47 protein-coding genes and 1 tRNA gene (1 of these 48 cut by a window edge) are annotated in these 46,308 nt (G+C 68.9%); 26 read left to right on the top strand and 22 right to left on the bottom strand.

From position 1 onward, the window contains the following. Positions 1-93 precede the first annotated feature (93 nt). The 9 genes from rpmE to ACZ3HV_RS37290 all read right to left on the bottom strand — a co-directional run bounded on the left by rpmE (position 94) and on the right by ACZ3HV_RS37290 (position 10,121). Positions 94-300 carry a 50S ribosomal protein L31 gene (gene rpmE, locus ACZ3HV_RS37330; RefSeq protein ID WP_145813862.1) on the bottom strand — a complete coding sequence of 69 codons (207 nt, stop codon included), beginning with the start codon at positions 298-300 and terminating at the stop codon, positions 94-96. A gap of 110 nt (positions 301-410) precedes the next feature. After that, entirely contained in the window at positions 411-2,621 is a 2,211-nt protein-coding gene (gene rho / locus ACZ3HV_RS37325) for a transcription termination factor Rho (protein ID WP_465691566.1), read from the bottom strand. A 334-nt stretch (positions 2,622-2,955) separates the two neighbouring features. Then, the gene (gene thrB / locus ACZ3HV_RS37320) at positions 2,956-3,879 is read right to left on the bottom strand and encodes a homoserine kinase (protein ID WP_465691564.1); all 924 of its coding nucleotides are present in this window, start codon (positions 3,877-3,879) and stop codon (positions 2,956-2,958) included. Continuing rightward, positions 3,879-4,943 carry a threonine synthase gene (thrC, locus tag ACZ3HV_RS37315; protein WP_360377339.1) on the bottom strand — a complete coding sequence of 355 codons (1,065 nt, stop codon included), beginning with the start codon at positions 4,941-4,943 and terminating at the stop codon, positions 3,879-3,881. The genes thrB and thrC overlap by 1 nt, the downstream gene beginning before the upstream one ends. 4 nt (positions 4,944-4,947) lie before the next feature. Then, positions 4,948-6,240, bottom strand: coding sequence for a homoserine dehydrogenase (locus tag ACZ3HV_RS37310; protein ID WP_465691562.1), 1,293 nt, complete (start codon positions 6,238-6,240; stop codon positions 4,948-4,950). Beyond that, the gene (lysA, locus tag ACZ3HV_RS37305) at positions 6,237-7,643 is read right to left on the bottom strand and encodes a diaminopimelate decarboxylase (protein ID WP_465691560.1); all 1,407 of its coding nucleotides are present in this window, start codon (positions 7,641-7,643) and stop codon (positions 6,237-6,239) included. Before lysA ends, ACZ3HV_RS37310 begins: the two co-directional genes overlap by 4 nt. Then, a complete protein-coding gene (argS, locus tag ACZ3HV_RS37300; protein ID WP_465691558.1) occupies positions 7,640-9,298 on the bottom strand; it encodes an arginine--tRNA ligase in 1,659 nt (552 codons plus the stop codon). The genes lysA and argS overlap by 4 nt, the downstream gene beginning before the upstream one ends. Positions 9,299-9,360: 62 nt before the next feature. Further along, a complete protein-coding gene (locus ACZ3HV_RS37295; protein WP_465691556.1) occupies positions 9,361-9,837 on the bottom strand; it encodes a hypothetical protein in 477 nt (158 codons plus the stop codon). Positions 9,838-9,935: 98 nt separating this feature from the next. Then, positions 9,936-10,121 (bottom strand): PspC domain-containing protein, encoded by a 186-nt coding sequence (locus ACZ3HV_RS37290; protein WP_328519087.1) that lies wholly within the window; start codon positions 10,119-10,121, stop codon positions 9,936-9,938. A 179-nt stretch (positions 10,122-10,300) separates the two neighbouring features. Here ACZ3HV_RS37290 and ACZ3HV_RS37285 point away from each other — a divergent pair. Next, positions 10,301-10,372, top strand: a tRNA-Arg gene (locus tag ACZ3HV_RS37285). 167 nt (positions 10,373-10,539) lie between these two features. Here the strand turns inward: ACZ3HV_RS37285 and ACZ3HV_RS37280 are convergent. Next, positions 10,540-11,406 (bottom strand): AraC family transcriptional regulator, encoded by an 867-nt coding sequence (locus ACZ3HV_RS37280; protein ID WP_465691554.1) that lies wholly within the window; start codon positions 11,404-11,406, stop codon positions 10,540-10,542. 121 nt (positions 11,407-11,527) lie between these two features. Here ACZ3HV_RS37280 and ACZ3HV_RS37275 point away from each other — a divergent pair, with 121 nt between their 5' ends. From ACZ3HV_RS37275 to ACZ3HV_RS37265, 3 genes are all read left to right on the top strand, one after another. Beyond that, on the top strand, positions 11,528-12,541 hold the full coding sequence (locus ACZ3HV_RS37275; RefSeq protein WP_465691574.1) for an aldo/keto reductase: 1,014 nt from the start codon (positions 11,528-11,530) through the stop codon (positions 12,539-12,541). Positions 12,542-12,608: 67 nt separating this feature from the next. Then, entirely contained in the window at positions 12,609-13,988 is a 1,380-nt protein-coding gene (locus ACZ3HV_RS37270; RefSeq protein WP_465691552.1) for an esterase/lipase family protein, read from the top strand. Then, positions 13,985-17,884, top strand: coding sequence for a hypothetical protein (locus ACZ3HV_RS37265; protein ID WP_465691550.1), 3,900 nt, complete (start codon positions 13,985-13,987; stop codon positions 17,882-17,884). The genes ACZ3HV_RS37270 and ACZ3HV_RS37265 overlap by 4 nt, the downstream gene beginning before the upstream one ends. Here ACZ3HV_RS37265 and ACZ3HV_RS37260 read toward each other — a convergent pair. From ACZ3HV_RS37260 to ACZ3HV_RS37245, 4 genes are read right to left on the bottom strand one after another with little or no spacing between them, the layout of a single operon-like run. Further along, complete coding sequence (locus tag ACZ3HV_RS37260; RefSeq protein WP_465691549.1) at positions 17,871-18,260, bottom strand: VOC family protein; 390 nt, start codon at positions 18,258-18,260, stop codon at positions 17,871-17,873. The two genes, ACZ3HV_RS37265 and ACZ3HV_RS37260, sit on opposite strands and share 14 nt — an antisense overlap. Continuing rightward, entirely contained in the window at positions 18,257-18,889 is a 633-nt protein-coding gene (locus tag ACZ3HV_RS37255; RefSeq protein ID WP_465691548.1) for a maleylpyruvate isomerase family mycothiol-dependent enzyme, read from the bottom strand. The genes ACZ3HV_RS37260 and ACZ3HV_RS37255 overlap by 4 nt, the downstream gene beginning before the upstream one ends. A gap of 18 nt (positions 18,890-18,907) precedes the next feature. Continuing rightward, entirely contained in the window at positions 18,908-20,095 is a 1,188-nt protein-coding gene (locus ACZ3HV_RS37250; protein ID WP_465691546.1) for an RNA polymerase sigma factor, read from the bottom strand. Beyond that, positions 20,092-20,424 carry a YciI family protein gene (locus ACZ3HV_RS37245; protein ID WP_465691544.1) on the bottom strand — a complete coding sequence of 111 codons (333 nt, stop codon included), beginning with the start codon at positions 20,422-20,424 and terminating at the stop codon, positions 20,092-20,094. Before ACZ3HV_RS37245 ends, ACZ3HV_RS37250 begins: the two co-directional genes overlap by 4 nt. A gap of 313 nt (positions 20,425-20,737) precedes the next feature. Between ACZ3HV_RS37245 and ACZ3HV_RS37240 the strand changes: the two genes are divergently transcribed. The 9 genes from ACZ3HV_RS37240 to ACZ3HV_RS37200 all read left to right on the top strand — a co-directional run bounded on the left by ACZ3HV_RS37240 (position 20,738) and on the right by ACZ3HV_RS37200 (position 28,629). Then, positions 20,738-21,115, top strand: a complete 378-nt coding sequence (locus ACZ3HV_RS37240; RefSeq protein WP_465691542.1) for a VOC family protein — start codon at positions 20,738-20,740, stop codon at positions 21,113-21,115. Between the two features lie 68 nt (positions 21,116-21,183). After that, positions 21,184-22,680 (top strand): glucose-6-phosphate dehydrogenase, encoded by a 1,497-nt coding sequence (zwf, locus tag ACZ3HV_RS37235; protein WP_465691541.1) that lies wholly within the window; start codon positions 21,184-21,186, stop codon positions 22,678-22,680. Between the two features lie 84 nt (positions 22,681-22,764). After that, positions 22,765-22,998 carry a hypothetical protein gene (locus ACZ3HV_RS37230; protein WP_465691539.1) on the top strand — a complete coding sequence of 78 codons (234 nt, stop codon included), beginning with the start codon at positions 22,765-22,767 and terminating at the stop codon, positions 22,996-22,998. A gap of 2 nt (positions 22,999-23,000) precedes the next feature. Continuing rightward, a complete protein-coding gene (gene frdA / locus ACZ3HV_RS37225; RefSeq protein ID WP_465691537.1) occupies positions 23,001-24,743 on the top strand; it encodes a fumarate reductase (quinol) flavoprotein subunit in 1,743 nt (580 codons plus the stop codon). A 3-nt stretch (positions 24,744-24,746) separates the two neighbouring features. After that, a complete protein-coding gene (locus tag ACZ3HV_RS37220) occupies positions 24,747-25,490 on the top strand; it encodes a succinate dehydrogenase/fumarate reductase iron-sulfur subunit (RefSeq protein ID WP_465691535.1) in 744 nt (247 codons plus the stop codon). Continuing rightward, a complete protein-coding gene (locus ACZ3HV_RS37215; RefSeq protein WP_465691533.1) occupies positions 25,487-25,867 on the top strand; it encodes a fumarate reductase subunit C in 381 nt (126 codons plus the stop codon). The genes ACZ3HV_RS37220 and ACZ3HV_RS37215 overlap by 4 nt, the downstream gene beginning before the upstream one ends. Beyond that, on the top strand, positions 25,864-26,217 hold the full coding sequence (gene frdD, locus ACZ3HV_RS37210) for a fumarate reductase subunit FrdD (protein WP_465691532.1): 354 nt from the start codon (positions 25,864-25,866) through the stop codon (positions 26,215-26,217). Before ACZ3HV_RS37215 ends, frdD begins: the two co-directional genes overlap by 4 nt. Positions 26,218-26,231: 14 nt before the next feature. Further along, complete coding sequence (cobF, locus tag ACZ3HV_RS37205; RefSeq protein ID WP_465691530.1) at positions 26,232-26,984, top strand: precorrin-6A synthase (deacetylating); 753 nt, start codon at positions 26,232-26,234, stop codon at positions 26,982-26,984. A 73-nt stretch (positions 26,985-27,057) separates the two neighbouring features. Further along, positions 27,058-28,629 (top strand): carboxylesterase/lipase family protein, encoded by a 1,572-nt coding sequence (locus tag ACZ3HV_RS37200; protein ID WP_465691528.1) that lies wholly within the window; start codon positions 27,058-27,060, stop codon positions 28,627-28,629. Positions 28,630-28,894: 265 nt separating this feature from the next. Here ACZ3HV_RS37200 and ACZ3HV_RS37195 read toward each other — a convergent pair whose 3' ends face one another. From ACZ3HV_RS37195 to ACZ3HV_RS37185, 3 genes are all read right to left on the bottom strand, one after another. Continuing rightward, positions 28,895-30,250, bottom strand: coding sequence for an MFS transporter (locus ACZ3HV_RS37195; protein WP_465691572.1), 1,356 nt, complete (start codon positions 30,248-30,250; stop codon positions 28,895-28,897). A gap of 617 nt (positions 30,251-30,867) precedes the next feature. Next, complete coding sequence (locus ACZ3HV_RS37190; RefSeq protein WP_465691526.1) at positions 30,868-31,350, bottom strand: MarR family winged helix-turn-helix transcriptional regulator; 483 nt, start codon at positions 31,348-31,350, stop codon at positions 30,868-30,870. A 50-nt stretch (positions 31,351-31,400) separates the two neighbouring features. Then, a complete protein-coding gene (locus ACZ3HV_RS37185) occupies positions 31,401-31,904 on the bottom strand; it encodes a mycothiol transferase (RefSeq protein WP_465691524.1) in 504 nt (167 codons plus the stop codon). A gap of 201 nt (positions 31,905-32,105) precedes the next feature. On the opposite strand from ACZ3HV_RS37185, the gene ACZ3HV_RS37180 reads away from it, so the two are divergent. The 8 genes from ACZ3HV_RS37180 (at position 32,106) to ACZ3HV_RS37145 (ending at position 39,405) form a co-directional block, all read left to right on the top strand. Continuing rightward, positions 32,106-33,296 (top strand): MFS transporter, encoded by a 1,191-nt coding sequence (locus tag ACZ3HV_RS37180; protein WP_465691522.1) that lies wholly within the window; start codon positions 32,106-32,108, stop codon positions 33,294-33,296. 10 nt (positions 33,297-33,306) lie between these two features. Next, a complete protein-coding gene (locus ACZ3HV_RS37175; RefSeq protein ID WP_465691520.1) occupies positions 33,307-34,479 on the top strand; it encodes a precorrin-3B synthase in 1,173 nt (390 codons plus the stop codon). Next, on the top strand, positions 34,476-35,102 hold the full coding sequence (locus tag ACZ3HV_RS37170) for a precorrin-8X methylmutase (protein WP_465691519.1): 627 nt from the start codon (positions 34,476-34,478) through the stop codon (positions 35,100-35,102). Before ACZ3HV_RS37175 ends, ACZ3HV_RS37170 begins: the two co-directional genes overlap by 4 nt. Next, the gene (locus ACZ3HV_RS37165; RefSeq protein WP_465691517.1) at positions 35,099-36,625 is read left to right on the top strand and encodes a precorrin-2 C(20)-methyltransferase; all 1,527 of its coding nucleotides are present in this window, start codon (positions 35,099-35,101) and stop codon (positions 36,623-36,625) included. The genes ACZ3HV_RS37170 and ACZ3HV_RS37165 overlap by 4 nt, the downstream gene beginning before the upstream one ends. An 80-nt stretch (positions 36,626-36,705) precedes the next feature. Further along, entirely contained in the window at positions 36,706-37,407 is a 702-nt protein-coding gene (locus tag ACZ3HV_RS37160) for a hypothetical protein (RefSeq protein WP_465691516.1), read from the top strand. A 69-nt stretch (positions 37,408-37,476) separates the two neighbouring features. Then, on the top strand, positions 37,477-38,109 hold the full coding sequence (locus ACZ3HV_RS37155; RefSeq protein ID WP_360377254.1) for an MFS transporter: 633 nt from the start codon (positions 37,477-37,479) through the stop codon (positions 38,107-38,109). Between the two features lie 124 nt (positions 38,110-38,233). After that, positions 38,234-38,911, top strand: a complete 678-nt coding sequence (locus ACZ3HV_RS37150) for an SDR family NAD(P)-dependent oxidoreductase (RefSeq protein WP_465691514.1) — start codon at positions 38,234-38,236, stop codon at positions 38,909-38,911. A gap of 11 nt (positions 38,912-38,922) precedes the next feature. Further along, positions 38,923-39,405, top strand: a complete 483-nt coding sequence (locus tag ACZ3HV_RS37145) for a 2,4'-dihydroxyacetophenone dioxygenase family protein (protein ID WP_465691512.1) — start codon at positions 38,923-38,925, stop codon at positions 39,403-39,405. Here the strand turns inward: ACZ3HV_RS37145 and ACZ3HV_RS37140 are convergent. Together ACZ3HV_RS37140 and ACZ3HV_RS37135 are read right to left on the bottom strand one after the other, a co-directional pair. Then, on the bottom strand, positions 39,395-40,159 hold the full coding sequence (locus ACZ3HV_RS37140) for a LacI family DNA-binding transcriptional regulator (protein WP_465691570.1): 765 nt from the start codon (positions 40,157-40,159) through the stop codon (positions 39,395-39,397). The two genes, ACZ3HV_RS37145 and ACZ3HV_RS37140, sit on opposite strands and share 11 nt — an antisense overlap. 139 nt (positions 40,160-40,298) lie before the next feature. Continuing rightward, the gene (locus ACZ3HV_RS37135; protein ID WP_465691510.1) at positions 40,299-41,192 is read right to left on the bottom strand and encodes a LysR family transcriptional regulator; all 894 of its coding nucleotides are present in this window, start codon (positions 41,190-41,192) and stop codon (positions 40,299-40,301) included. Here ACZ3HV_RS37135 and ACZ3HV_RS37130 point away from each other — a divergent pair. The 3 genes from ACZ3HV_RS37130 to ACZ3HV_RS37120 are packed head-to-tail and all read left to right on the top strand — an operon-like array spanning position 41,191 to position 43,526. Further along, a complete protein-coding gene (locus tag ACZ3HV_RS37130) occupies positions 41,191-42,297 on the top strand; it encodes an FAD-dependent oxidoreductase (protein ID WP_465691508.1) in 1,107 nt (368 codons plus the stop codon). The genes ACZ3HV_RS37135 and ACZ3HV_RS37130 overlap by 2 nt on opposite strands. Before the next feature lie 39 nt (positions 42,298-42,336). Then, positions 42,337-42,726 (top strand): ArsR/SmtB family transcription factor, encoded by a 390-nt coding sequence (locus tag ACZ3HV_RS37125; protein ID WP_465691507.1) that lies wholly within the window; start codon positions 42,337-42,339, stop codon positions 42,724-42,726. Further along, positions 42,723-43,526 (top strand): cation diffusion facilitator family transporter, encoded by an 804-nt coding sequence (locus ACZ3HV_RS37120; RefSeq protein ID WP_465691505.1) that lies wholly within the window; start codon positions 42,723-42,725, stop codon positions 43,524-43,526. The genes ACZ3HV_RS37125 and ACZ3HV_RS37120 overlap by 4 nt, the downstream gene beginning before the upstream one ends. A gap of 26 nt (positions 43,527-43,552) precedes the next feature. Here ACZ3HV_RS37120 and ACZ3HV_RS37115 read toward each other — a convergent pair whose 3' ends face one another. Then, positions 43,553-44,047: a DUF1269 domain-containing protein gene (locus ACZ3HV_RS37115; RefSeq protein WP_465691503.1), complete on the bottom strand. Its 495-nt coding sequence runs from the start codon at positions 44,045-44,047 to the stop codon at positions 43,553-43,555. A 125-nt stretch (positions 44,048-44,172) separates the two neighbouring features. Here ACZ3HV_RS37115 and ACZ3HV_RS37110 point away from each other — a divergent pair, with 125 nt between their 5' ends. Beyond that, positions 44,173-44,370, top strand: a complete 198-nt coding sequence (locus tag ACZ3HV_RS37110) for a hypothetical protein (protein WP_465691501.1) — start codon at positions 44,173-44,175, stop codon at positions 44,368-44,370. Here ACZ3HV_RS37110 and ACZ3HV_RS37105 read toward each other — a convergent pair. Then, complete coding sequence (locus ACZ3HV_RS37105) at positions 44,367-45,599, bottom strand: MFS transporter (RefSeq protein ID WP_465691499.1); 1,233 nt, start codon at positions 45,597-45,599, stop codon at positions 44,367-44,369. The genes ACZ3HV_RS37110 and ACZ3HV_RS37105 overlap by 4 nt on opposite strands. Positions 45,600-45,759: 160 nt before the next feature. Between ACZ3HV_RS37105 and ACZ3HV_RS37100 the strand changes: the two genes are divergently transcribed. Continuing rightward, complete coding sequence (locus ACZ3HV_RS37100) at positions 45,760-46,146, top strand: VOC family protein (protein ID WP_465691497.1); 387 nt, start codon at positions 45,760-45,762, stop codon at positions 46,144-46,146. Between the two features lie 155 nt (positions 46,147-46,301). Here ACZ3HV_RS37100 and ACZ3HV_RS37095 read toward each other — a convergent pair whose 3' ends face one another. Further along, on the bottom strand, positions 46,302-46,308 hold the end of the coding sequence (locus ACZ3HV_RS37095) for an ArsR/SmtB family transcription factor (protein WP_465691495.1). Its footprint extends 1,049 nt past the window's final position; the window shows 7 of its 1,056 coding nt (coding positions 1,050-1,056); the start codon falls outside the window, past its right edge; its stop codon occupies positions 46,302-46,304.

The following is a 46,308-nucleotide window of genomic DNA, read 5'->3' as shown; positions in this document are numbered from 1 at the left end:
TCCCCCCCCCCCCCCCCCCCCCCCCCCCCCCCCCCCCCCCCCCCCCCCCCCCCCCTCCGCCCCCCCCCCCCCCACCCCCCCGCGGTGAGGTCGCTACTTCTTGGCGTACCGCTTCTCGAAGCGGGCCACCCGGCCACCGGTGTCGAGAATCTTCTGCTTACCGGTGTAGAAGGGGTGGCACTGCGAGCAGACGTCGGCGTGGATCACGCCGTTCTCCGCGGTGGAGCGCGTCTGGAACGTGGCGCCACAGGTGCAGGTCACCGTGGTGTCGACGTACGTCGGGTGGATGTCGCTCTTCAAAGGGATCTCCTAGGTTCAGGTGCCCCGGGTCGCCCGCGGGCGCGAGCGTGAACCGGAACCGACCAATCAGTTTGCCACCGGACGGCGGCAAACTGGTAATCGAGTGCTTCTCAGTTGCCGTCGTCGGTGGAGCGGCCGCCGGCCGACGGGGTGGTCTTGTTGACCTGCAGCAGGAACTCGATGTTCGACTTGCTCTCCTTGAGCTTGCCGATCAGCAGCTCCAGCGCCGCCTGGCCGTCGAGGGCGCTCAGCACCCGGCGGAGCTTCCAGACCACGCCGGTCTCGTCCTTCGACATCAGCAGTTCCTCGCGGCGGGTGCCGGAGGCGACGACGTCGATGGCCGGGAAGATGCGCCGGTCGGCGAACTCGCGGCGCAGCCGCAGCTCCATGTTGCCGGTGCCCTTGAACTCCTCGAAGATCACCTCGTCCATCTTCGAGCCGGTCTCGATCAGCGCGGTGGCCAGGATGGTCAGCGAGCCGCCGTCCTCGATGTTGCGGGCCGCACCGAAGAACCGCTTCGGCGGGTACAGCGCCGACGAGTCGACACCACCGGACAGGATCCGGCCGCTGGCGGGCGCCGCGATGTTGTACGCGCGGCCCAGCCGGGTGATGGAGTCGAGCAGGACGACCACGTCGTGGCCGAGCTCGACCAGCCGCTTGGCCCGCTCGATCGCCAGCTCCGCGACCGTGGTGTGGTCGTCGGCCGGGCGGTCGAACGTCGAGGCGATGACCTCGCCCTTGACGGTGCGCTGCATGTCGGTGACCTCTTCAGGCCGCTCGTCCACCAGCACGACCATCAGGTGCACTTCGGGGTTGTTCGTGGTGATCGCGTTCGCCAGCGCCTGCAGCACCATCGTCTTACCGGCCTTCGGCGGCGAGACGATCAGGCCGCGCTGGCCCTTGCCGATCGGGCTGACGATGTCGACGATCCGGGTGGTGAGCACGCCGGGGTCGGTCTCCAGCCGCAGCCGCTCGGTCGCGTACAGCGGGGTCAGCTTGTTGAAGTCCTGCCGCTGCTTGGCGATCTCCGGGTCCGCACCGTTGACGGTGTCGATCCGGACCAGCGGGTTGAACTTCTCCTTACGCTCACCCTCCTGCGGCTGCTTGACCGCACCGGTGATCGCGTCGCCCTTGCGCAGGCCGTACCGCTTCACCATCGAGAGGGCGACGTACACATCGTTCGGCCCGGGCAGGTAGCCGCTGGTCCGGACGAACGCGTAGTTGTCCAGTACGTCGAGGATGCCGGCGGCCGGGACGAGGACATCGTCCTCGCTGATCGTCGGCTCCGGGTCGAACCGCTCGCCGCGGCCCCGGTTCCGGCTGGTGCTGCTGTCGCGGCCGGTCTGGCTGCCGTCGCGGGTGTTGCGGTCGCGGTCGCGACCCCGGCGGCGCCGGCGACGGCCGTCGCCTTCCTCACCGCGGTCGTTCTGGTCCTGCCGGTTCCGCTGGTTGTCACCGCGGTTGTCGCGGTTGCCGTCGCGGTTCTGGTTGTCCCGGGTCTCCCGGGTGTCCCGAGTGTCCCGAGTGTCCCGAGTGTCCCGAGTGTCACGGTTGCCGTCGCGGCCCTGCGAGTCGCGGCCCTGGTTGTCGCGCTGGCCGTCCCGCTGGTTGTCCCGCTGACTGTCACGGTTGCGGTCGCGGTTCTGGCTGCCGTCGCGGGTTTCCCGATTGGCGTCCCGGCCCTGACCTTCGCGGCCCTGGTCCCGCTGGCTGTCGCGGTTGCGGTCGCGGTTCTGGCTGCCCTCGCGAGCGTCCCGCTGGCTGTCGCGGTTGCGATCGTCGCCGCGGTTGTCCGCGCCCTGCTCGAGCTGCGGCTCGGCGGTCGCGGTGCCGTTCTGGGCGGCGGTGGTCCCGTTCTGGGCGGTCGTCCCGTGCTCGGCTGTGGTCCCGTTCTGGGAGGCGGCCGGCACCTCGACGGCAGCGGCGGCCTCGGGTGCCGCGCCGTTCTGCGCGGCGGTGGTCTCGCTCTGGGCCGCGGCACGGGTCCGGCGGCTGCCGCCCTCGCGCTTGGCCGGAGCGGCCTTGGCCGCGGGCGCCTCGGTGGCACCTTCGTCCAGCGTCGGCTGGGTGGCCTTGGCGCGGGCACCACCCGCGGGGCCGCCGGCCTGAGCGGCCTTGATCGCCTCGATCAGCTGGCCCTTGCGCAGTGCGCCGGTGCCCTTGATGCCGAGCGTCCCGGCGAGCTGCTTGAGCTCGGGGAGCAGCATGCCCTCGAGGCCGCCTCCGGCCTTCCGGCGACGCGTCGCGGTGGTGGCCGCAGCGTCGGTTCCCGGGGCCGACGTGGTGCCGGCTCCGCTGGAGGCTTCAACAGTTTCTGTCACGTGAGGTCCTTCCCACACGGATCATCGATGTCCCAGAGGGCACATCGATCAATTTCATCACCCACGACCGACGAAACGGCGACGCGGGACAAGAGGCTCTCGCTCGATCTGAGTCCCCCCGGACATCTCCAACGCAGGCGGCGCAGGGTCAAATCCACAGGAGAGTCGCCACACAACACAGGGTGCCGGGAGCACAGCCCGGATCGTGACGAGAGTTCACCGATCACCTGGAGGGGATCGGGTGAGTCGAGACTAGCACCACTACGGGTCGTTCTGCTGACTCGAGGGGTACAACGCGTGTCAGTTCCGGATCATTCCCCGGCCCGCGCACGACCTACCCCGCTTCCAGGGACCAGACCTGTACGCCGACTGGATCGATAGCCAGCTCGTACCGCGTCCAGCCGTCCGGTGGCGGCGGTGCCAGCCGGGTCGCCGCTGGGCTGCCCAGGACGAGCACGGTCGGACCCGCGCCGCTGACCACCGCCGGCAGCCCACTCCCCCGGAGCTTGTGCACAAGCGCAAGGCTCTCCGGCATCGCGGGCTCGCGATAGTCCTGGTGCAGCCGGTCCTCGGTGGCGGTCATCAGCAGCTCCGGCCGCCCGGTGAGGGCCGCGACGAGCAGCGCGGCACGACCCGCGTTCGCCGCCGCGTCCGCATGCGGTACGGCGTTCGGCAGCAAGCCGCGCGCCTGCTTCGTCAGCACCCGGTTGTCTGGTACGTAAACCACCGCGACCAGCGGCTGCGCCGGTTCGAGCCGGACCGCTTTGCCGCTGCCGCCATCGGTCCACGCGATCGTGAAACCACCGAGCGCACACGCCGCGACGTTGTCGGGATGCCCCTCGATCTCGGTCGCGAGCTCGACGATCCGATCGCGGTCGAGCTGTACGCCGGCCAGCCCGTACGCCGCCGCGAGACCACCGACGATCGCCGCCGACGACGACCCGAGTCCACGCCCATGCGGAACGCGGTTCTCACACAACAGCGAGTAGCCCGGTACGTCAGCACCGAGAGCGGTCAGGCCGGCCTGGATCGACCGCACCACCAGGTGTGACTCGTCCAGCGGCACCTCACCCTCGCCGGGACCGACCACCTCGACCCGGACCCCGGATCCACCCGGGGTCACGATCAATTCGTCGTACAGCGTCAACGCCAGGCCGAACGCGTCGAAACCCGGGCCGAGGTTGGCGCTGGTGGCGGGGACGCGGACCCGCACCTGGTCGCAGGGGCGGCGGTCGCTCGTCTCCACCTGCTGCCCCATCAGGCCAGGCCGGCGACGCGGGCGACCGCGTCGGTGTCGGCCGGGGTGACCGGGGACTCGTTCACCTGGGCGTGATCGAGCGCCGTGTCGATGTCCTTCAGACCATGCCCTGTGACAGTGATCACGACGGTTGAGCCTCCCGGCAGCCAGCCCTGAGCCTTCGCGTGCAGCAGCCCGGCCACTCCGGCGGCCGACGCCGGCTCCACGAATACGCCTTCGCGGGCGGCGAGCTCACCCTGTGCGGTCAGGATCTGTTCGTCCGTGACCATCTCGATCCGGCCGCCGGACTCGTCCCGCGCGGCCTCGGCCAGCGTCCAGGACGCCGGGTTCCCGACCCGGATCGCAGTCGCGGCCGTGTCCGGCTTCTCGACGATCGCGCCACGCACGATCGGCGCCGCGCCTTCGGCCTGGAATCCCCACATCTGCGGCGTTTTCGAGGCGAGCTTGTCCTTCGCGTACTCCTGATAGCCCTTCCAGTAGGCCGCGATGTTGCCCGCGTTGCCAACCGGGAGCAGGTGCAGGTCGGGCGCATCGCCGAGCGCGTCGCAGACCTCGAACGCAGCGGTCTTCTGGCCCTCCAGGCGAACCGGGTTGACCGAGTTCACCAGCGCGACCGGGTAGTGCTTGCCGAGCTCGCGCACGATCCGCAGGCAGTCGTCGAAGCCACCATCGATCGAGACCAGCTTGGCGCCGTGGACGACGGCCTGGGCGAGCTTGCCCTTCGCGATCCGGCCGGCCGGGATCAGCACGAGCGGGAGCAGTCCGGCGCGGACGGCGTACGCCGCGGCCGACGCCGAAGTGTTGCCGGTCGAGGCGCAGACGACCGCCTTGTCACCGGCCTGCGCGGCGAGCGAGATCGCCACCGTCATCCCGCGGTCCTTGAACGAGCCGGTCGGGTTATTGCCCTCGACCTTGAGCCAGACTTCGCACCCGGTCTGCTCGCTGAGCCACTGCGCGGCCACCAGCGGCGTCCCGCCCTCGCCGAGCGTGACCACGGGGGTATCCGCCGAAACAGGCAGTCGGTCCCGGTATTCCTCGATCACGCCTTGCCACTGGTGAGCCATTGATCTACTCGCCTTCCACCCGCATCACACTGCTGACTTCACGAACGATGTCCATGTCACGCAGGGTCTCCACGGTCGCGGACAACGCGGCGTCGGTCGCGGTGTGGGTGACCACCACCAGCTGCGCGTCGCTGCCCCGGCCCTCCTGGCGGACGGTCTGGATCGACACGTCGTGCTCGGAGAACGCGTGGGCCACCGCCGCCAGCACACCGGCCTTGTCGGCCACGTCCAGCGATACGTGGTAGCGGGTCATCGCGTCACCCATCGGCCGCACGGCTCGCTCGGTGTACGACGACTCGCCGACCCCCGGCACTCCCTTGAGCCGGTTGCGCGCGGCGGACACGAGATCCCCGAGGACAGCACTGGCCGTCGGGGCGCCGCCGGCACCACGACCATAGAACATCAGCTGGCCGGCCGCTTTGCTTTCCACGAACACGGCGTTGTACGCGTCCCGAACGCTGGCCAACGGATGCGTGGCCGGGATCATCGCCGGATACACCCGGGCGCTGACCGAATCGGTCGCCTCGTCCAGCTCGCAGATCGCCAGCGACTTCACCACGCAGCCCATCTCGCGGGCCGAGGCGATGTCGGTCGCGCTCACCTCGGTGATGCCCTCGCGGTGCACGTCGGCGATGGAAACCCTGGTGTGGAAGGCCAAACTCGCCAGCAGCGCCGCCTTCGCGGCCGCGTCGAACCCCTCGATGTCCGCGGTCGGGTCGGCCTCGGCGTACCCGAGGGCCTGGGCCTCCTCGAGTGCCTCGTCGAAGCCGGCGCCGGTGCTGTCCATCTTGTCGAGGATGTAGTTCGTGGTGCCGTTGACGATGCCCATCACCCGGGTCACGTCGTCACCGGCGAGCGACTCGCGCAGCGGCCGCAGGATCGGGATCGCACCGGCCACGGCGGCCTCGAAGTAGAGGTCGCGCTCGTACTTCTCCGCGGCCGCGAACAGCGTCGGGCCGTCCTCGGCCAGCAGGGCCTTGTTCGCTGTGACGACGGACGCGCCGTGCTCGAGCGCGGACAGGATCAGACTGCGGGCCGGCTCCAGTCCACCGATCACCTCGATGACCAGGTCCAGGTCACCGCGGGAGACGAGCGCCTGCGCGTCGGTCGTGACCAGCGAGGGGTCGACGGCGATGTCCCGCTCGCGGCCGGCCCGGCGTACGGCGATGCCGGCGATCTCCAGCCGGGCTCCGACGCGGGCGGCGAGATGGTCAGCCTGCTCGGTCAGGATCCGCACCACCTCGGTGCCGACCACGCCACAACCGAGCAGGCCTACCTTCAGGGGTTTGTCGTTCACTCCTCGACTCCCATGTCCAGTGCCAGCAGGTCCTCTTCGGTCTCACGGCGTACGACGATCCGCGTTCGACCGTCCTTGACCGCGATCACCGGTGGCCGCGGCACGTGGTTGTAGTTGCTCGCCATCGACCGGCAGTACGCGCCGGTCCCGGGGACGGCGATCAGGTCGCCGGGCTGCACGTCCGACGGCAGGAACTCGTCCTTCACGACGATGTCCCCGGCCTCGCAGTGTTTGCCGACCACCCGGGCCAGCGTCGGCTCGGTGTCGGAGTACCGGTTGGCGAGCGTGCAGGAGTAGTCGGCGTCGTAGAGCGCGGCGCGGATGTTGTCGCTCATGCCGCCGTCCACCGACACGTAGGTCCGCGCGGCGCCGGCGTCGAGCTCGACCTCCTTGACCGTGCCGACCGAATAGACCGTGCACACGGCCGGACCGACGATCGCGCGACCGGGCTCGATCGACACCTTGGGGACCTCGACCTGGAAGGCACGGCACTCGTGCTCGACGATCTTGCCCATCTCGGTGGCGAGCTGTGCGGGGTCGGACGGGTCGTCCTGCGTGGTGTACGCGATCCCGAAGCCACCGCCGAGGTCGAGCTCCGGCATGTCCACGCCGAGCTCCTCGGAAACCCTTGCGTGCAAGGCGATCACGCGCTTCGCGGCGACCTCGAACCCGGACGAGTCGAAGATCTGCGACCCGATGTGCGAGTGCAGTCCGAGCAGCTCCAGCTCCGGCGCTTCGTTGACTCGGGCAACGGCTTCGAAGGCGGCGCCGGAGGTGATCGAGAAGCCGAACTTCTGGTCCTCGTGCGCGGTCGCGATGTACTCGTGGGTGTGTGCCTCGACGCCGGCGGTGACCCGGATCATCACCGGTGCCACCGTGTTGCGCTCACCGGCGAGCTGGATCAGCCGGGTGATCTCGTGCTGGGAGTCGACGATGATCCGGCCGACACCCGCGTCGAGTGCGCGGGCCAGCTCCTGCTCGGACTTGTTGTTGCCGTGGAACCCCAGGCGCTTCGGGTCGGCCCCGGCACGCAAGGCGACGGCCAGCTCTCCCCCGCTGCAGATGTCGAGGTTCAGGCCCTCTTCCATCACCCAGCGGACGATCGTCGTACACAGGAAGGCCTTGCCGGCGTAGTAGACGTCGAAGTCCTTGAACGCGTGCTTGAACGCGCGGGCCCGGGCACGGAAGTCGTCCTCGTCGAGCACGTACGCCGGGCTGCCGTGCTCGGCGACCAGGTCTCGCAGGTCGACGCCGCCGACCTCGAGGGCGCCTTCACCGTTCTTCTTCGCGGTGTTCGACCAGAGCGCGGTGACCAGGTCGTTGGGGTCCCGCGGCGCGCGCAGCCACGGCGGTGCCTTGTGGCCGATGTCGGCGTGCAGCGCGCCCGCCTCGTGCGCCCTCACATCCGCTCCGGAGCGGAGACGCCGAGCAGGTCCAGCCCGTTGGCGAACACGGTCCTGGTCGCGGAGACCAGGGTCAGGCGAGCCTTGTGCACCGGCTCCACCTCCTCGTCGCCGCGCGGGAGCACGCGGCAACTGTCGTAGAACTTGTGGAACGTCGCCGCGGTGTCCTCGAGGTAGCGGGCGATCCGGTGCGGCTCGCGCAGCTCGGCGGCAGTAGCGACGACCCGCGGGAACTCGGCCAGCGCGCGGAGCAGGTCGCCCTCGCGCTCGTGGTTGAGCAGGCCCGGGTCGAACTCGTCCAGCTTGATGCCGAGCTCGTCCGCGTTCCGCAGGATCGACGCGAGCCGGGCGTGCGCGTACTGCACGTAGTAGACCGGGTTCTCACTCGCCTGGCGGGTCATCTCCTCGATGTCCAGCGTCAGCGGGGAGTCGGCCGGGTAGCGGCAGAGCGTGTACCGAAGCGGGTCGACGCCACCCTCCTCGACCAGCTCGGCCAGCGTGACGATGGTGCCGGCTCGCTTGGACAGCCGCATCTCCTCGCCGCCCTTGAGGATCTTCACCAGCTGACCGATCAGGACCTGGATGTTCTGCTCGGGGTCGTCGCCGGCGCAGGCTGCGATCGCCTTCAGCCGGTTCACGTAGCCGTGGTGGTCGGCGCCGAGCAGGTAGATACAGAGGTCGAAACCCCGCTCGCGCTTGTTCACGTAGTACGCCGCGTCGGAGGCGAAGTACGTCGGTTCGCCGTTGGAGCGGATCAGGACCCGGTCCTTGTCGTCGGTGAAGTCCGTGGTCCGCATCCACAACGCGTCGTCGGCGTCGTACAGATGACCTTGCTCGCGGAGCTTCTCGATCGCGTGGCCGACACCGTCCTGCTCATGCAGGCTGCGCTCGGAGAACCACACGTCGAAGTGCGTGCGGAAGTGCTCGAGCTGACCCTGCTGCTCCTTGAGCTGACGCTCGTACCCGGCCTCGCGGAAGGCGACGAGCTGCTCGGACTCCGGCAGGTCGGTGATGCCGGGGACCTCCGCGACGATCTGCTTGGCGAGGTCGAGGATGTACTCGCCGTGGTAGCCGTCCTCGGGGACCGGCTGACCGTTCGCCGCGGCCTGCAGGCTGGCGCCGAACTTGTCCATCTGAGCGCCGCGGTCGTTGATGTAGAACTCGCGGCTGACCTTCGCGCCGGCGGCGGTGAGCACCCGGGCGAGGGCGTCGCCGACGGCGGCCCAGCGGGTGTGGCCGAGGTGCAGCGGGCCGGTCGGGTTGGCGGAGATGAACTCCAGGTTCACCGTCTGGCCGTGCAGGCTGTCACTCGTGCCGTAGCTCACTCCGGCGTCCAGGATGGACTGGGCGATCTTGCCCTGGGCGTCCGCGGCGACCCGCAGGTTGATGAAGCCGGGGCCGGCGATCTCGACCGCGGTGATGGCTTCGTCGCCCCGCAGCTTGGCGGCCAGCAGCTCCGCGAACTGGCGCGGGTTCATCCCGGCGCGCTTGCCGAGCTGCATCGCGACGTTCGTGGCGTAGTCCCCGTGCTCGGGGTTCTTGGGGCGCTCGACCTTCAGCTCGCGCGGCAGCCCGCCCTCGACGGTGATGGCGCCGTCGTCGGCGAGCGCGGCCAGGGCCTGCAGGATCTTCTCAGCGAGCTGTTCCGGAGTCACCGCCTCAGCCTAATGGCCCGCGCCCCGATCCCTTGACTCAGCATCCACAGCCCGGTACGGGGTCAGCGCCGGGCACTCACCGTGATGTGCGCGTTGCGGGTCAGCGGAGTGTCCCAAGGGGCCGCTGTGCCGTCGACGGTGACCGTGAGGGACTTGCAGGCGTCCGCCAGGCAGCCGGCGTCGTACTTGAGGCCCCAGAGGGTGAAGAACTGGGCCAGGGTGGGGTGTTCGGAGGTGGTTTTGGCCTCGACGTAGATCAGGCCGTCGGCGGTGTGGGTGTGGATGGCGGCTTGCTCGGCGCGGAGGCGGTCGATGCCGACCCCGGCGGGGACCTGGACGGGCTTGCCGTCGACGGTCACTTTCAGCGTCACGGTGTACGGCGAGGGGCCGGAAAAGTCGAGCGGGAGTCGTTCGAAACCGGCCTTGTCGATGTACGAGACCGCGTCGCGGGGTGCATCCCACGGTGGCGGGCCGGTGCGGAGGTCAGCCGCTGCGGGCGGTGCGGGACCTACCTGGCAGCCGCCCGTCACGATGCTCATGAGGAGCAGGGCGGCTGCCGTCACGCCCGCCCGGCGCCACCTGCCTGCTCTCATGGAGAGCCAGGTTGCCATGCGGGCGCGGCCGGGCTGCCGGAGGGTCAGCCCTCCGAGGGCATCAGCACCCAGAGCACGATGTAGATGAGGAACTGCGGACCGGGCAGCAGGCAGCTGACGACGAAGATCAGGCGCATCGTGTTCGCCGAGATGCCGAACCGGCGGGCCAGTCCGGCACAGACACCGCCGATCCAGCGACCGTTGGACGGGCGGACCAGAGTGGTAGCCATGGGTACCGATTTCCTTTCCTTGACGGGCTTACATCCACTATGACGCCGCGTCACCGAAAGTCGATCCCGCCGCACCGCCCTTCCAGGGTCCGCTCAGGGGTCCCCCGGGCACCCTCCTCGGTGACCCACCCGATTCGGGGAATGCCATAACTTCCTGCTACTGTTCTGCACGTTCCTGAGCCCCCGTAGCTCAGGGGATAGAGCACCGCCCTCCGGAGGCGGGTGCGCAGGTTCGAATCCTGCCGGGGGCGCGGACGATCTGGGCGATCCTTGCTCGCGGAAAGCGCGAGCGTTGGATCGCCCGTCGTGTTTTGTGGGGGTGCGACCCCCACACCCCGCCCGGAGGGGCTTCACCCCCCCGGACCCCCAGATTCGCTGTGGTTGCTGTTTGCGGTTGGGCCTGGGAGAGGTGGCTGTTTCAGGTTCGCGTTGTTCGGTCTTCGGCGGGGGTGCGGCCGAAGGCTTGGTGGTAGGCGCGGGTGAAGTGGGCGGGGCTGGTGTAGCCGACCTGGTAGCCGACTTCGGCCGCGGTGCTGGCCTGCGTCCGCAGCAGGACCCTGGCCTCCTGCAGGCGGATCTGCTTCTGGAACTGGATCGGCGTCATCGAGGTCGCGGCACGGAAGTGGCGGTGGAAGGTCGAGGGACTCATGCCGGCCAGATCGGCCAGGTCAGCTACCCGGATCGGTTCGCTGTGATGGCGGCGGATCCAGCGGATCGCTTGCGAGATGTGGGCGAGCATGCCGTCGGCGAGTCCGATCTGCCGGACCAGTGCGCCCTGTTCACCAGTGAGCAGCCGCCACAGGATCTCCCGCCGGATCCCCGGCACCAGCACGCGTACATCCGCGGGCAGGTCCACGATCCGCAGCAGCCGTACGACGGGATCCAGCAAATCGGGTGTCGCGTCGCTGACCACGAGACCGGCGTACTGCGCCGGCATGGCCGGTGTCTCCAGCAGCAGTGGCGCGATCTCCACCGGATCGAGCCGCAGGCTGACCACGGCGAACGGCTCGTCCCGGCTCGCCTTCAGCGCCTGGCCGATCACCGGAAGGTCCACCGAGGTCACCAAGAACTGCCCGGCGCGGTACTCGTAGGCCACACCGTTCAGCAGCGTCCGTTTGACGCCCGAGGCAACGATCGCGACCGACGGCCTGGCCACTCCGGCGCTCGGCTCGGTCGGTTCGTCGACCCTGCTGACCTGCACCCCGTCGATCAACTGCCGGCTGTGCCCGCGCTGTCCGACGGCGTGCCGGGCGATGAGAGTCCCGAGCTCGGCCAAGAGGTCCACTTCCCCAGTGAACCAAGTCGGCAGGATCGCGCAAGCCGGCGCCAGGATCACGCTCACGCTCGAGGGCTCCGCGGTGCTGTGATCGAGAGGTAAGAGCAATCGCGAGAAAGGCACCATGACCATGCAACGCAGAACTCTCGGCGCCACCGGTATCTCGGTCAGCGACGTCGCCCTCGGCGCGATGATGTTCGGCGCGATGGGCAACCCGGACCACGAGGACTCGGTCCGGATCATCCACCGCGCCCTCGACGCGGGCATCAACCTGATCGACACGGCCGACGTCTACTCCGGCGGGGAGTCCGAGGAGATCGTCGGTACGGCGATCAGGACGCGACGTGACGACGTCGTACTGGCGAGCAAGTTCGGCCTGCCGATGGGCGACGACCCGAACCAGCGCGGCGCTTCCCGCCGGTGGATCATCCGGTCGGTCGAGCACAGCCTGCGCCGGCTCGGCACCGACCACCTCGATCTGTACCAGCTGCATCGCCCGGACCACGACACGGATCCGGCCGAGACGTTGTCCGCGCTGTCCGACCTGGTCCAAGCCGGGAAGATCCGCGCGTTCGGCTCGTCGATGTTCCCGGCGGAGACCATCGTCGAGGCGCAGTGGACAGCGGAGCGTCGTGGCACGCACCGGTTCCTGTCCGAGCAATGCATGTACTCGATCCTGACCCGCCGGCCGGAGGCGTCCGTCTTCCCGGTGGTCCAGCGTTACGGCCTCGGCGTACTGACGTTCAGCCCGCTGAACGGTGGTTGGCTGTCCGGCCGGGCGAACCTGGCGTCGTCACACCGAGCGTCGACCCGGCCGTCCAGCTACAACCCGTCGACTCCGACCGGTCAGGCGAAGACCGCGGCGGTGGCGAAGCTCACCGCGCTCGCCGGTGAGGCCGGGATGACGCTGCCGCAGTTGGCCACGGCGTTCGTCCGGTCGCACCCGGCGGTGACGTCGGTCCTGATCGGCCCGCGAACCCAGGAGCAACTCGACAGCCTGCTGCCTGCCGCCGAGATCGACCTGCCCGCCGACATCCTCGACCAGATCGACGAGATCGTCCCGCCCGGCAGCGAACTGAACCCGGCCGACAACTACAACGCCACTCCCCCGGCGATCGAACACGCCGACCTCCGCCGTCGCTGAGCCGCCACCCCCATGGCCTGGTAATTCCCCGGTCACGGTTCGAAACTGAGGCTGGGGGTGGGTTCGGATGGACGTCGTGGGGGCCGTGTCCCGGGATGCCGTGATCGTGATCCCGGGCATCATGGGGAGTTCGCTCGTCGACGTCGAGTCGCGCGATGTCCTGTGGGGTCTCGACGACGCGCGTTGGTGGGTCAGTGCATGGACCACGGGTACGGCGCTCAGACGCTTGGCGGTCACAGACGACGAGCGGGCCGGCAGGACCGACCGTATCCGGGCCACCGGACTGCTGCGATTCCCGGCGTTCGCGCCTGTACTGAAGGGCTTCGAGCCGTATACGAAGTTGCTGACCGGCATCGGACGGGTGCTCGCACATCCGGACGCGCTGCGCGAGTTCCCGTACGACTGGCGCCTGTCCGTGGAACACAACGCGAGTGAACTCGGCCGACTGGTCGACCGGCACCTGTCCATGTGGCGTGCGCACCCCGCGGGCAGTGCGGACGCCAAGGTCATGCTGGTCGCGCACTCCATGGGCGGACTGGTCGCCCGGTACTTCACACAGGTGCTCGGCGGGGCGTCCGACGTACGTACGACGGTCACCCTCGGGACGCCGTACTACGGAGCCGTGAAGGCGGCGTACATCCTGAGTTCGGGACGCGGTGTGCCGGTTCCGCGCAAGCGACTCCGCAAGCTGGTCCAGCACATGCCGGGGCTGTACGACCTGCTGCCGTTCTACCGGTGCGTCGACGAAGGTGAGACAGCACGGTGGCTTCAGCCCGCGGACATCGCGGGTCTCGAGGGCGACCGGGAACTCGCGAGCGAGTCCTTCGAGCGGCACAAGAGACTGATGGCAGGGGACGCCGGCAGTTTGCGACTGCTCATCGGCGTCGAGCAGCCGACGATGCAGAGCCTGTCGGTGCGCGACGGCGTAGCGACGCCTCTTATGCACACGTGCATCACCGACCAGTCCGGCGTGATCAAAGAGCGGCTGGATCTGGCCGGCGACGGCACTGTGTTCCGCCGGTCCGCCGCCGGGTTCGGCCTGTCCCCCGGCACACTCCCGCAGTCCCATGGCGCCGTTGCCGCGACTGAGGAGGCCATCTCGCATGTGCGCGACGTACTGACCAACGACACCGCCGGTCCGCCGCTCGGACCCGGGGAGATCGGGATCGACGTACCCGACGTCGTATCTGCGGCCGAGCCCCTCACCATCACGGTGACCGGTGCGGACGCGACCGGTACCTCGTGCCGGGTCGTCGACGCCTTCACCCGCTGGCAGGTCGCTGTGCCTCCGCTGCAGCGTCGCGAGGGTGTGGTGACCGCATCGGTGGTACTCGGAGAGCCAGGGGTCTACCGGATCGAGGTGAAGGGCGGTGGTGCGTCAGCCGTCACCGAACAGGTCCTGGCGGTCGCACCCGAGGACTACGTGCTGGATGAGGCCGGCGAATGACCGAGCCGGGCTTCACCATCTACCCCATTCCGATCGCTGCCTACAGCACCGAGGTACAGCGGCCGTTCCCGCCGATCGCGGCCGACGACGATGCGCAGGCGATCGCCGACCTGCTAACGCCGTACGGCGGGGTGGTGCATCACTGGACCGACGGCCAACGCGACGCGGCCTGGGTGCAGCGCGAACTGGGCGCCTGGGCCGATCGGGACGGGCCGCGGAGTTCGGTCCTGGTCTGGGTCGGCCACGGCGAGTCGGACACCGAGGATGCCTGGCTGGCGTCGTTCAACAGCGCGCAGCGCAAGAAGGGCACCGGCCACCACGCGCAGGAACTGGCGAACCACTTGGCCGACGAGTGGGCCGGCCGCAGCGAAGACCCCGAGGCGTGGACGCTGGTCGTGATCGAGGCCTGCGGCGCCGAGGTTTTCGTCCAGCGGCTCGCGAGCGAGGTCCTGTCCAAGATGAATCCGGCCGGTCGCTTCGCGCTGCTCGGCGGCGGCGGCACCGGCTCGAGCTTCCTGAAGGTGGTGCCGAAGGCACTCCGGGAGGCGCTCGAGTCGTACGCCGACAACGACGAGGTCATCCGGGTGGACGACCTGGTCGGCCGGCTGGAGAACCGGCTGGCGTTCGGCCAGTCGATCCGGGTCGGGCTCGCGCGGGCCCGGCCGCTGACCCGGCCGCCGCGGTTGCTCGGAGCAGGCGTGACCGCCCCGCAGGATGTCTATGTCGAGCTGAAGGCGTTCCTCGCCGGTCTGCCGGCCGACCAGCGCAGCTTCTTCGTGCCCAAGGCGCAGGGGACGGAGCTCGGCGAGCCGACCTGGTACTTCGAGGGGCGTGGCCGGGAACGTCGTGAGATCGCCGAATGGCTGCGCACGACCAGCTCCGGACTGCTGGCCGTCACCGGGCCGGCCGGCTCGGGCAAGTCCGCCGTACTGGGCAACCTCGTCGTCCACACCAACCCCTCGCTGCGCGAGCTGCTGATCCGCACCGGTCAGGTCGAGCAGCTGGCCGCGGCGGAGCAGCCGCCCGACAACGTGTTCGACGCCTCGGTCCTGCTCACCGGTCTGTCGACCGCCGACGTGATGCACCGGCTGGCGACCGATCTGCAAGCGGAGTCTGCAACGCTCGACGGGTTGCGTACCGCGGCTGAGGGCCGGACCGTGATGGTCGATGCGCTCGACGAAGCCCAGGATCCGCTGGAGACGGCCGGCGTACTGCGGCAACTGGCCGAGGTCCCCGGCTGCCGGATCGTCGTCGGCACCCGCCGTTCGACGCACGAGGGACCGGACCTCCCGGAGCCGGAGGACACCAACCTGCTCGACGCGCTCGACCCGACGGCGACCGTGACGGTCGACCTCGATGCCGAGGCGGTGACGAAGTACGTCGAGCACCGGCTGAGATCGCTCCCGATCGACGCGGGCATCGCGGCCGGAGCCGCCCGGAGCGTCGGCGTGCACAACCGGCACTTCCTGTACGCCCGGCTGGCCGTGCACGAGATCCTCGCCCGTCCGGAGCTGCTCGCCCCCGCGGCGCAGCCCGAACTCGCCGAACTGCTCGAGCAGGACCACCGCGGCCTGTTCGCGATCGCGGTCCGCCGGCTGACCGTTGCCGACAGCGACTTCCTCCCGCTGCTCGAGGCGCTCGCCCATGCTCGTGGCCGGGGCTTACCGCGGGCCGACGACATGTGGGCCACGGCCGCCGGCGCGTTCACAGAACGCCGGCCCGGCGAGTCCGATCTCGACCACCTGCTGGTCGCGGCGGCGCCGTACGTCATGCTCGACGGAGAACACGGCCAGAGCACCTACCGGCTCGCCCACCAGACGTTCGTCGAGCACTTCCACGCCCAGCCGTCGTACGCCGAAGGCCACCGGCGAATCGCGGAAGTGCTGGCCGCGCGGCACCGCTCGACTCCGAACGGATGGACGGACGCGAACTTCTATGCCGTCCGCTACCTCGCCGAACACCTGGTCGCCGAGGCGGACCGGATCCCACCGGCCTCCGCGGCCGTCGTCGACCTTGTGACCGACGCCGGCTGGCTGACTCGCGCCGTCGAGCTGCTGGGCGCCGATGAGACCGCCGAGGTGATCGCCGCGGCCAAGACCGTGACCGACCTGGACCGGTTCCGCGACGACCCCGCCTCGACGATCCGGTGGGTGACCACCTCCCAGCCCGTCGACGTCGTGGAACGGACGCTGCGCCGGAGCCGGATCCCACTCAGCCGCGATCCCGCCCAGCTCGCCGGTCAGCTGCACGCCCGGCTCAAGGAGTATGCCAACGCCGAGATAGCCGAGTTGGGCGACGCGATCGGCCGGCTCGCGACCGCTCCTTGGCTGCGGATGGTCGAAGGCAGCCTCGACTGGCGAGCCGACCTCGAGTCGACCTACGGTACGGCGGACAAGATCCGTGGCCTCGGCTTCGGCCACGTCGACGATCTCCCGGTCGTCGCGATCGCGCTCGACACCCGGATCGAGCTGTGGGATCCGCGGACCGGCGTATCCGACGCCAGGTCCACGATCGAGCTCGGGCACCGGGCGACCGCGGTCGCGATGTCGGTCATCGACGGGCGCCCTGTCGTCGTGACCACGGCCGGGTACGACAGCATCCTCGAAGTGTGGGACGCCCGCAGCAAGGAACGGCTCGCCGCGGCGGACATCGGCCTCGGCCACGTCCTCGGGATCGGCCGGATCAATGGTCGGCTGGTCATCGCCGGCGTCCCTGTCGGAGGGGCGCTGAAGCTCGTCGATGCAGTGACCTTGGAGCCTCTCGAGGTTCCTGAGGCGCTCGAGGCGCTGGACGTTCGGGGTTTCGGGGTTGCGGAGGACGGCGCACTGCGGATACTGGCGGTGGAGGACGAGCCCCCTCCGGTCCGGGCTCATCGCATCCTTCTGATCGACCCCTCCCACGGGCGCGAGATCCAGCGAACCGATCCGGTCGAATCCGACTCGGGCAGCATGCTGGACGTGATGACCGGGGCCTGGATCGGGCTGCCGTTCGTCGTCGCCGCCGGGATCGAGACCCGGCTGTTCTGGTTCACCGAGGGACACGCGCAGGAGCAGGTGTCGCCGTACGGCGAGCGCACGCGGGCCATCGCGGTCGGGCTGGTCGGCGGACGCGCGATCGTCGCGTTGGCGCCCGACTACGACGACATCGCCTTGGTGCAGCTGCAGCAGATCGAGTACGACGCGGACCGCCAGGGCGTCACGCTATCGCGGCCCAACAGCGCGGGCACGGCGCCGAAACGATTCGACCGCCTCACCGCGGTGCCGGTTCCGGACGGGCTCGGCGACCCACCACCGCGGAACGGGTCCGGCCAGCGGCCGCTCGACGTGGACCGGCCGGAGACCTGGCCGCAGTCGGCCGCGGTGACCGGTGAGCTGGACGGTGTACCGGTCGTCGCGACCGGATCGGTGGACGGCGCCTTGTGGATCTGGGACCAGCGGACGTTGGCGCCGGGCGAGCATCCCCGCGCCGTCGCCGGACCGTTCGTCGAGCTTCCGCAGTACGTCCTCGAGATGGGCTGGGAGCTGCTGAACGCCAAGCCGGGTCTGGAGCGCGTCACATCGGTGGCCTTGGGCAACCTTCCTGGCCTGGGCGCCGTCGTCACCGCCGCGTGCGGCGGGCATGCGCGGGTGTACGCGATCGCGACCGGGACACGGATCAAGAACCCGGCCGACGACGCCGCGGCGGTCAAGTGCGTGGCGATCGGAACGCTCAACGGGCGGACCGTGCTCGTCACCGGGTCGACCGGCGGCAATGTCGCGGTGTGGGACCTGACCGCATGCACCCGGGTCGCCGGCCTGGCCCTCGATGACCCGATCACGAATGTGGCCGTCGACTCCGACCGCGTGCTGCTCCGGACCGCCACCGGCGACTACGCGCTCGAACTCAAGGAGCAGTGACCGTCAGCATCCACAGGTGTCCGTCGGGGTCGGTGAGCGTCGCGGTGTGTCCCCACGGGTGTTTGGTGGGTGGAGTGACTTCCTTGGCTCCAGCGGCGATGGCCCTGGCGGCGAGAGCGTCCAGGGCGGCGTCCGAGTCGGCAGGGATGCTGAGGATGCACTCGCTGGTGCCCTGGGGTGCGGCTGGTTGGTCGCCGAGGACCCAGCCGAAGCCGCCGGTCGGGATCAGCATCAGGTTGACGCCCTCGGCCAGGGCGAACTGGAGAGGCTCGGGTACGCCGTCCTCCGCGAGCTCACCGATCGGTTCGAAGCCGAACGCCTCCTGGTAGAAGGCATACGAGCGCTGACGGTCGTCGATCGGGAGGCAGATGATCATCGGGTCGCTCCGGCGGTGAATCGGTCGGCGGCCGCGCCGGTCAGGTGGTGGGGCGGAAGTGCGCGGCCGCAGAGGACCAGGAGGAGATCCTGGGCCGAGCCGCTCAGGACCTCCGTGCCGGTGCCGTGGGTCCAGTCGAGGTCGGTGGCGCGGAGTTGGAGGTTGGTGAGGTCTACGCCGAAGTACTTGAGTTGGCGTGGGTTCAGGTCGTCGAGGATGAGGCGAAGGCGGTCTGCGGGGACCTGCCTGTCGATGCCGAGGGCAACGGTTACGTCGAGACCGTGGATGACGTCGTGCGACAGTGCGCCCTGGTAGCCGCCGCCCGGTGGTTTCCATGGGTGGTTGATGTTCTGGCGCAGGCAATCCACGAGTTCTGCGGCCGACAGCTCACGGGCGTCGCGGCGGGCCTGGCGGTCGGCGTACCGATTGAACTTGCCGCCGGCCCGCGCCATGCCGGCCAGGAACCGAGGCATGGAAAGCCGGAATGGCATGGTGATGTGCGCAACGAGCTCCCGTACCCGCCAGCCCTCGCACAGCGTCGGCTTGTCCCAGTCTTCTTCCGGTAGTCCGGCCAGCACGTCGGCGAGGTCGGCCCGCTCCCCCGCCACGGCCACTCTGATGTCCGTCATACCCCACCGACGAACGGATCAGCCCCGGACAGACACCTCATTCAGCCTTCTTTGCAGGTACCGGCGTTCTGCGTCGGTCGTGGAGAGCTCAAGAGCCTCCCGGTACGCCGATGCTGCCTCGGACGCCCGCCCGAGTCGTCGGAGGAAGTCGGCGCGCGTCGCGGGCAGGAGGTGGTAGCCGGCCAGCGGTCCGGCGGCCAGGTCGTCCACCAACCGCAGCCCTACGGCGGGTCCGTCGGCCATACCGATCGCAACCGCGCGGTTGAGCGCGACCACGGGCGTCTGCTTGAGCTGTCCGTACAGTCCGGCGATCTGCGGCCAGTCCGTGTCCGCGGCCGTACGCGCGGTTGCGTGACAAGCAGCTATGGCGGCCTGCACCTGATAGGGCCCTGGCACGCCACGGCGGAGCGTCGCATCCAGCAGATCCACGCCCTCGGTAATCCCTGCGTGGTCCCAGCGAGTGCGGTCTTGCTCCTCCAGCGTCACGAGCACGCCGTCCGCGGTCAGCCGCGTGTCACGGCGTGCGTCGTGCAGCAGCATCAGTGCGAGAAGTCCGGCGGCCTCAGGCTCGTCGGGCATGAGTTGAACGAGCAGTCTGGCCAGTCTGATCGCCTCACTGCTCAGACTGGTGCGGACGACGTCGGAGTACCCCTCGTTGTACAACAGATAGAGCACAGCCAGTACGGCGGGCGTCCGCTCGGGCAGCAGGTGGGCGGGCGGGACGCGGTACGGGATCCCGGCGTACTGGATCTTCTGCTTGGCCCTGGTCAGCCGCTTCGACATGGTCGTCTCCGGGACCAGGAACGCCCGTGCGATCTCCGCCGTACTCAGTCCGGCCAGTGTGCGCAGCGTCAGCGCCACCCGAGCCTCCATCGCCAGCGCGGGATGACAGCAGGTGAACATGAGCCGCAGCCGGTCGTCCGGTACGTCGTACGCCGGTTCGGACTCGTCACCCATCGCAGCCACCTCCTTGAGCTTCCGAGCACCCACGGCCTCACGGCGCAGCCAGTCGATCGCACGGTTACGTGCGGTGGTGGTCAGCCAGGCACCGGGTTTGTCCGGTACGCCGTCCCGCGGCCACCGCTCCAGCGCCGCGGCGAACGCCTCCTGGGCGCACTCCTCGGCCAGATCCCAGTCCCCGGTCAGGCGGATCAGGGTGGCGACCACCTGGCCCCACTCCTGCCGGTAGACCTCCTCGAACGTCACACCACGCCCGGCGGCGGCTCCAGCACCGGTCGGATCTCGATGGTGCCGTACCCGGCCGCGGGGTGCTTGGCCGCGATCTCGATCGCCTCGTCCAGGTCGGCGCAGTCGATCAGCACGAAACCGCCGATCTGCTCCTTCGTCTCCGCGAACGGCCCGTCGGTCAGCAGCAGCTCGTCGTCCCGTACCCGGACCGTCGTCGCCTCGGCCGGCGGCCGCAGCCCGGCCCCGCCCGCCACCACACCGCGGCGTTCCATCTCCTCCGACCAGCCGCCACAGCCGTCGTTCGCGTGCGAGTCGTCCTCACCACAGATCATCAGCAGGTACTTCACGGTCCTCCTCCAGAGCGTGTCCAGGCAGTGTCTGGTAATCCCGCGCCGTAGCGAGCAGGTGCTCGGTGCGGTGCATCGCCGTGCTGGAGCGAAGGTCTCGATGCGGAGCATCGTGGCCTTTGCGCCAGTGCGGCGAGGTGCCGTGCCGAGTGCCGCGCAGTAGGCGGGGGATTACCAGACACTGCCTTTACCCCACCGACGAACGGGTGCGCCGGAAACAGACACTCCCACCGTAATCGCCCGAGCCCTGGAGAGGGCGCCGTACCAGGGCTAGCGTCAGGGGAACAGGGACCACCAGGGGAGGGTGTGTGCGATGGCAGGCCGAGTGGTGCATTTCGAGGTTCCGTTCAGCGACGGCGACCGGGCGCGGGCGTTCTACGCGGAGGCGTTCGGCTGGAACCTGATGGTGATGCCGGAGCTGAGCTACACGATGGCGTCGACCGGACCGGTGGACGAGCAGGCGATGCCGACCGAGCCCGGCTTCATCAACGGCGGCATGTTCGAGCGCACCGAGGCGCTGCGCGGACCGATGATCACCATCGACGTGGACGACCTCGACGCGGCACTGAAGACCGTCGAGAGCCTCGGCGGCAAGCAGGTCGGCGAGAAGCTCCCGGTCGGCGACATGGGCTTCGCGGCGTACTTCGAGGACACGGAGGGCAACGTCCTGGGACTTTGGCAAACCGCCTGACGCCTGGGCGTCACGATCGGCACCTACACTGCGGATGTTGGCTCCGGTGGCGTCCGTGGGAGGACTGAATGCCTGACCGTACCCAGACCATTGCGTATCCGGCGCCGGGTTCGCGCCCGTCGCGACGGGACCAGGAGCCGCTGGCGCCGCACGTGATCGTGCTGTTCGGGGCCACCGGGGATCTGGCCAAGCGCAAGCTGCTGCCCGGTCTGGCGTACCTGCAGCAGTCCAAGTTCGCGCCCGACGTACGCATCATCGGCGCGGCGATGGAAGACCTCACCTGCGACGAGTTCCGGGCCCGGGCGCGGGACGCGGTCGAGCGGTTCGGCACGCACCGGATGTCCGACGAGGAGTGGGCGCAGTTCGCCGACCGGCTCGAGTACGTGCCGGTGACGGCCGGCCCGGCGGCGCTGGCCGCGGCAGTCAAGTCGGCCGAGGACAAGCTCGGCCCGGACGCCTGCCGGCTGCACTACCTGTCGGTGCCCCCGAAGGCGGCCCAGACGGTGATCGCGATGCTGCGCGACGCGGACCTGGTCGACCGGGCCCGGGTGGTGATGGAGAAGCCGTTCGGCGACGACCTGGCCAGCGCGATCAAGCTGAACGACTTCGTGCACGAGACCTTCGACGAGTCGCAGATCTTCCGGATCGACCACTTCCTCGGCAAGGAAGCGGCGCTGAACATCCTCGCGTTCCGGTTCGCGAACGGCCTGTTCGAGCCGATCTGGAACCGCAACTTCATCGACCACGTGCAGATCGACATCCCGGAGTCGCTCGGCCTGGACCAGCGGGCCACCTTCTACGAGCCGACCGGCGCGTTCAAGGACATGGTCGTCACGCACCTCATGCAGGTCATGTCGTTCGTCGCGATGGAGCCGCCAACCGCCCTGGAACCGCGGGCGATCTCGGAGGAGAAGAACAAGGTATTCCGGTCGATGCTGCCGATCCAGCCCGGCGACGTGGTCCGCGGTCAGTACTCCGGCTACCGCAACGAGGACGGTGTCGCGCCGGATTCCGACACCGAGACGTTCATCGCGCTCAAGGTCGAGATCGACAACTGGCGCTGGGCCGGCGTACCGATCTTCCTGCGCACCGGCAAGCGGATGGCCGAGGGCCAGCGGATCATCTCGATCGCCTTCAAGGAGGCGCCGAAGACGATGTTCCCGGCCGGCTCCGGGGTCGGCTCGGAGGGTCCGGACCACCTGACCTTCGACCTGGCCGACTCGTCCCGGGTCTCGCTGTCCTTCTACGGCAAGCGGCCCGGGCCCGGTATGCGGCTGGAGAAGTTGTCGATGCAGTTCTCGACCCAGGAGACCGAGAGTGCGGGCGACGTACTGGAGGCGTACGAGCGATTGATCCTGGACGCGATGCGCGGCGACCACACGCTGTTCACGACCGCCGAGGGCATCGAGTCGCTGTGGGACCGGTCCGCGATGCTGCTGGACGACCCGCCGCCGGTCAAGCCGTACCAGCCGGGCACCTGGGGGCCGAATGCGATCCACCAACTGATCGCGCCGCGGGCCTGGCGCCTGCCCTTCGAACGCGAGTGGCGCGAAGCCAAGCTGTAAGGCATTGCCGCCGCGCAGCCCTAGGCGCACTATCGAGGCGTGATGTGAATCACATACGCCTTCGAGCGGTTAGGGGGTGGGAGGATGACGGGCACAAAAACGCATCTGACCGGGGAACGGGCGCCATGCGGGCGGCTGGGTGATGCGGACCGGAGCCAGGAGGACGACTTCGAGGGCTTCCGGCTGGACGACATGCACTACGCCTGTGGATGCCGCAAGATGCGGCACGAGTTCCATGACGGCAGCGTGCGGAACCGGACAGTGCGGCACGACGGCAAAGTGCTGATGGACGAGCACAGCGGCGAGCACGAGGCTTGACTGTGAGCATTTATCACGACGTCGTGGTGATCGGGGGTGGCGGCGCCGGGTTGCGGGCTGCCATCGCGGTGGCGGAGACGAACCCGGCGCTGCGCGTTGCTGTCGTGTCGAAGGTGTACCCGATGCGCAGCCACACGGTGTCCGCGGAGGGCGGCGCCGCGGCCGTCGCGGCGCCTGACGACAGTCTCGACGAGCACGCGTACGACACGGTGTCCGGCAGCGACTGGCTCTGTGACCAGGACGCTGTCGAGGCGTTCGTCGCCGAAGCGCCGCGCGAACTGCTCCGGCTCGAGCACTGGGGCTGCCCGTGGAGCCGGCAGCCCGACGGCAAGATCGCCGTCCGCGCGTTCGGCGGGATGAAGAAGAAGCGCACCTGGTTCGCCGCCGACCGGACCGGGTTCCACCTGCTGCACACGCTCTTCCAGACCGCGCTCTCGTACTCCGACATCGTCCGGTACGACGAGTGGTACGTGACCAAGATCCTCGTCGACGACGGCCGCGCGTACGGCGTTGTCGCGATCGAACTGGCGACCGGCCGGATCGAAACGATCACCGCGAGCACGGTGATCGTGTGCACGGGTGGCTGTGGACGCGTGTACCCGTTCACCACGAACGCCAACATCAAGACCGGTGACGGGATGGCCCTGGCCTACCAGGCCGGGGCGGCGCTCAAGGACATGGAGTTCGTCCAGTACCACCCGACCGGCCTGCCGTTCACCGGCATCCTGATCACCGAGGCCGCGCGGGCGGAGGGTGGCTGGCTGCTCAACAAGGACGGCTATCGCTACCTGCAGGACTACGACCTCGGTACGCCGTCGCCGACGCCGCAACTGCGCAGCATGGAGCTCGGACCACGGGACCGGTTGTCGCAGGCCTTCGTCCACGAGCATGCCAAGGGCCGGACGATCGACACGCCGTACGGGCCGATCGTCAACCTGGATCTACGGCACCTGGGTGCGCAACTGATCGACGCCAAACTTCCGTTCGTCCGGGAGCTGTGTTCGAAGTACCAGAACATCGACCCGGTCAAGGAGCTCGTGCCGGTCCGGCCCGTCGTGCACTACATGATGGGCGGGATCCACACCGACATCCGTGGCGCGACGTCGCTGGAGGGCCTGTACGCCGCCGGCGAGGTGGCCTGTGTCAGCATCAACGGCGCCAACCGGCTGGGCTCGAACTCGTTGCCCGAGTGTCTCGTCTTCGGCAACCGGGCCGGCCGGGCCGCGGCGGTCTTCGCCGGCCGGTACGGTCACGCCGTACCTTCGGCGATTCTCGCGCAGGGCCGGGACGAGGAGCGCCGGCTGACGGCCGAGCTGGACCGGCACGCGCAGGGCCACGAGAAGATCGCGGACATCCGCACCGAGATGCAGACCGCGATGGAGAACGGCGCCGGGATCTATCGCGAAGCCGGTTCGCTGACCAAGGCGGCCGACCAGCTGAGCGAGCTGCGGTCGCGCTTCACCCACGCCGCGATCGACGACCACAGCCGGAACTTCAACACCGAGCTGATCGCCCTGCTCGAGCTGGGGTTCATGCTCGACGTTGCCGAGAGCATCATCGCGTGTGCGGCACGCCGGGAGGAGTCGCGCGGAGCCCATCAGCGGACCGACTTCCCGGCCCGTGACGACGACCGGTTCCTGGCGCACTCGCTGGTCCGGCGCCAGCCCGACGGCAGCCGTCGCGTCACGTATCTGCCGGTGACCATCACCAAGTGGCCGCCGGGCGAGCGGGTCTACGGGAGGTAGTTGATGGCAGACGAGATCACCCTCGAGGTCGCGCGCTACCGGCCCGAAGTGGATTCCGAGCCGGTGATGCAGTCCTACCAGGTGCCGCTGCGCGAGCACTGGGCCATCCTCGACGGCCTGACCTACATCAAGGACCAGCTGGACGGCACGCTGTCGTTCCGGTGGTCGTGCCGGATGGGCATCTGCGGCAGCTGCGGGATGACGGTGAACGGCGAGCCGCAGCTGAGCTGTGCGACCTTCCTGACCGACTACGCACCCGGTCCGATCCGGGTCGAGGCGCTGCACAACTTCCCGGTGATCCGGGACCTCGTCGTCGACATCGACGACTTCATGACCAAGCTGCCGACCGTCAAACCGTGGATCGTCCGGGACGTGCACAGCCCGATCGAGGAAGGCGAGTACCTGCAGACGCCGGAGCAGATGGACGAGTACCAGCAGTTCAGCATGTGCATCAACTGCATGCTCTGCTACTCGGCCTGCCCGGTGTACAGCCTCGACCAGGACTTCATCGGCCCGGCGGCGATCGCACTGGCCCAGCGCTACAACCTCGACTCCAGGGACGAGGGTGCGGACGAGCGTCGCGCCGTACTGTCGTCGCCGGAAGGGATCTGGGCTTGCACGTTCGTCGGCGAGTGCAGTGCGGCCTGTCCGAAGGGGGTTGATCCGGCGGGGGCGATCCAGCGGTACAAGCTCACTGCGGCGACTCAGGCGATCAAGGACCTGCTCATGCCCCGGAGTCGTCGATGAGCGTCTACCAGCGACCGGTCCACTTGTTCTGGTGGCTCGAGCGCCGGTCGTACCTGCTGTTCGTCCTCCGGGAGCTGAGCAGCGTCTTCGTCGCGTGGACGGTGGTCTATCTGCTGCTGCTCGTCAACGCGGTCAGCGACGGGCCGGCGTCGTACGAGCGCTTCCTCGACCGGAGTGGGCAGTGGTGGATGGTCGTGATCAACGTGATCGCGATGCTGTTCGTGCTGCTGCACGTAGTGACCTGGTTCGGGCTGGCGCCCAGGGCGATGGTGATCAAGGTGCGCGGCGTCCGGCTGCCGCCGCGGCAGATCGTTGCCGCGCACTACGTTGCCTGGTTGGTGCTGTCGGCAATCATCGCCTGGCTGGTGCTCCGATGAACCGCCGCCCCTCCCCCGAGCCGTTCCTCTGGATGCTGTTCAGCTCCGGCGGCATGATCGCCGCACTGATGCTGCCCGTCCTGCTGTTCCTGTTCGGCATCGCGTTCCCGCTCGACTTGCTGACACCGCCGACGCACGCGCATCTGTACGCCGTACTGCACAATCCGATCACCCGGCTCGTGCTCTTCGGCGTGTGCGCCCTGGCGCTGTTCCACTGGGCGCACCGCTTCCGCTACACCCTGTACGACGGCCTGCAACTCAAGCGGTACGCCGTACCGATCGTGATCCTGTGCTACGGCGGCGCTGTGCTCGGCACCGTCATCGCCGCCGCACTGCTGCTGACGGTCTGACATAAGCTGCGCCCATGCGGGAGATCGTGGTGGTCGGCGTTGGCGCGGGCGATCCGGAACAGGTGACGATGCAGGCCGTGTCGGCGCTGAACCGGGTCGACGTCTTCTTCGTGCTGGACAAAGGCGAGGTCAAGCAGGAGCTGGTCGACCTGCGGTCGGAGATCCTGCGGCGCTATGCCACTGACTACCGGGTGGTCGTCGGCCAGGATCCCGAGCGGGACCGGAGCAGCAGCGCGTACGTCGAAGCCGTCGACGACTGGCGGAGGCGCCGGGCCGATGTGTGCGCGGGATTGATCGCGTCCGAGCTCGGTGAGGATCAGGTGGGGGCGTTCCTGGTCTGGGGCGACCCGTCGCTGTACGACAGCACGCTGGCGATCCTGGACGACATCCTGGCGCGGGGTGAGCTGGAGTTCTCGGTCGAGGTCATCCCTGGGATCAGCAGCGTGTCCACGCTGGCCGCGCGGCATCGGGTCGGGTTGAACCAGGTCGGGCGGCCGATCCAGATCACGACCGGGCGGCGGCTGGCGAAGGGGTGGCCCGAGGATGTGGACGATGTGGTCGTGATGCTGGACGCGCAGACGGCGTTCACGGAGCATCTCGATCAGAACGCCGACATCTACTGGGGTGCTTATCTCGGCACACCTGACGAGATCCTCATCTCGGGGCGCTTGAGCGAGGTCGCCGGCGAGATCGAGAAGGTCCGCGCCGAGGCTCGTGATCGTAAGGGCTGGATCATGGACACCTACCTGTTGCGCAGGCATCGGTAGGTAGACCAAAGGTGTAGGTGGCTTCGCCTTCGGGCCGACGCGGGAGTGAGCCGGTCACGGCGACGCTTCCGGCATGACAAAGAAACCCTTGGTGATGCTGGCCGCGGTGGTCGCTCCGGCCGGGCTCCTGGTGAGTGCGGCTGAGCCGAGCACGGCTGCGCAACAGGACGTCGTACGGACTGATGCCGGGCTGGTGGCGAGCAAGACGGTCGGGCAGGCGCGGGTCTTCGACGGCATTCCGTACGCCGCTCCCCCGGTGGGCGCGTTGCGGTGGAAGGCGCCACAGCCGGTGAAGCCGTGGGACGGGGTGCGGGCGTCGAATGTCGGCAATCCGTGTCCACAGCAACCGAACTCCGAGGCACCGGACGGCGCCACGAACGAGGACTGTCTCTATCTGAACGTCACCACACCGGTAGCCCGGTCACCGAAGCCCCGGGCCGTGGTGGTGTGGATCCCCGGTGGCGGGTTCTTCTCCGGCGCCGGCAACAGCTACGAGGCGTCGAAGTTCGCCACCCGCGGCGACGTGGTCGTCGTGACGGTCAACTACCGCCTCGGCATCTTCGGGTTCTTCGGATACCCGGGCCTGCCGGGCTCGGGCACGTACGGCATCCAGGACCAGCAGGCCGCCCTGCGCTGGGTACAGCGGAACGCCCGCGCCTTCGGCGGCGACCCGCACAACGTCACCGTGGCCGGTGAGTCGGCGGGCGGCATGAGCGTCTGCGCGCAGCTGACCTCACCGACCGCCACCGGCCTCTTCGCTAAGACGATCATGCAGAGCGGCTCGTGCGCGTTCAACTGGGCCGACAACAGCCAGTACCCGGGCCAGGCGGCGGACTCCCCGTGGATCCCCGCCCGCACGGTCCAGGCGAACGGCAAGGAGTGGGCCGATGGCAACAAGGACCGGTTCGGCTGCAAGCCCGGCCAATCCATGCTCGACTGCCTCCGCGCCGCGAAGTCCGACGTACTCGTGGACGACCTGCCGCAGTTCACGCAGGTCGGGTACGGCGGGACTGCCGTCGTACCGCTGGATCCGGCGAAGGCGATGAAGGCCGGCCTGTTCCACCGTGTGCCGATCATCTCCGGGAACAACCACGACGAGGCGAGCGCCTGGCTGCCTGCGTTTGGGGACATCTCGGACTACCCGCAGTTGGTGACGAACATGGTCGGCCCGGACAAGGCTCCGCAGGTCCTGCGGCACTACCCGCTGGATCGATACCAGTCGCCCGCCGCAGCGTGGGCCGCTGTCACGACGGACCGGATCTGGTCGTGCACTCAGGTCGCCAACGACCAGCAGGCTGCTCGTAAGGTGCCGGTGTACGCGTATGAGTTCGCGGACAAGCACTCGCCGATCGCTGCGCCCGGGTTGGGCGCCGCGCACGCCATGGAGCTCCCGTACCTGTTCCGCCTCGGTGGTTACGACTTCCCGATGTCGGAGGCACAGCAGCGGTTGTCGAACCAGATGATCGACTACTGGACGGCCTTCGCGCGCACTGGCAACCCGAACGGACCGGACCGGCCGCAATGGTCGCCTACGGCCGGTCACACGATCAAGGGTCTGTCATTGGCTCCCACGGACCAGAGCGGCATCCAGCCGGTCAACCTGAGCACCGAACACCAGTGCGCGTTCTGGTCCGGGCTCAGCTGACGTTCTGCGGCAGCCTGTCCCACACGCGCAGCGTGATCGGCGACAGGAGCAGCAACAACAACGCGTAGAACCCCACTCCGGGAACAAAGGCCGCGAGGATGAAGGCGACCAGGGTCAGCCCGGTCAGCCCGAGGGAGCCGGCCAGCTCCCGACTGCGGACCGGGTTGTCCGGGTTCTCGATCTCCTTGTGCCCGTGGATCAGCCAGTTGAGCGCCTCGCCACCACGGCATCGCTGAACAGGACCATCCGGTCAGGGTCTCTCGTCTTACTCACGGCCGATAACAGTAGCCAGTGTGAGGGCTGCCAGGACAAACGCGGCCGCTGTGAGCCACGCGACGCCGTACCCGTCCCGCAGCGCCAGTACGTCGCTCGCACCGCCAGCCAACCGGCTCGTCGTGGTGGAGGCGGCCATTGTCGCGAGTACGGCGGTCCCGACAGCCGCACCGGCCTGCTGAGCGGTGTTGTTGAGTCCTGAGGCCAGTCCGGCGTCTTTGGCGTCCGCACCGGACATGGCGATCATGATCGCGGCTGGGATGGCCAGTCCGATCCCCGCGCCCATCACCGCGAGTACGGGCGCGACGTTGACGACGTACGAACCGTCCACTGGTGCTTGGCTGATCCAGAGCAGGGCCACCAGGAACGCTGCGAGGCCGATGATCAGCATCTTGCGCGCACCGAAGCGGACGGTCAGCTTTGGCGCGATGGACAGCGACATCAGGGCGTTCATGATCGGTGCGGGCAGGAACGCCAGTCCGGTGGTGAGTGAGTCGTAGCCGAGCACCCGCTGCACGTAGAGCGCAGTCGTGAACTGGAAGCCGAAGCCGGCCGCGAAGAGCAGCACAACCACGACGTTCGCCACGGTCAGCCTTCGCTTGCGGAAGATGTGCAGGGAGAGCAGTGGGTTCCTGATCCGCGCCTGGCGCAGTACGAACGCGGCCAGGAGGATCGCGCTGGCGGCTGCGAGGGCGAGCGTGCGCCAGAGTGTCGCCTGCGGCTCGGCGGTCTGGACGATCGTGTAAACCCCCAGCGACAGACCGGCCGTCACCAGCGCGGCGCCGAGCACGTCAGCACCCTTGCCGATCCCCAATCCGTTCTGGGCGTTCAGGAATCGCAGGGCCGCGGCCAGTGCGGCGAGCCCGATCGGGACGTTGATCAGGAATGCCCAATGCCAGCCGATGGTCTGAGTGATCACGCCACCGAGGATCAGGCCAATGGACGCGCCACTGGCCGAGGTGAAGCTGTAGACCCCCATCGCACGAGCCTGCTCCCCGGGAGCCGGGTACAGGTTGACGATCATCCCGAGGACCACGGCCGAGGCCAGTGCACCTCCAACCCCCTGCAGGAAGCGCCCGGCGATCAGGACCTCCGCGCTGCCCGCCACCCCGCACAGCAACGAGGCCGCGGTGAAGAGCCCCAGACCGGCCAGGAACACCCGCTTGCTCCCAACCAGGTCCCCGATCCGCCCGGCGAGCAACAGAAGCCCGGCGAAGGCGATCAAGTAGGAGTTCATCACCCACGCCAGCCCCGCCTGCGAAAACCCCAGATCCCCTTGAATCGTAGGCAACGCCACCGTCACCACAGTCCCATCCAAGATGATCATCAACTGCATCACACACAACACCACGAGCGCCTTCACCCGCCCCCGCACAGCCCGCTCAACCCCACCTGCCCCCGCCACAACCTCTGCCACCACCGGTCATCTCCCATCTCTCAACCCGACAAGAACGACCATAACAGATAGTCCCGTAACAGACGATCCTTTAACGGATCACTCTTTGTCCGCAGAACGAAAGAACACCGCTGCGCGGCGGCTGCCCTTCCGGCCACCTCCGGCGTCGAGTGAACCGTGGAGCCGGCCGAGACGCACGCCCGCCGCGGGGAGCGGACCACCGGCGACGGACGGTCATCGAGTCGTGGATTTTGGTGCTGATCGTCGGCGTGTCGAAGGCCGCGATCCACGAATCGGGAGCGGGCTGAAGGTGCAGAAGCTGCGCCGATCACATCCGCCCGGGACACGGGTCAGCGCCGCGGAGAGGGGGCCGGTTAGGAGGGACATCGGCCGCGGGAGTGGGGGTTGCGGGGTTCGGCGAGGGGCCTGCCTAGGTCGCGCGTTCGCGGGCTAGGTCGTGCATTGGCGGGCTAGGTCGTGCATTGGCGGGCAAGCTGGTGCGTTGGCGGGCTAGGTCGTGCGTTGGCCGGCTTAGTGGTGCGTTGGCGGATTGGATGGTGCCGGGTGGGCTAGGGGATGCGTTGGCGGGCTCGGCGTACGGGTTGGGATTCGACGGGGGTGGAAAGGTGGCCGTCTACGAGGGTGGATAGCGCGTCGACGAAAGGCTTGCGTTGGGGGGTGGCTAGGGCGGCGAGGGTTTCGGCGTGGACTTGGTCGACTATGCGTTGGCCTTCGGCGGCGATTTCGGCGCCGGAGTCGGTGACGGCGATGATGCGGGCGCGGCGGTCGGTGGCGGAGGGTTTGCGTTCGGCGTACCCGGCCTTTTCGAGGGCGTCTACGGTGACGACCATGGTGGTTTTGTCCATGTAGGCGAGTTCGGCGATCTGGATCTGGGTGCGTTCCTCTTCGAGGGCGTGCCGCAGGACGCATTGCATGCGCAGGGTCAGGCCGACCTCGGCGAGCGCGGCGGAGAGTTGGGTCTCCAACACGTGGCCGACGTGCGTGAGGTAGCCGGTGAGGTCGGGAACCGTGCGCGGTGGGGTCTTGGCCATGTTTCGAGGATAACGCGGGATCATCTACTGCTAGATGATCCCAAGTCGGATCATTTTCCGCGGGTGCCGTCGATCAGTTCGCGGACGATGTCGAGGTGGCCGAGGTGCCGGGCCGACTCCTGCAGGACGTCCATCAGCAGCCGCTCGATCCGGATCGGCCCGCGGTAGCCCTCGAGGAAACCGGACCAGTCGACGTCGCGCAGCGTCTGCTGGGACAGCTCCCACTCCGCGTCGTACGCCGCCAGCGCCGAAGCGATCGTCTCCTCTGCCCCGATCCGGAACTCGTAGTCGTGGTCATCGGATCGCCACAGCGACGGGAGGTCCTGGCCGCCGATCGTTCGCTGGATGTGCTGCCGCTGGACCGCGGTCAGGTGCTTGATCAGGCCGAGCGGGTTCATCACGGGTGAGGTCGCGAGTGGTGTCGCTCGGGCCTGTTGTTCGTCCAGGCCGTCCAGCTTGTTCACCGCGGTCGTGTGGATGAACTGGAAGTACCCGACCACCGACTGCCGCAGCGTCGAATCATCCGCCGGCCACGGCCGGTTTCTCAGCACCATGCCGCCGACCCTGCCAGCACCCACCGACAGTCAGCGCACCCGAGGCCGACGCGGCGCTGGCGAGGCGAGGGCGGAAAGCACGGCGTGATGGCGAGGGTGTGGAGGCGCCAACCGGTGCGGCACGGCCGGGTGGCGGGGTGGCGGGAATGCGACGTTGAGCTTGCGGGCAAGGGCACTGTCGCAAAGTCGCGAGGTTGGGGGGTGGTGGGGCGGTTGGGTGGGGGCGTGACAGTTATAGCGGAGCGTGTGGATGTGGGGCGGTGGGTTGGGGTTGTGGCGGTGGGGTTGGGGATTTTTGCCATCGTGACTACGGAGATTCTGCCGATTGGGTTGTTGACGCCGATCGGGGCTGATTTTGCGCTGACGGCGGGGCGGACCGGGTGGTTGATGACGATGCCTGGGCTGGTCGCGGCGGTGGCGGCTCCGGTGGTTACGGTCGCCACCGCTCGGCTTGATCGGCGGTTGATGTTGTGTGTGTTGATGGGGCTGCTGGCCGTGGCTGGGTGTCTGGCGGCGGCTGCGCCGGTGTATTGGCTCGAGTTGTTGGCGCGGTTCGTGGTCGGGCTGGTCATCGGCGGGTTTTGGTCGATCGGGGCGGGGCTGGCGGCGCGGCTGGTGCCTGAGCGGTGGACTGTTCGGGCGACTGCGGTCATCTTTTCCGCGGTTCCGCTCGGGTCGGTTCTCGGCGTACCGGCGGGGACGTTCGTGGGCGAGTTCGCTGGGTGGCGTACGTCGTTCGCGGCGCTGGGAGTGCTCTCGCTGGTGGTACTGGGTGTTCTGTATGTGTCCGTGCCGCCGCTGCCGCCGATGCAGGTGACGCGGCCTGCCGTGCTGCGGGAGGCCTTGCGGGGCAGCAAGTACGCGTTGATCGTGACCTGTCTGATCGTGACGGCGCACTTCGCGAGCTATACGTACGTGACTCCGTTCCTGCGACACGTCGTACGGCCAGAGCTGATCGGTGTGCTGCTGTTGATCTATGGCGCTGCTGGACTGGTTGGGAATCTCATTGCGGGTACGGCGGCTGGGCGGAACCTGACCGTCACCTTTGCCGGCTGCGCTGCGCTCATCGCGCTGGCGACGCTGCTGATGCCTGTGGTGGGCAGCAGTACGGCGGGGGCACTGGTGCTGTTGGTGGTCTGGGGGCTCGGGTACGGCGGGGTGCCAGTGTGCTCGATGGGGATGTTCGCGAAGGCGGTGCCGGGGTCGCGGGAGGCTGCGACTGTGTTGTTCACGGCGTCGTTCCAGGCGGTGTTGTCGACTGGGGCGTTGCTGGGCGGACTGGTGGTCGACGCGTGGTCGGTGTCGGCGGCGATGGTGGGTGGCGGGTTGTGCGCGATGCTGACCGTCGGCGTGCTGCTGTGGTCCAGAACACAGGAGGTGCCGGGGACGTAGCATCACGCCTGTGGCGAGGACTCAGACCGATCGATGCCCCGGTGTGCTGGCGGTACACCAGGCGGCCGACGGCGGGCTTGCCCGGATTCGCGTGCCTGGTGGGGTGCTGAGTGGTCAGCAGCTAGACGTACTGCGGCAGGCTGCGCTCGAGCTGGGCGATGGGCGTCTGGAGCTCACGTCGCGTGGGAACGTGCAGATCCGCGCCCTGACGCCGGATGGGCCGCGACAGCTGTCGGACCGGCTGTTCGCGGCTGGGCTGTTGCCGTCTATCAGCCATGAGCGAGTGCGGAACATTCTCGCTTCGCCACTGTCCGGTCTGGACCAGGACAGCCGGTACGACATACTCCCGGTGGCGACTGCGGTTGACCGGGAGTTGTGCGCGCGGCCGGGGCTGGCTGCGTTGCCGGGGCGTTTCCTGTTCGCACTGGACGACGGGCGTGGGGATCTGGCCGGGGTGCGGGCGGATGTGGGCGTTCGGGCGGTCGATGGGCGTGAGGCGCTGCTGAGTCTCGGGGGCGGGAGTCGTGGAGTCCGGGTGGGGTGGGGCGAGGTCGCCGGGGTGATGGTTGCGGCGGCTGAGGCGTTCTTGAGCGAGCGTGACGGGGAAGAGTGGCGGATCGCTGAGCTCGAACGCGGTGAGGATCGGATCCTCGGTCGGCTCGGGGTGCAGGCGACCGAGGAACTGCCGACGACCAGTACGACGATCGACGCCGGGCTGCACGGCGACGCACTCGTGGTGACCGTGCCGCTGGGAAGCCTCACGCAGGAACAGGCCGCCGCGATCGCGCGGGCCGCCGGAGCCGCGGGCACGGAGGACGCGTTGAGCGCGGCCGGCGAGGTCGGGGTGCGGGTGGCTGGCGTGGACCAGGTGGGGGTTCGAATTACGCCGTGGCGGTCTGTGGTGGTGCCTGCGGTGGCGGGCGAGCAGTTGGAGCGGGTTGGGTTGGTCATAAGGCCGGACTCGGTCTGGAACGGTGTGACAGCGTGTGCGGGGCGGCCGGGGTGTGCTAAGGCGTTGGCGGACGTTCGGGCTGATGCTGCGCGGATAACACCCAACATGCGACGGGATGGGCGGCGGGTGCACTGGTCGGGGTGTGAGCGACGGTGCGGGAAGCCGGCCGGAGAGTTTGTGGATGTGCTTGCGGTAGGCAACGGGTATCTGGTTGACGGGGAGCCGATGTGAACGAGTACGTGCGCGATGGTGCCGAGATCTACCGGCGGTCGTTCGCGACCATCAGGGCCGAGGCTGCGCTGGATGATCTGCCGGCCGACGTGGCGCAGGTCGCCGTACGGATGATCCATGCCTGCGGGATGACGGATCTGGTTGCGGACCTGGCGTGGTCGGCGAACGTCGTGAAGAACGCGCGGGCCGCGCTGCAGGGTGGCGCGCCGATCTTGTGTGACGCGCAGATGGTGGCCGCGGGTATCACCCGGCGACGGTTGCCGGCGGACAACGAGGTCATCTGCACGCTGCAGGATCCACGGACCGTCGAGCTGGCGCAGGAGCTGCAGACCACTCGCAGTGCCGCCGCGGTTGATCTCTGGCGCGACAAGCTGAGCGGCTCGGTAGTTGCTATCGGCAACGCTCCGACCACGCTCTTCCGGCTGCTCGAACTCCTCGCCGAAGGCGGATCGCGGCCGGCCGCCATCCTCGGCCTCCCGGTGGGCTTCATCGGTGCGGCGGAATCCAAGGAGGCGCTCAGAGCGAACGACCTTGGCCTGGAGTATCTGGTGGTGCGCGGCCGTCGGGGTGGGAGTGCGATCACCGCCGCCGCCATCAACGCAATCGCAAGTGAGGAAGAATGACAGGACGACTGTGGGGTGTCGGACTGGGGCCCGGCGATCCTGAGCTTGTGACCGTGAAGGCGGCTCGGCTGATCGGGGACGCGGATGTGATCGCGTTCCACAGTGCTCGTCATGGGCGGAGCATCGCCCGTTCGGTGGCGGCGCCGTACCTGAGCGACGGCCAGATCGAGGAGCACCTGGTCTACCCGCTGACCACCGAGACCACGGATCACCCTGGCGGCTACCAGGGCGCGATGGACGACTTCTACGCCGACTGCGCCGCCCGGCTCGCCGCGCATCTCGACGCCGGCCGCGACGTCGTCGTACTGGCCGAAGGCGATCCGTTGTTCTACGGCTCCTACATGCACATGCACAAGCGGCTGGCCGACCGGTACTCGTGCGAGGTCGTCCCCGGCGTGACGTCGGTCAGCGCGGCGGCCGCCGTCCTCGGACGGCCGCTGTGTGAGCGGGACGAGATCCTCACCGTCCTGCCCGGCACGCTGCCGCCCGACGTGCTCGCCGACCGGCTGCGCAGCACCGACGCCGCCGCGGTCATGAAGCTCGGGCGGACCTTCGGCAATGTCCGCGAGGCCTTCGAGCTCGCCGGCCGCGCGGACGAGGCCTGGTACGTCGAACGCGCGACCACCGACGCCCAGCGGACGGCTCCGCTCAACGAGGTGGACCCGGACGACGTCCCGTACTTCTCCCTCGCCCTGCTCCCGAGCCCGATCAACAACACGTTCACTCCCCCGGCGCCCCGGACAGCCAAGGACGGATCGGTCACCGTGGTCGGCCTCGGACCGGCCGGCCCGGAGTGGATGACCCCCGAGGTCCGGGCCGCGATCGCGGGCGCCGACGACCTGATCGGCTACGGCCCGTACGTCGACCGCCTGCCGGACCGGGCCCGTCAGCGCAAGCACGGCTCGGACAACCGGGTCGAGTCCGAGCGGGCCGCGTTCGCACTCGATCTGGCCCGGAAGGGTTCCGCGGTGGTAGTGGTCTCGTCCGGTGATCCCGGGGTGTTCGCGATGGCAAGTGCGGTCACGGAGGTCGCGTCGGAGCCCGAGTACGCCGACATCGCCGTACGCGTGCTGCCCGGCATGACCGCGGCGCAGGCCGTCGCCAGCCGCGTCGGCGCACCCCTCGGCCATGACTACGTCGTACTCTCGCTCTCCGACAGGCTGAAGCCGTGGGACGTGATCGCTCAGCGGCTGACAGCAGCTGCCACGGCGGATCTCGCGATCGCGATCTACAACCCCGCCTCCAAGTCGCGCACGTGGCAGGTGGCCGCGACCCGCGACCTGCTGCTCGAACACCGTTCGCCGGACACTCCGGTAGTCATCGGGCGTGATGTGGGCGGTCCCCAGGAAGCGATCACCGTCACGACCCTGGCTGAGCTCGATCCGCAAACGGTTGACATGCGATGCCTCCTGCTGGTCGGGTCGTCACAGACCCGCACCATGCCCCGCCCGGCCGGTCCCCTGGTTTTCACTCCGCGTCGATACCCGGCCACAACGAGTGAGCCCAACCCAGAGGCCGGTTAAGTCCGCCCCTCAGCTGTGTCAGACGCGCTCGAGAGGGTAGAGACCCCGCGCGAGGCTGACCAGTGAGGAGAACAGCGGACATGGCTCAGCAGTACGGCGAGACTGCCACGATCACGACGCCCACGGGCGAGGCAAACCCGACCGAGCGGTACGAGGAAGTGCGGGCTGCGGCCGCCCGGGCGATGAGCAACGTCGCGATCGTCCCGGCGCAACCACCCACCACCCTGGGGACAATCACGGCGATCGAGCCGGAGGTCGATCCGGAGCTGCTGTCGTACCGCGGCTTCAAGTTCGGCGCGGCGTTCTTCGGCTGGCTGATCTCGATCGCCATGTCGGTCCTGCTGCTGGCTGCCGTGTCGGCGGCAGCCCTCGGAAGCGCCGAGGTTCTGGACTACAGCACCAGTGACGCCAAGGCGGATCCCGCCGCGGCGGCCCTCACCGCGACGGCGGTCGCCGTCCTGATGCTGACGCTGGCCTTCTACGTCGGCGGTTACGTCGCCGGCCGGCTCGCCAGGTTCGACGGTGGGCGGAACGGCTTCGGCGTGTGGATGCTCGCGCTGCTGGCCTCGGTCGTCGCGGCCGGCGCCGGAGCGCTGCTCAACAACCAGTACGACTGGGTCAGCGATCTCAACCGCCCGGACGTGGCGCTGTCCAACGACACGCTGACCATGGGCGGCATCAGCGCCGCGGCGGCCCTGGTGCTGCTGACCCTGGTCGCCGCGATCCTCGGCGGGAAGAGCGGCAAGCGCTACCACGACAAGATCGACCGCTTGCTGGACTGAACGCATGGCTCGGTTCACGGCGGGTACCGGAGCGGTGACACGGGGCCTGTCTGCGAGGAGAACCGAATCATGGTCCAGTTACACCGTGAGGACACCGAGACACGGGACCTTCACAAAGACACTCAGTACGAAGACACACAGCCGCTGCACCGCGCGGATGTCCGGACGTCGGCTGCCACCGAGGTGGATCCGGCGTACCGGGGCTTCAAGGGCGGTTCCGCGTTCTTCGGCTGGCTCGTCGCGATCGGCCTGATCGCGCTGCTGACCGGGATCGCGGGCGCGATCGCGGCAGCCGTCGATTACGCGACCGCGATCGACTGGACAGCGGCCAAGGGCGACGCGGGCACGATCGGCGTCGCGTCCGGCGCGGTCCTGATCGTGATCCTGGCGATCGCCTACTACAACGGCGGGTACGTCGCCGGCCGGCTGGCTCGCTTCGACGGTGCGCGGCAGGGCTTCGGCGTCTGGCTGATCGGCGTCATCGTGACAGTCGTCGTCGCGGGCATCGCCGCACTGGCCGGTTCGCAGTACGACGTACTGGACCGGGTCGACCTGCCGTCGGTGCCGATCGCGGACCACACGCTGACCACCGGCGGACTGGTCGCGCTCGCCGCGGCCGTCGTGGTGACGCTGCTCGCCGCGCTGATCGGCGGTAAGACCGGCCAGCGGTATCACCGCCGCATCGACCGCAGCGTCGACTGACCTAAAGCAAACCCGGACCGAAAGCGAAACCCCGGCTGAAAGCCACACCCGGACGGCGGATAGCTCCCATCCGCCGTCCGGGTCTTCCTTGTGCGGGTCGCCCCGGCCGAGCAGGATTCCGGGCATGTCAGCCCGCACCGCGCTCGTCGTCGGAGGCACCAGTGGGATCGGCGCGGCCACGGTACGGCGCCTCACCGCCGACGGCCTGCACGTCGTCGCGGCAGGCCTCGGCGCCGGACCCAAAGAGGTCGAGCTCGACCTCCGTGAGCCTGGCGCACTCGAGGAGCTGATCAGTGACCTCGACCGGCTCGACGTCCTCGTGAACACGGCCGGCATCATCCGGCGCGGCGACGAGCACCGGCCGGAAGTGTTCCGTGAAGTGGTCGAGATCAACCTCACCGGCGCGATGCGCGCGGCCGAGGCGGCCCACGAGCTGCTCGCCGCGAGCCGGGGCTGCGTCGTCAACGTCGCGTCGATGCTGAGCTACTTCGGTGGTCCGCTCGTACCGGCGTACAGCGCCAGCAAGGGCGGGATCGTCCAGCTGACCAAGTCGCTCGCGGTCGCCTGGGCGGCGGACGGGATCCGGGTGAACGCGGTCGCGCCCGGCTGGATCGCCACCGACCTGACCGCCGCGTTACAAGCCGATCCGGTCGCCGCCGACCGGATCCTGTCCCGTACGCCGATGGCCCGCTGGGGCACGCCCGACGAAGTCGCCGGAGCGATCGCCTTCCTCGCCGGGCCGGACGCGGGGTTCGTCACCGGCGCCGTCCTGCCCGTGGACGGCGGCTACCAGAGCATGTGAAGGAGCAGTCGATGATCCCGGTTTCAGCAGGTGTATCCGCGGAGATCGCCGTACCGGCAGTGCCCGACGACGACCGGCTGTGGGTGCAGCAGGCGCCGGACGTCTGGTTCCGGCCGTTGATGCTGAACACGATCACCGGTCAGTGGTGCAACCTGCTCAAGGTCACCCGGTCCGGCATCGTGTCGCGGCACCGGCACCCGAGCGCGGTGTTCGGCTACGTGATCAAGGGCAAGTGGCAGTACGACGAGCACGAGTGGGTCGCGGAGACCGGGTCGTTCGTGTACGAGCCGCCGGGTGAGATCCACACACTGCGGGTGCCGGAGGACTGCACCGAGATGATCACGTTCTTCAACATCTCCGGCGCGATGATCTACGTCGACGACGCGGGCAACCAGATCGGGTACGAGGACACCTTCACCAAGATCCAGCTCTGCCGCGACCACTACAGCGCCAACGGCCTCGGAGCCGACTACGTGGACCAGTTCATCCGCTAGCCCGGACGACGAGCTCGGTCGGCAGGATCCGGGGAGCCACGTCGTCACCCTCGATCCGGTGCAGCAGCACCTCGACCATCTCGCGGGCGACCAGCTCGAGCGGCTGCCGGATCGTGGTCAGCGGGGGATCCGACTCCCGGGCGATCCGGGAGTCGTCGAACCCGCCGACGGCCACCTCCTCCGGCACCCGGCGACCGGCCCGGCGTAGCTCCACCAATGCCCCGGAGGCGAGCAGGTCGGACGCGGCGACCAGGTCCGGGTTTGCCTTGAGCAACTGCTCCATCGCCTGGCGGCCGGCCTCCTGGCTGTAGTCGGTCACCGGGGCTACCAGCCGCTTGAGCGCCTTCCGCCCGAGTACGTCCTGGTACCCCTGCAGCCGCTCCTGTCCCCCGGCGATCTGCGGCGCGCTGATCATCCCGATCCGCTTGTGTCCCTGCTCGACCAGGTAGCGCGTCATCTGCCGGGCACCCTCGCGGTCGTCGGCCGCGACGTACGGGAGGACGTCGCCGGGTGCGAGCGGCTTGCCACACGCAACGGCCGGCACGCCGCTCTTGGCGAGCTCGGCGATCAGCGGGTCGCCGGAGTGGGACGAGATCAGCAGGACGCCGTCGACGTGCTCGCCGCGGACGTACCGCAGGATCCGGTCCCGCTCGTCGTCGCTGGACTCCAGCATCAGCACCAGGCTGATGTCCTGCTCGGCCAGGGCTTGCGTGCAGGACCGCAGCAGCACGCTGAAGTTCGGGTCCTCGAACAGTCGCGGACGAGCCGGCGGCGCTCGTCACCGGCACGTTCTTCCAGGACCGCAAGGCGATCGAGGTGAATCCGCAGGCTTACGATCGTGCCTTGCAAGACGCCTTGCTGACTCGTTGCCTCGAGCTGTGCGGGGCCTCGCTCTAGGGCCAGGTCGGTGGTGGTACCGCGCGGACCGCGGTGATGACCTGGTCCAGGGCCGGCGTACGCGGGCGGTCGCGGTGGACGAAGAGGGCCACCTGCCGCTCGACGTGCGAGTCGCTGATCGGGACCAGGCGTACGCCGGTGAGGTTGGCGGTGGTGACCGCGAGTGCGTTGGTGACGCCCGTACCCAGGCCGTGGCGGACCAGCGAGAGCAGGGTCTGGGGCTGATTGGTGCGGAAGACACTCTCCGGGCTGAACCCGGCGGAGGCGAAAGCCAGGTGTGACTCGAATTGGCGTGCCCCCGAGGTCTCGCCGATCGAGATCAGCGGGAGCTCGGCCAGCTCCCCCAGGCTGACCTCTTGTGCCGCGGCCAGCGGGTGGCCGTCCGGGAACACCGCGACCAGCGGCTCGGTCCAGAGGATCGCGTGTTCCAGCGACTCCGAGGCCACCAGCGGATGCACCGGCCGGATCGCGAGGTCGACCTCACCGCGGCCGAGCGCGCCTTCGAGGTCGATGCTCGGGCCTTCGACCAGGTGCAGCCGGACGTCGGCGGGTACGCGCTGCGCGACCCGGGGGAACAGCCAGGCCGCGGCACTCGGGTACGCGCCGAACCGGACGTGACCGCGTGCCGCGGACAGGTCGCCGAGGCGGTTCAGGATCTCCTCGGCGTGCGGCAGCAGCGCGCGTCCCTCCGGTGTCAGGGCAGCCGGGTGCACAGTACGGTCGAAGAGCTGGACGCCGAGGGCCTTCTCGAGCTCGGCGACGTGCTCGCTGATCCGGGACTGGCCGCGGAAGACCGCCTTGCCGGCCGCGGAGAAGCCGCCGTGGCGGGCGACGGCGACGAAACTGACGATCCAGTCCATCCGGAAGCCGTACGCCGCGGTGAGATCCATGCCGCTCACGCTAGCCGGGAAGAGCAGCGGCGGCCCGGATGTTGGGTCTGGTGTGCTCGAAGTAGTGGTGATCGGCGCCGGCCAGGCCGGGTTGTCGGCGGCGTACCACCTGGTGCGGCTGGGATTCACGCCGTACGACGAGGTCGTCGTACTGGATCGGAACCCGGCACCGGGCGGGGCGTGGCAGCATCGGTGGGACTCGCTGACCATGCACGACGTCCACGGGATCGCGAACCTGCCGGGGGTGCCGGTGCCGCCCAGCACAGACTCCCAGCGAGCGAATGCGTTCGTACCGTCGTACTTCGCGGACTACGAGAAGCGTTTCGATTTGCCGGTGCTGCGACCGGTTGTGGTGTCCAGCGTGCACGCGGTGGATGGCGGGTTCGAGGTGCGGACGGACGGCGATACCTACCGCGCAGAGGCGCTGGTGAACGCGACCGGGACGTGGAACCGGCCGTTCATTCCTTGGTATCCGGGGATCGAGAGTTTCCGCGGGCGGCAGTTGCACACGGCGGACTACCGCGGAGCTGCCGAGTTCGCGGGTCAGCATGTGCTGGTGGTCGGGGGTGGCGCGTCAGCCGTGCAGTTGCTGGCGGAGATCACCGAGGTGGCGTCAACCACCTGGGTGACTCGGCGGGAGCCGGAGTGGCGGACGGGTGAGGACTTCAACCCGGAGTACGGCCGGCAGGTGGTCGCGAAGGTCGAGGAACGCGTACGCGCGGGTCTGCCGCCGCGGAGCGTAGTGAGCGTGACCGGCTTGCACCTGCGCTCGCAGGAGCAGGCTGCTTTGGAGCGCGGTGTCTACACCCGGCTCCCGATGTTCACTCGCATCACCCCCGACGGCGTCGAGTGGTCCGACGGACATGCGGAGCACGTCGACGCGATCCTCTGGGCCACCGGTTTCCGCGCCGACCTGGCCCACCTCGCACCCCTCCACCTCCGCGAACCCTCCGGCGGCATCCGCATGAACGGCACCGCCACCGTCCTCGATCCCCGCATCCACCTGGTCGGCTACGGCCCCTCCGCCAGCACCATAGGCGCCAACCGAGCCGGCTTCACCGCCGCCCGCTCCCTCCGCAACCTCCTGAAGCCCCTCGCCGCCTGAGCACTTCCATCCAGCGTCGATTGTCGTTAACATCGCTGGATGGCGATGAAAGCACCGATTGGGGTTGACCTGGTTGACGAGGCGGGGGCCTTGTCTGTTGCGGCTTGTTTGTTCAGTGGGTTCGGGGACGCTTCGCGGTTGGCGATCGTGCGTCATCTGGCGCTGGGCGAGCATCGGGTGGTCGACCTGACGGAACACCTCGGGCTTGCGCAGTCGACAGTGTCGAAGCACCTGGCTTGCCTCCGGGACTGCGGGCTGGTCGAGTCCCGGCCGCAGGGGCGGGCGTCGCTGTTCAGCCTCACGCATCCTGAGGCCACGCTCGAGCTGCTGTCCGCGGCCGAGCGACTGCTCGGGCTGACCGGTGACGCGGTGGCGCTCTGCCCGAACTACGGCGAGGCCGCCCAGCGCACGAAGGAGGCAGCGTCGTGACGCACCAGCACGACGCCGCACCGACGGCGGACGGTCGCCGGGAGCTGTCGCTGGACATCTCTCCCGCGCCCGGCGGTCGGCGGGAGCTGTCGCTGGATGTCAGCCCAGCCGTGAGCACCTGGACCACGGACCCGGAGCAGCGTCGCAAACTGAGCCGCCGCGCACAGCTGCTGGCGGCCACCTCGGTGACCTATAACGTGATCGAGGCCGTCGTCGCGGTCAGCGCCGGCCTGGTCGCCGGATCCGTCGCGCTCGTCGGCTTCGGTCTCGACTCCGTCGTCGAGGTCTCCAGCGGCCTGATCATCTTGTGGCAGTTCCGCCACCGCCTGCCCGAGACCCGGGAGAAGCAGGCACTGCGGCTGCTCGCCTTCTCGTTCTTCGCCCTCGCCGCGTACGTCGGCTTCGAGTCCATCCGGACCCTGATCACCGGCACCGATCCGGACACGTCCCCGGTCGGCATCGGACTGGCGATCGCTTCGCTGATCGTCATGCCGTTCCTCTCGTGGGCCCAGCGCCGTACCGGCAAAGCCCTCGGCTCCAACGCGGTGGTCGCCGACTCCACCCAAACGCTGCTCTGCACCTACCTGTCCGCCGTGCTCCTGGTCGGCCTGGTGCTGAACGCAACCCTTGGCTGGGGCTGGGCCGACCCGATCGCCGGCCTCATCATCGCCGGGGTCGCGATCAGAGAAGGCGTCGAAGCCTGGCGCGGCGAAGGCTGTTGCTCACCGATCGCCGGCACGCACGGCGAGGACAGCCCGGCATGCAGTTGCGGCGACGGCTGCACTGACGGCTGCTGCTGACCTCGCGCGGCCGCTCCCGCAGATTGCTAGCCGGCGAACATCTCGCGGAGGACAGCCTCCTGCTCGTCCGACAGGTTCGACTGGATGAGCTGTGGCTTGCTCAAACCGGTCGCCTCGAACGTCGCCTTCACCTTGTCCAGCACCGCATCGCTCGACAGCAGGAACAGCGCCGAGGTACCGGGGGTGATCTGATCGCGGGCAGCCTTGATGAAGTCGTCATCGATCCCGGCGTCGCGCAGCGAACCCGCCACCGCACCTGACGCGGCCCCGACGGCAGCACCGACGAACGGAATCAGGAAGATCATCCCGAAGAGCATTCCCCAGAACATGCCGCCGAGCGCACCTCTCTTGGCCAAGTGGTGCAACTGCCGGGTCTTCGGCCTTCTGGCCTCGGGCTGCCACGTCACCGATGCGGCGTCATGCACGGTGATCACCCCCTGCTTGGCCAACCCGTCCAACGTACCGATCGCCTCATTGGCCGCATTCCAGGTCTCGAACTTCCACGCCGTGAGTGTCGCCATCCTGCGCCTCCCCTGGCCTGCACCTGTGCTCGCCAGCTTTCCGCCAGGACACCACAATCACCTCACCCTGGGCGGGTGACGCCGCTCGATCGATCATGCCCCGACGCCTGTGCTCTACTGCGGGGATGGATGATCGCCGACCGGATCCAACGCAGGCGGCCACCTGGCGGCGGGCGGCCGTACGGCCCGTGCTCGACGCGTATGCCGCCTCCGCAGCCGTCGACGCTGTCATGCTGAGCGGTTCTACAGCTCGCGGTGACGCCGACCGCTGGTCTGACACGGAGGTCGGCGTGTTCTGGTCCCGGCCACCGCCTGCGCGCTAGGCCGGGACCTGGTCGGCTTCCGGTTGGAGGCTGGGCGGTTGGGGCCAGTAGGGGTGCCGGCGGACGGCGATGGGGAGGAGGGTGCCGGCGGCAAGGAAGATGGTGGCTGTGAGCAACCATCCGGGCCAGCCCCAGCTGACGGCGATGGTGGTGAGAATGAGCGGGGCGATGAGGTCGCCGACCTGGTGCCCCATGGCGTAGGCGCCTTGGTACTGGCCTTGGGCGCCGGGTGGGGCCAGCTCGAAGCTGATCCCCCAGCCACCGGCGGACTGCAGCATCTCGCCGACGACGTGGACGAGAGCGGCCGCGATCAGCAGGCAGATGGTGATCGCACCGGACGTCACGTCGGTGAGAGCCAGGACAGCACAGGCAGCCGCCAGCAACAGGCCGGCACGGTGGCCGGCGCGGGCGGCACCGGGAAGACTCTCGGTCCCCCGGGCGACGCGGATCTGGAGCAGGATCACGGCGACGGAGTTGATCACCAGCAGCACCGAGATCAGCCACCGCGGCGCGTCCGTCGCGGTCGCCACCCACAGCGGGATCGCGATCTGGGCCATCGCGTTGTGCATGCTCAGTACGCCGTCCAGCGCGACGAACACGAGGAACGGCCGGTCCTTCAACGCGGTCGACGCAGCCGGACCGGTTGCCGAGGGCACCTTTTCCACCGCGGGCAGGCCGAAGCGCACCAACGTGGCCGTGACCAGGTACGTCGCCGCGTTCGCGAGCAGCGCGATGACGTAGACCTCCCGCCGGTCGACCGCCAGCACGATCCCGGCCAGCGCCATGCCCGCACCCATGCCGATGTTGGTGGTCACCCGGAGGATCGCCCGGGTCCGCACCCGTTGGTCCGCCGGAGACAGCGCAGCGATCAGCGCCCCCTTGGCACCCCGCTGACCCGAGTCCGCGATCGCGGTGATGCCCGCGACCACGACGTACGGAATGAAGGAACGGACCTGCGTCAGCGCACTCATCGTGATCGCCTGCAAGATGAGGAACCCGACGTACGCGCGGTTGGGCCCGAGCCGATCGGCGACGACACCGAGCGGCGTGCTCGACACCAGTCCGATCAGGCCGGCGACCGTGAGACCGATACCGACGTGCCCGATCGAGAGCCCCGCGGCCCTGGTCAGGTAGAGCGCGGCGACGGCCGCATAGACACCGTTTCCGAGCGTGTTGACCAAGGTCGCCAGAACCAACCGGCGCACAGCAGGCGGAAGAGAATCAGTCACCTCCTCACCCAACGCCCACCCGCCCGGCTCCCCCGTTGGACTGACAGATCCCGTCAGTCCACATGGGTTTGCACGGGCTCCCCACGCAGGATCCCGCCAACCAGCCGCACCACCCGCCTGTGCAACCGGGCACCTGCGGGTGCTGCCAGACTGGCCGGTTATGGAGATCAAACATCGGATGATTGTGTTCGACGCTGCGGACATCGATGCGGAGTGCGCGTTCTGGGCCGGGTTCCTGGACGGCACCGTCGAGAAGTGGGGCGACCGTTGGCGCACGATCTGGGTCGATGGCGGCTACGCGCTCGGCGTCCAGTCGGCCCCGAACCACGTGCCACCGGATTGGCCCGATGGTGAACCGCAGCAGATCCACCTCGACTTGTACTTCGAGGGCATCGAGGCCCACGACGCCGCACATGAGCGAGTGATCAGTCTCGGTGCTCGACTGCTGAAAGCTTCCGACGATCGCACGGCCGCCCGCGGCATCCAGATCTACGCCGACCCGGCCGGCCACCCTTTCTGCCTCTGCTGGGTACCTGCAGCCAACTGACCGGCCAGATCCACCGGACAGACCGGCGCGGCGGACGTGCCCGACCGGCCGGGGCCTTGAACAGCGAACGGTGGATGTGAACAAGCAATAACCTGTTCGAGCCCACCGCGCCCGGTCCAAGCCCCCGAGAACCGGCTGAAGCTGACCTCGACAGCTCAGCGC

The sequence above is a fragment of the Kribbella sp. NPDC020701 genome, assembly GCF_055562215.1.
This window is presented reverse-complemented; position numbering and strand designations above follow the sequence as displayed.

Coding starts and splice junctions, on each gene's coding strand:
- thrB (WP_465691564.1), bottom strand. CDS start 3,879: ATGGGGCAGCAGGTGGAGACGAGCGACCGCCGCCCCTGCGACCAGGTG.
- thrC (WP_360377339.1), bottom strand. CDS start 4,943: ATGGCTCACCAGTGGCAAGGCGTGATCGAGGAATACCGGGACCGACTG.
- ACZ3HV_RS37295 (WP_465691556.1), bottom strand. CDS start 9,837: ATGAGCATCGTGACGGGCGGCTGCCAGGTAGGTCCCGCACCGCCCGCA.
- ACZ3HV_RS37290 (WP_328519087.1), bottom strand. CDS start 10,121: ATGGCTACCACTCTGGTCCGCCCGTCCAACGGTCGCTGGATCGGCGGT.
- ACZ3HV_RS37275 (WP_465691574.1), top strand. CDS start 11,528: ATGCAACGCAGAACTCTCGGCGCCACCGGTATCTCGGTCAGCGACGTC.
- ACZ3HV_RS37270 (WP_465691552.1), top strand. CDS start 12,609: ATGGACGTCGTGGGGGCCGTGTCCCGGGATGCCGTGATCGTGATCCCG.
- ACZ3HV_RS37265 (WP_465691550.1), top strand. CDS start 13,985: ATGACCGAGCCGGGCTTCACCATCTACCCCATTCCGATCGCTGCCTAC.
- ACZ3HV_RS37260 (WP_465691549.1), bottom strand. CDS start 18,260: ATGATCATCTGCCTCCCGATCGACGACCGTCAGCGCTCGTATGCCTTC.
- ACZ3HV_RS37255 (WP_465691548.1), bottom strand. CDS start 18,889: ATGACGGACATCAGAGTGGCCGTGGCGGGGGAGCGGGCCGACCTCGCC.
- ACZ3HV_RS37240 (WP_465691542.1), top strand. CDS start 20,738: ATGGCAGGCCGAGTGGTGCATTTCGAGGTTCCGTTCAGCGACGGCGAC.
- zwf (WP_465691541.1), top strand. CDS start 21,184: ATGCCTGACCGTACCCAGACCATTGCGTATCCGGCGCCGGGTTCGCGC.
- ACZ3HV_RS37230 (WP_465691539.1), top strand. CDS start 22,765: ATGACGGGCACAAAAACGCATCTGACCGGGGAACGGGCGCCATGCGGG.
- ACZ3HV_RS37220 (WP_465691535.1), top strand. CDS start 24,747: ATGGCAGACGAGATCACCCTCGAGGTCGCGCGCTACCGGCCCGAAGTG.
- ACZ3HV_RS37215 (WP_465691533.1), top strand. CDS start 25,487: ATGAGCGTCTACCAGCGACCGGTCCACTTGTTCTGGTGGCTCGAGCGC.
- frdD (WP_465691532.1), top strand. CDS start 25,864: ATGAACCGCCGCCCCTCCCCCGAGCCGTTCCTCTGGATGCTGTTCAGC.
- cobF (WP_465691530.1), top strand. CDS start 26,232: ATGCGGGAGATCGTGGTGGTCGGCGTTGGCGCGGGCGATCCGGAACAG.
- ACZ3HV_RS37200 (WP_465691528.1), top strand. CDS start 27,058: ATGACAAAGAAACCCTTGGTGATGCTGGCCGCGGTGGTCGCTCCGGCC.
- ACZ3HV_RS37190 (WP_465691526.1), bottom strand. CDS start 31,350: ATGGCCAAGACCCCACCGCGCACGGTTCCCGACCTCACCGGCTACCTC.
- ACZ3HV_RS37185 (WP_465691524.1), bottom strand. CDS start 31,904: ATGGTGCTGAGAAACCGGCCGTGGCCGGCGGATGATTCGACGCTGCGG.
- ACZ3HV_RS37165 (WP_465691517.1), top strand. CDS start 35,099: ATGACAGGACGACTGTGGGGTGTCGGACTGGGGCCCGGCGATCCTGAG.
- ACZ3HV_RS37160 (WP_465691516.1), top strand. CDS start 36,706: ATGGCTCAGCAGTACGGCGAGACTGCCACGATCACGACGCCCACGGGC.
- ACZ3HV_RS37155 (WP_360377254.1), top strand. CDS start 37,477: ATGGTCCAGTTACACCGTGAGGACACCGAGACACGGGACCTTCACAAA.
- ACZ3HV_RS37150 (WP_465691514.1), top strand. CDS start 38,234: ATGTCAGCCCGCACCGCGCTCGTCGTCGGAGGCACCAGTGGGATCGGC.
- ACZ3HV_RS37145 (WP_465691512.1), top strand. CDS start 38,923: ATGATCCCGGTTTCAGCAGGTGTATCCGCGGAGATCGCCGTACCGGCA.
- ACZ3HV_RS37130 (WP_465691508.1), top strand. CDS start 41,191: ATGCCGCTCACGCTAGCCGGGAAGAGCAGCGGCGGCCCGGATGTTGGG.
- ACZ3HV_RS37135 (WP_465691510.1), bottom strand. CDS start 41,192: ATGGATCTCACCGCGGCGTACGGCTTCCGGATGGACTGGATCGTCAGT.
- ACZ3HV_RS37125 (WP_465691507.1), top strand. CDS start 42,337: ATGGCGATGAAAGCACCGATTGGGGTTGACCTGGTTGACGAGGCGGGG.
- ACZ3HV_RS37115 (WP_465691503.1), bottom strand. CDS start 44,047: ATGGCGACACTCACGGCGTGGAAGTTCGAGACCTGGAATGCGGCCAAT.
- ACZ3HV_RS37110 (WP_465691501.1), top strand. CDS start 44,173: ATGGATGATCGCCGACCGGATCCAACGCAGGCGGCCACCTGGCGGCGG.
- ACZ3HV_RS37100 (WP_465691497.1), top strand. CDS start 45,760: ATGGAGATCAAACATCGGATGATTGTGTTCGACGCTGCGGACATCGAT.